The organism is Epilithonimonas sp. JDS (assembly GCF_021261315.1).
In the GTDB taxonomy this organism is placed as follows: Bacteria; Bacteroidota; Bacteroidia; order Flavobacteriales; family Weeksellaceae; genus Epilithonimonas.
Genome location: NZ_JAJSAX010000006.1, coordinates 56,978 through 114,648, shown reverse-complemented (window position 1 = coordinate 114,648; position 57,671 = coordinate 56,978). Strand labels below are relative to the sequence as shown.

Annotated in this window: 59 protein-coding genes and 1 tRNA gene (2 of these 60 running past the window's edge); 26 read left to right on the top strand and 34 right to left on the bottom strand. The window is 36.7% G+C overall.

Going from position 1 to position 57,671, the window contains the following annotated elements; all coding sequences use genetic code 11:
- The 4 genes from LUD75_RS15535 to LUD75_RS15520 all read right to left on the bottom strand — a co-directional run.
- Positions 1–1,375, bottom strand: the 5' portion of a protein-coding gene (locus LUD75_RS15535; RefSeq protein ID WP_232706740.1) for a hypothetical protein. The gene continues 950 nt to the left of window position 1, outside the view; only the first 1,375 of its 2,325 coding nucleotides appear in the window; its start codon is at positions 1,373–1,375; its stop codon lies beyond the left edge, outside the window.
- 1 nt (position 1,376) lies between these two features.
- Entirely contained in the window at positions 1,377–2,327 is a 951-nt protein-coding gene (locus LUD75_RS15530; RefSeq protein WP_232706739.1) for a metallophosphatase, read from the bottom strand.
- A complete protein-coding gene (locus tag LUD75_RS15525) occupies positions 2,327–3,088 on the bottom strand; it encodes a 5'-nucleotidase C-terminal domain-containing protein (RefSeq protein WP_232706738.1) in 762 nt (253 codons plus the stop codon). Before LUD75_RS15525 ends, LUD75_RS15530 begins: the two co-directional genes overlap by 1 nt.
- An 80-nt stretch (positions 3,089–3,168) precedes the next feature.
- Positions 3,169–3,711 carry a class I SAM-dependent methyltransferase gene (locus LUD75_RS15520; RefSeq protein WP_232706737.1) on the bottom strand — a complete coding sequence of 181 codons (543 nt, stop codon included), beginning with the start codon at positions 3,709–3,711 and terminating at the stop codon, positions 3,169–3,171.
- A 291-nt stretch (positions 3,712–4,002) separates the two neighbouring features.
- Between LUD75_RS15520 and dapA the strand changes: the two genes are divergently transcribed.
- Positions 4,003–4,878 carry a 4-hydroxy-tetrahydrodipicolinate synthase gene (dapA, locus tag LUD75_RS15515; protein ID WP_232706736.1) on the top strand — a complete coding sequence of 292 codons (876 nt, stop codon included), beginning with the start codon at positions 4,003–4,005 and terminating at the stop codon, positions 4,876–4,878.
- Positions 4,879–4,913: 35 nt separating this feature from the next.
- Here the strand turns inward: dapA and LUD75_RS15510 are convergent, their stop codons facing one another.
- From LUD75_RS15510 to mqo, 3 genes are read right to left on the bottom strand one after another with little or no spacing between them, the layout of a single operon-like run.
- Positions 4,914–5,306: a hypothetical protein gene (locus LUD75_RS15510; RefSeq protein ID WP_232706735.1), complete on the bottom strand. Its 393-nt coding sequence runs from the start codon at positions 5,304–5,306 to the stop codon at positions 4,914–4,916.
- Complete coding sequence (locus LUD75_RS15505; protein ID WP_232706734.1) at positions 5,307–5,786, bottom strand: GNAT family N-acetyltransferase; 480 nt, start codon at positions 5,784–5,786, stop codon at positions 5,307–5,309. It abuts the gene before it with no gap.
- Positions 5,786–7,291, bottom strand: coding sequence for a malate dehydrogenase (quinone) (gene mqo / locus LUD75_RS15500; protein ID WP_317207329.1), 1,506 nt, complete (start codon positions 7,289–7,291; stop codon positions 5,786–5,788). Before mqo ends, LUD75_RS15505 begins: the two co-directional genes overlap by 1 nt.
- A 151-nt stretch (positions 7,292–7,442) precedes the next feature.
- Here mqo and LUD75_RS15495 point away from each other — a divergent pair, with 151 nt between their 5' ends.
- Both LUD75_RS15495 and LUD75_RS15490 read left to right on the top strand, forming a co-directional pair.
- Positions 7,443–9,131 carry an ABC transporter ATP-binding protein gene (locus LUD75_RS15495; RefSeq protein ID WP_232706732.1) on the top strand — a complete coding sequence of 563 codons (1,689 nt, stop codon included), beginning with the start codon at positions 7,443–7,445 and terminating at the stop codon, positions 9,129–9,131.
- Positions 9,132–9,269: 138 nt separating this feature from the next.
- The gene (locus LUD75_RS15490; protein WP_063971170.1) at positions 9,270–9,605 is read left to right on the top strand and encodes a DUF3276 family protein; all 336 of its coding nucleotides are present in this window, start codon (positions 9,270–9,272) and stop codon (positions 9,603–9,605) included.
- 46 nt (positions 9,606–9,651) lie between these two features.
- Here the strand turns inward: LUD75_RS15490 and LUD75_RS15485 are convergent, their stop codons facing one another.
- From LUD75_RS15485 to LUD75_RS15430, 12 genes are all read right to left on the bottom strand, one after another.
- Positions 9,652–10,656: an acyltransferase gene (locus LUD75_RS15485; protein WP_262908222.1), complete on the bottom strand. Its 1,005-nt coding sequence runs from the start codon at positions 10,654–10,656 to the stop codon at positions 9,652–9,654.
- 80 nt (positions 10,657–10,736) lie between these two features.
- Positions 10,737–10,812, bottom strand: a tRNA-His gene (locus LUD75_RS15480).
- 33 nt (positions 10,813–10,845) lie between these two features.
- Complete coding sequence (bshB1, locus tag LUD75_RS15475) at positions 10,846–11,568, bottom strand: bacillithiol biosynthesis deacetylase BshB1 (protein WP_232706731.1); 723 nt, start codon at positions 11,566–11,568, stop codon at positions 10,846–10,848.
- Between the two features lie 84 nt (positions 11,569–11,652).
- Positions 11,653–13,296, bottom strand: coding sequence for a tetratricopeptide repeat protein (locus LUD75_RS15470; protein WP_232706730.1), 1,644 nt, complete (start codon positions 13,294–13,296; stop codon positions 11,653–11,655).
- 114 nt (positions 13,297–13,410) lie between these two features.
- Positions 13,411–14,283, bottom strand: a complete 873-nt coding sequence (locus tag LUD75_RS15465; protein WP_232706729.1) for a substrate-binding domain-containing protein — start codon at positions 14,281–14,283, stop codon at positions 13,411–13,413.
- A gap of 1 nt (position 14,284) precedes the next feature.
- On the bottom strand, positions 14,285–14,473 hold the full coding sequence (locus LUD75_RS15460; RefSeq protein ID WP_232706728.1) for a C4-dicarboxylate ABC transporter: 189 nt from the start codon (positions 14,471–14,473) through the stop codon (positions 14,285–14,287).
- Between the two features lie 73 nt (positions 14,474–14,546).
- Positions 14,547–15,368, bottom strand: a complete 822-nt coding sequence (locus LUD75_RS15455; protein ID WP_232706727.1) for an energy transducer TonB — start codon at positions 15,366–15,368, stop codon at positions 14,547–14,549.
- A gap of 33 nt (positions 15,369–15,401) precedes the next feature.
- The gene (locus LUD75_RS15450; protein WP_232706726.1) at positions 15,402–15,941 is read right to left on the bottom strand and encodes a biopolymer transporter ExbD; all 540 of its coding nucleotides are present in this window, start codon (positions 15,939–15,941) and stop codon (positions 15,402–15,404) included.
- A gap of 11 nt (positions 15,942–15,952) precedes the next feature.
- Positions 15,953–16,558, bottom strand: a complete 606-nt coding sequence (locus LUD75_RS15445; protein WP_232706725.1) for a biopolymer transporter ExbD — start codon at positions 16,556–16,558, stop codon at positions 15,953–15,955.
- A gap of 87 nt (positions 16,559–16,645) precedes the next feature.
- Positions 16,646–17,509 (bottom strand): MotA/TolQ/ExbB proton channel family protein, encoded by an 864-nt coding sequence (locus LUD75_RS15440; protein ID WP_232706724.1) that lies wholly within the window; start codon positions 17,507–17,509, stop codon positions 16,646–16,648.
- Between the two features lie 294 nt (positions 17,510–17,803).
- Positions 17,804–20,665, bottom strand: a complete 2,862-nt coding sequence (gene leuS, locus LUD75_RS15435) for a leucine--tRNA ligase (RefSeq protein ID WP_232706723.1) — start codon at positions 20,663–20,665, stop codon at positions 17,804–17,806.
- A 121-nt stretch (positions 20,666–20,786) separates the two neighbouring features.
- A complete protein-coding gene (locus tag LUD75_RS15430) occupies positions 20,787–21,707 on the bottom strand; it encodes a hypothetical protein (protein ID WP_232706722.1) in 921 nt (306 codons plus the stop codon).
- Between the two features lie 122 nt (positions 21,708–21,829).
- Here LUD75_RS15430 and LUD75_RS15425 point away from each other — a divergent pair, with 122 nt between their 5' ends.
- Both LUD75_RS15425 and LUD75_RS15420 read left to right on the top strand, forming a co-directional pair.
- The gene (locus LUD75_RS15425) at positions 21,830–22,582 is read left to right on the top strand and encodes a glycosyltransferase family 2 protein (protein WP_232706721.1); all 753 of its coding nucleotides are present in this window, start codon (positions 21,830–21,832) and stop codon (positions 22,580–22,582) included.
- Positions 22,582–23,208 carry a deoxyuridine 5'-triphosphate nucleotidohydrolase gene (locus tag LUD75_RS15420; RefSeq protein ID WP_232706720.1) on the top strand — a complete coding sequence of 209 codons (627 nt, stop codon included), beginning with the start codon at positions 22,582–22,584 and terminating at the stop codon, positions 23,206–23,208. The genes LUD75_RS15425 and LUD75_RS15420 overlap by 1 nt, the downstream gene beginning before the upstream one ends.
- 219 nt (positions 23,209–23,427) lie before the next feature.
- Here LUD75_RS15420 and LUD75_RS15415 read toward each other — a convergent pair whose 3' ends face one another.
- The gene (locus LUD75_RS15415) at positions 23,428–24,699 is read right to left on the bottom strand and encodes a glycosyltransferase N-terminal domain-containing protein (RefSeq protein WP_232706719.1); all 1,272 of its coding nucleotides are present in this window, start codon (positions 24,697–24,699) and stop codon (positions 23,428–23,430) included.
- A gap of 3 nt (positions 24,700–24,702) precedes the next feature.
- Positions 24,703–25,047 (bottom strand): cupin domain-containing protein, encoded by a 345-nt coding sequence (locus LUD75_RS15410; RefSeq protein ID WP_232706718.1) that lies wholly within the window; start codon positions 25,045–25,047, stop codon positions 24,703–24,705.
- 75 nt (positions 25,048–25,122) lie between these two features.
- Between LUD75_RS15410 and LUD75_RS15405 the strand changes: the two genes are divergently transcribed.
- From LUD75_RS15405 to LUD75_RS15395, 3 genes are all read left to right on the top strand, one after another.
- A complete protein-coding gene (locus LUD75_RS15405) occupies positions 25,123–25,263 on the top strand; it encodes a hypothetical protein (protein WP_232706717.1) in 141 nt (46 codons plus the stop codon).
- A gap of 136 nt (positions 25,264–25,399) precedes the next feature.
- Positions 25,400–25,558, top strand: coding sequence for a 50S ribosomal protein L34 (rpmH, locus tag LUD75_RS15400; RefSeq protein ID WP_007843334.1), 159 nt, complete (start codon positions 25,400–25,402; stop codon positions 25,556–25,558).
- A 165-nt stretch (positions 25,559–25,723) separates the two neighbouring features.
- Positions 25,724–26,434, top strand: a complete 711-nt coding sequence (locus LUD75_RS15395; RefSeq protein WP_034969772.1) for an ATP-binding cassette domain-containing protein — start codon at positions 25,724–25,726, stop codon at positions 26,432–26,434.
- 96 nt (positions 26,435–26,530) lie between these two features.
- Here the strand turns inward: LUD75_RS15395 and LUD75_RS15390 are convergent, their stop codons facing one another.
- Genes LUD75_RS15390 through LUD75_RS15380 form a run of 3 tightly spaced genes read right to left on the bottom strand, consistent with a single transcriptional unit; the run spans position 26,531 to position 29,276 of the window.
- A complete protein-coding gene (locus LUD75_RS15390) occupies positions 26,531–27,232 on the bottom strand; it encodes a methyltransferase (RefSeq protein ID WP_232706716.1) in 702 nt (233 codons plus the stop codon).
- Positions 27,233–27,235: 3 nt separating this feature from the next.
- Entirely contained in the window at positions 27,236–28,690 is a 1,455-nt protein-coding gene (locus LUD75_RS15385) for a HAMP domain-containing sensor histidine kinase (protein WP_232706715.1), read from the bottom strand.
- On the bottom strand, positions 28,680–29,276 hold the full coding sequence (locus tag LUD75_RS15380; RefSeq protein WP_232706714.1) for a riboflavin synthase: 597 nt from the start codon (positions 29,274–29,276) through the stop codon (positions 28,680–28,682). Before LUD75_RS15380 ends, LUD75_RS15385 begins: the two co-directional genes overlap by 11 nt.
- Before the next feature lie 458 nt (positions 29,277–29,734).
- Between LUD75_RS15380 and pdxA the strand changes: the two genes are divergently transcribed.
- The 7 genes from pdxA (at position 29,735) to LUD75_RS15345 (ending at position 35,860) form a co-directional block, all read left to right on the top strand.
- On the top strand, positions 29,735–30,820 hold the full coding sequence (gene pdxA, locus LUD75_RS15375) for a 4-hydroxythreonine-4-phosphate dehydrogenase PdxA (RefSeq protein ID WP_232706713.1): 1,086 nt from the start codon (positions 29,735–29,737) through the stop codon (positions 30,818–30,820).
- A gap of 123 nt (positions 30,821–30,943) precedes the next feature.
- Positions 30,944–31,471 (top strand): DUF177 domain-containing protein, encoded by a 528-nt coding sequence (locus LUD75_RS15370; protein WP_232706712.1) that lies wholly within the window; start codon positions 30,944–30,946, stop codon positions 31,469–31,471.
- A gap of 45 nt (positions 31,472–31,516) precedes the next feature.
- The gene (gene rpmF / locus LUD75_RS15365; RefSeq protein ID WP_028121219.1) at positions 31,517–31,720 is read left to right on the top strand and encodes a 50S ribosomal protein L32; all 204 of its coding nucleotides are present in this window, start codon (positions 31,517–31,519) and stop codon (positions 31,718–31,720) included.
- 103 nt (positions 31,721–31,823) lie between these two features.
- Positions 31,824–32,300, top strand: a complete 477-nt coding sequence (accB, locus tag LUD75_RS15360; RefSeq protein WP_232706711.1) for an acetyl-CoA carboxylase biotin carboxyl carrier protein — start codon at positions 31,824–31,826, stop codon at positions 32,298–32,300.
- An 81-nt stretch (positions 32,301–32,381) separates the two neighbouring features.
- Positions 32,382–33,740, top strand: a complete 1,359-nt coding sequence (accC, locus tag LUD75_RS15355) for an acetyl-CoA carboxylase biotin carboxylase subunit (protein ID WP_034969758.1) — start codon at positions 32,382–32,384, stop codon at positions 33,738–33,740.
- Positions 33,741–33,843: 103 nt separating this feature from the next.
- On the top strand, positions 33,844–35,094 hold the full coding sequence (gene rocD, locus LUD75_RS15350) for an ornithine--oxo-acid transaminase (protein WP_232706710.1): 1,251 nt from the start codon (positions 33,844–33,846) through the stop codon (positions 35,092–35,094).
- 1 nt (position 35,095) lies between these two features.
- Entirely contained in the window at positions 35,096–35,860 is a 765-nt protein-coding gene (locus tag LUD75_RS15345; RefSeq protein WP_232706709.1) for a glycosyltransferase family 2 protein, read from the top strand.
- A 56-nt stretch (positions 35,861–35,916) separates the two neighbouring features.
- Here LUD75_RS15345 and LUD75_RS15340 read toward each other — a convergent pair whose 3' ends face one another.
- Positions 35,917–36,786, bottom strand: coding sequence for a hypothetical protein (locus tag LUD75_RS15340; protein WP_232706708.1), 870 nt, complete (start codon positions 36,784–36,786; stop codon positions 35,917–35,919).
- A 237-nt stretch (positions 36,787–37,023) separates the two neighbouring features.
- Between LUD75_RS15340 and LUD75_RS15335 the strand changes: the two genes are divergently transcribed.
- Positions 37,024–37,992, top strand: a complete 969-nt coding sequence (locus tag LUD75_RS15335) for a glycosyltransferase (protein ID WP_232706707.1) — start codon at positions 37,024–37,026, stop codon at positions 37,990–37,992.
- Between the two features lie 45 nt (positions 37,993–38,037).
- On the opposite strand, the gene LUD75_RS15330 is transcribed toward LUD75_RS15335, so the two are convergent.
- From LUD75_RS15330 to LUD75_RS15320, 3 genes are all read right to left on the bottom strand, one after another.
- The gene (locus LUD75_RS15330) at positions 38,038–38,874 is read right to left on the bottom strand and encodes a glycosyltransferase family 2 protein (RefSeq protein WP_232706706.1); all 837 of its coding nucleotides are present in this window, start codon (positions 38,872–38,874) and stop codon (positions 38,038–38,040) included.
- A gap of 7 nt (positions 38,875–38,881) precedes the next feature.
- A complete protein-coding gene (locus LUD75_RS15325; RefSeq protein ID WP_232706705.1) occupies positions 38,882–39,808 on the bottom strand; it encodes a glycosyltransferase family 1 protein in 927 nt (308 codons plus the stop codon).
- Between the two features lie 264 nt (positions 39,809–40,072).
- Entirely contained in the window at positions 40,073–40,414 is a 342-nt protein-coding gene (locus LUD75_RS15320; RefSeq protein WP_232706845.1) for a phosphomannose isomerase type II C-terminal cupin domain, read from the bottom strand.
- 140 nt (positions 40,415–40,554) lie between these two features.
- Between LUD75_RS15320 and gltX the strand changes: the two genes are divergently transcribed.
- Together gltX and LUD75_RS15310 are read left to right on the top strand one after the other, a co-directional pair.
- The gene (gltX, locus tag LUD75_RS15315) at positions 40,555–42,063 is read left to right on the top strand and encodes a glutamate--tRNA ligase (protein WP_232706704.1); all 1,509 of its coding nucleotides are present in this window, start codon (positions 40,555–40,557) and stop codon (positions 42,061–42,063) included.
- A gap of 64 nt (positions 42,064–42,127) precedes the next feature.
- Complete coding sequence (locus LUD75_RS15310; protein ID WP_232706703.1) at positions 42,128–43,084, top strand: acetyl-CoA carboxylase carboxyltransferase subunit alpha; 957 nt, start codon at positions 42,128–42,130, stop codon at positions 43,082–43,084.
- 396 nt (positions 43,085–43,480) lie between these two features.
- Here the strand turns inward: LUD75_RS15310 and rpsB are convergent, their stop codons facing one another.
- The 3 genes from rpsB to rplM all read right to left on the bottom strand — a co-directional run bounded on the left by rpsB (position 43,481) and on the right by rplM (position 45,273).
- Complete coding sequence (gene rpsB, locus LUD75_RS15305; RefSeq protein WP_028121230.1) at positions 43,481–44,242, bottom strand: 30S ribosomal protein S2; 762 nt, start codon at positions 44,240–44,242, stop codon at positions 43,481–43,483.
- A 183-nt stretch (positions 44,243–44,425) separates the two neighbouring features.
- Positions 44,426–44,812, bottom strand: a complete 387-nt coding sequence (gene rpsI / locus LUD75_RS15300) for a 30S ribosomal protein S9 (protein ID WP_034969720.1) — start codon at positions 44,810–44,812, stop codon at positions 44,426–44,428.
- A 5-nt stretch (positions 44,813–44,817) separates the two neighbouring features.
- Positions 44,818–45,273 (bottom strand): 50S ribosomal protein L13, encoded by a 456-nt coding sequence (gene rplM, locus LUD75_RS15295; RefSeq protein ID WP_034969716.1) that lies wholly within the window; start codon positions 45,271–45,273, stop codon positions 44,818–44,820.
- A 213-nt stretch (positions 45,274–45,486) separates the two neighbouring features.
- Here rplM and LUD75_RS15290 point away from each other — a divergent pair, with 213 nt between their 5' ends.
- A complete protein-coding gene (locus LUD75_RS15290; RefSeq protein ID WP_232706702.1) occupies positions 45,487–46,533 on the top strand; it encodes a DUF3667 domain-containing protein in 1,047 nt (348 codons plus the stop codon).
- A 107-nt stretch (positions 46,534–46,640) separates the two neighbouring features.
- On the opposite strand, the gene LUD75_RS15285 is transcribed toward LUD75_RS15290, so the two are convergent.
- Positions 46,641–46,973, bottom strand: coding sequence for a hypothetical protein (locus LUD75_RS15285; RefSeq protein WP_232706701.1), 333 nt, complete (start codon positions 46,971–46,973; stop codon positions 46,641–46,643).
- Positions 46,974–47,108: 135 nt separating this feature from the next.
- Here LUD75_RS15285 and pncB point away from each other — a divergent pair, with 135 nt between their 5' ends.
- The 7 genes from pncB (at position 47,109) to LUD75_RS15250 (ending at position 56,282) form a co-directional block, all read left to right on the top strand.
- Positions 47,109–48,284 (top strand): nicotinate phosphoribosyltransferase, encoded by a 1,176-nt coding sequence (pncB, locus tag LUD75_RS15280; protein ID WP_232706700.1) that lies wholly within the window; start codon positions 47,109–47,111, stop codon positions 48,282–48,284.
- 19 nt (positions 48,285–48,303) lie between these two features.
- Positions 48,304–49,041: a hypothetical protein gene (locus LUD75_RS15275; protein WP_232706699.1), complete on the top strand. Its 738-nt coding sequence runs from the start codon at positions 48,304–48,306 to the stop codon at positions 49,039–49,041.
- Positions 49,042–49,189: 148 nt separating this feature from the next.
- On the top strand, positions 49,190–49,681 hold the full coding sequence (locus tag LUD75_RS15270) for a T9SS type A sorting domain-containing protein (protein WP_232706698.1): 492 nt from the start codon (positions 49,190–49,192) through the stop codon (positions 49,679–49,681).
- Complete coding sequence (locus LUD75_RS15265) at positions 49,678–52,314, top strand: carbohydrate-binding domain-containing protein (protein ID WP_232706697.1); 2,637 nt, start codon at positions 49,678–49,680, stop codon at positions 52,312–52,314. Before LUD75_RS15270 ends, LUD75_RS15265 begins: the two co-directional genes overlap by 4 nt.
- 234 nt (positions 52,315–52,548) lie before the next feature.
- Entirely contained in the window at positions 52,549–53,028 is a 480-nt protein-coding gene (locus LUD75_RS15260) for a BON domain-containing protein (protein WP_034976341.1), read from the top strand.
- 2 nt (positions 53,029–53,030) lie between these two features.
- Positions 53,031–53,447: an SH3 domain-containing protein gene (locus LUD75_RS15255; protein ID WP_232706696.1), complete on the top strand. Its 417-nt coding sequence runs from the start codon at positions 53,031–53,033 to the stop codon at positions 53,445–53,447.
- A 123-nt stretch (positions 53,448–53,570) separates the two neighbouring features.
- Positions 53,571–56,282, top strand: a complete 2,712-nt coding sequence (locus tag LUD75_RS15250) for a TonB-dependent receptor (RefSeq protein ID WP_232706695.1) — start codon at positions 53,571–53,573, stop codon at positions 56,280–56,282.
- A gap of 123 nt (positions 56,283–56,405) precedes the next feature.
- On the opposite strand, the gene LUD75_RS15245 is transcribed toward LUD75_RS15250, so the two are convergent.
- Positions 56,406–57,374 (bottom strand): glycosyltransferase family protein, encoded by a 969-nt coding sequence (locus tag LUD75_RS15245; protein ID WP_232706694.1) that lies wholly within the window; start codon positions 57,372–57,374, stop codon positions 56,406–56,408.
- Positions 57,375–57,386: 12 nt separating this feature from the next.
- Positions 57,387–57,671: the 3' portion of a UDP-2,3-diacylglucosamine diphosphatase gene (locus LUD75_RS15240; protein ID WP_232706693.1), read on the bottom strand. Its footprint extends 540 nt past the window's final position; only the last 285 of its 825 coding nucleotides appear in the window; its start codon lies beyond the right edge, outside the window; the stop codon is at positions 57,387–57,389.

The window sequence follows — 57,671 nt, the reverse complement described above, 5'->3', positions numbered from 1 at the left end:
GAACAGTGCAGAAAAGATTGTTTTGCTCATCAAATACTAGTCCTACTGGTTTGAAAAAAAATGGGCTACCATCATTAAATGCATATCTTTTTACAAACTCATTGCCTTTCATTCTATAAACTCCTTTGTCCGCAAATCCTGAAATATTAGAATAAAAATTTGTAAAATATACTTCATTAGGATTGGAAGGGTCAGGCACAACATCTAAGATATTATAACGAACGGAAGTGTTATTTAAAAAAAATTGTGGGTAATTCCATTTTGTACCATCGTAATGATAATATCCAATTTTATCCTCAAATGGTTTAGCTGTTGTAGCGACTGGGTCCGCATCCCTATTTCCACTGGAAACCCAAATTTGATTATTTAACATCGATAATTTGTATGATCTGTTGTTAAACGGCCCATCCGGTTTAAAACTATTTTTCTGTTCATTAAAAATTCCTGAAAATTTTGTCCCAGTAAATAATGCGTTACCGTAAATCAAAGCTGTGTTTATACCCTCACCAGCATCGAAAGTTTTTTGCAGAGCACCACCTGTAGTATAAATATATACCTGGCTTTGATCTGTTACAATAATTTGACTGTCCGTAACCCTGATATCCTGAATATTTGTAAAAGTTCTAGGAAGTGTGGCGAAAGTTGGTCCAGCTCCATATTTCACTTCGAAGTAAAATGATGTCGAACTTGTATTGTATTTTTTAGCATAAGCAATAATACTTTTGGAAGCTACCTTTTTGAATTGGGCAGAAGTACCTGACTCAATCACATTGGCGGTAGTATTCCAATCGGAATAAATTGAAAAGGTAGAATTGAGCTCGTGCTTTTTGATAGCTAAATCTGTAGCGGCATAAACTGTGTTATCCTTCAGAACAGCAGAATTCACAGTTTCGTAGACTCCACCAGTAGAGAAAAAAGCTGTGTCCCCAAACTCTCTTCTGGGAATATTGAATATAGAAACACCGTAACCTGCTGAGATTACAGCTTTATCGCCATTAATAGAAATCTGATTAATCCTTTTGCTCCCGTTATAACCTGTTGCTAATGGAATATCTACAATCAGAAAAATACCATTAGGCGTAATCACGTCAATAGAGCCATTTTCATAACCTACGATTCCTGTCTGAGTGGCTGAATTGTAATCGAAAGCTGAGATTTTAACTTCGTGGAGTCCATTAGCCTTAGAAAGTTTCTTAATTTCTCCGGTGGATGGATAATAATAAAAAATACCATTGCCTGTAGCAGCTATCAATCTGTCATTATCTTCCCGAATTGCCAAAACATTATTGTAGGAGAAGAGATCTGTCCACTTGCTTGTTTGGGCATTTGAAAACAGGGTAATACTAATCGATATAAATAATAAAAATTTCTTCATTCTAAACTATTATGTTTTCATCTATTAACTGATTATTCCAGGAAATATTTTTCACACTTTTGTTTTTATCAAAATAAAAATCCAGTCTGCCCAATAAAATCCCTGCCCAACCTACTTGGTTCACAATCACATTTTTATGATCTTTGTTTTGAAACGTCAAAGGTTCCTTCAAAAAAGTGTGTGTGTGTCCGCCTAAAATCAAATCTATGCCTGAGGTTTTGGCCGCCAGATGTTTGTCCGACATTTTCTCCGGCTCATCTTTGTAATCAAATCCAATATGCGAAAGGCAGATTACCAAATCACATTTTTTATCTTTTCTAAGAAAATCGGCGTAGTGTTGCGCTATTTCGATAGGATCACGATAAATCGTTTCAGCATAATTCTTTTTACCGACCAAACCATTAAGTTCAATCCCAACCGCAAAAATACCGACTTTGATTCCGTCTTTGACGAAGACTTTATATGGTTCTGTTTTCCCGTCCAAAATGGTGTTTTTAAAATCATAATTGGAACAGATGAAAGGAAACTTCGCATTCGGTAAAACTTTCAGGAAGCCTTGCAAACCATTGTCGAAATCGTGGTTTCCCATTGTAGAAGCGTCATATTTCATCATACTCATCAGCTTAAATTCCAATTCGCCGCCGAAAAAATTAAAATATGGTGTTCCCTGGAAAATGTCGCCCGAATCCAAAAGCAAAACATTTTTTTCTACGCTTCTTATTTTTTGGATTAATGATGCGCGTCTTGCAAATCCGCCTTGGTTTGGATTCTTGGTGTAGGAAGCATCAAATGGTTCTATTCTGCTGTGCTGATCGTTGGTGTGGAGAATTGTCAGCTTATGAGCTGAGTCTTTGTTAACAAAATCAAACTGATCTGCCAGCAAAAGATTGGGAGCTAATGTCAAAGCAAGACTTCCGCCACCGATGTATTTTAGAAATTCTTTTCTCTGCATTATTCCTCTAATTTTTTATTTTTGAAAATCAGTCTTACGTCATCAGGCGATGAAATCTCAGGATTCTGTTTGAATTTTTCCAGGAAAAGATCTCTCATTTTGATTCCGGTTGAGATCATTTCCCCTTTACTGAAGAAAAACATATTGTCGCCGCCCAAAGCCAGATAATCTGATGTTGCAATGTAATATGTTTTATGATCATCAATCGTTTTACCGTTGATCAATTTTTTTGACAGACTTCCATTTTCGGTCTCGATAATGAGATGGGAAACCGGATTATTCTTTTGAGTTTTCAGATAATAATCAAAAAGTCCCTCTACATCCTTTCCATTCATTTTGATGATGACAATTTCATTCTCAAAAGGCATCACTTCATAAATTTGCTTCGTTAGAATATCACCTTTGGCAATAATGGTTCTGATGCCGCCTATATTTATAACCGCAGCATCTATCGATGGAATATTATTCTTTTTCGCCCACTCATCAGCGCCTTCAAAAGTATAATCTGCCAATAGATTTCCCAGATTGCTATTGTCTCCGGATTTGCTGAGTTCCACATTGGTGTGAGAAATAATTGCATTCATCTTGCCTTCCAACTCGTGTTTGTAAGGTTGGATGACGTCATCTATCGCTTTGTCCTCCTGCAGCTGATCGGTAACGTAAATATTCTTTTCGGTATGGATGTTTGCAATATTAAGCGGCGTTTTACAGCTGACTAAGAGCAATCCAATGATTCCGAATCCAAAAAGTCTTTTTTTCATTGAAAAAATATATGATACAAATCTAACAAATTTAGATTTTTAAAACTAACTAATTAATTATTAGCGCTATTACAGATTTATTAATTCTTTGTGAGAAGCAATTGAGTTTCGTTCGGACGCAGTCCCAAATAATCATCTTCATCAAAAATCTTGATTTGAACTTTAAAACCTGCTTTCTCCAGTCGTCCTGCCAATCCTTCTACCGAATAAATTCTCACGTGATCCTTCTGTCCAAAGTATTTTAATCTGTCCTCTTCCGTTTTCACTTTCGGATCTTCATAGATTTCCCCTTTGATGAAGGGCGTCTGAACAAATACTTTTCCATTTTCTTTCAAAACTCTGTGCAGCTCTAGCATAGCTTTGCCATCCTCTTCGATGTGTTCCAAAATATGATAGCAGAAGATGCAGTCAAAAAACTGATTTTCAACGGGGATTTTCGTAATATCATATTGATACTCGGAAATAAAATCTGTAGATAAATCCGTCGGATAATATTGAATATTCTTTTCTCTTTTTAACTTTCTGTATAAGGATCTTGACGGTGAAAAATCTAGCAGCCTGATGTTTTCCTTTGCCGGAATTTCCTTTTTGAATTCTGTAATCAATCGTCTGTCCCGCGGCATACTGCCACAAGCTGGACAGAGTTTTTCACCCCTTTGATTTAATAAAAATTTTCTGAACTGTTTTTCACAAATCGGACATTGGTGGCTTTTGCCTGCATAAAAAACATAGATGAATTTCCTAAAAAAAAGTTCATTTTTAATTAAAAAATCTTTAGGAAATATTTTTTTCAGTGAGTTATAGAGCATTCTTGGATCTTCAGAAATGGAATTATTAGCTTAATAAACACAAATATAATGTTTGTCTATTTATTAAAATGAATTAAATTTGAGAAAATTTAATTTAATATAAAAATGAGTCAGCTAAAAGGCGTGGGTGTGGCTTTGGTAACACCTTTCAACGAAGATCTATCCATAGATTTTGATTCTCTTACCAGATTAATCGATTATAATATAGACAATGGAACCAATTTCCTGGTTGTTTTGGGAACAACAGCCGAGGCTGCAACACTTTCCAAGGACGAAAAGGAAAGAGTAATTGCACACATCACCAAAATCAACAACAACAGATTGCCATTGGTTTTGGGAATCGGAGGAAACAATACTGCAGAAGTTAAACAACAAATCCTGGACACCGATCTTTCGGATTTCGAAGCGGTACTTTCTGTTTCACCTTACTACAACAAACCAAATCAGGAAGGCCTTTATCAGCATTACAAAGCTTTGGCAGAAACCGGAGCTAAGATTATTATTTACAATGTCCCGGGAAGAACTGGTCAAAATGTAGAAGCTTCCACCACTTTGCGTCTGGCTAATGAATTTCCAAATCTGATTATGATCAAAGAAGCAGCCCCAAACATCCTGCAATATTTCGATATTCTGAGACAAAAACCCGATCATTTCTCCCTGATGTCCGGCGATGACGAATATACTTTGCCGGTAACTTTGGCAGGCGGTGACGGTGTCATTTCCGTGATCGGACAGGCTTATCCGAAGGAATTTTCTACAATGGTAAAATTTGGATTGAGTCGCGAAGTAGATGAGGCTTATAAAATCCACAATTCATTAGTAGAAATCACAAGACTGATTTTTGCGGAAGGAAATCCTTGTGGTGTAAAAACCATTTTGGCGGAGAAAGGCTTAATTAAAAATTACCTCAGACTTCCGCTGGTAGCAGCTTCCGAAGGTTTGCAGGAAAAAATAAAAGCAGAAATGCAAACGCTTTCATAAGAAAAAAGGTTCAGAGATTTCTGAACCTTTTTTATTTAGTCTAATGTAAGTCTATAAACGTCTGATCCGTTTCTCACGATGCCTTCCTTGAAAAATCCACCATCCTGATGAATCAATTCTATAAAATCGAAAACCTTACAATTCTTTGGTAATCCTTCAAAAACCAAGGTGAACCAATATTCTTTATTAAAAGGCAAATCGGTCCAGTTGGGCGACAGACTTATATTTTCAATATGAATCAATTTTGAAATATGATCCGAATGCCGATCCAGCAGATAGGTTGACGACCAGATTCTGATTTTTTCTTCCTCGAAAAATTCCGATTTGTAACAGCAGTGAAGTGTTACCTGTCTTTCTTCAACCATTTGTGACTGAAGCTTGCTTAGTATTTCTTTAGAAATCTTCGGTTTTACAATCGTATCGCCCATTTATTCTATTTTTTTATTAAGAAGATGCTGAAATCCTTTGCTCATTTCTCTGCTTTTGCCTTGATCTTCAAAACCACATTTGAGATATAGCTCGTAAGCACTTTTATTGTCAAAATTCACAGCCAAAACCACTTCATTACATTCTGGAAAATGATCTTTCACAAAATCCAAAAGTGCAATCATTGCTATTTTTCCAATTCCTTTTCCCTGATAATCCGGATTGATGGATAACGATCTCAGCAAGGTTGAATTTTCATTTTCAGTTAAATCAAACTTATCTACTCCGAAATCCAACACGAAAAAACCGACAGCTTTGTTCTGATAAAGAATACTGACCGGAAATTTGTCGCCCGCATTTTTTTCTTTAATGATCTCTAAAGTCGCTTTTGGCATTGCTGTAAATCGACTTTGAATCTCATCCAGATCGTAACTCGTAAGATCCTCAAAATCTTCAGCTTTATAAAAGCATAGCTTGATCATTAATATTCCAGTTCCAGTTTTTCTTTGGAATACGCTCTGATTTCGTTGATTAATTCAGGATGTTCCGCCAGTTTTTTGCCATAGCTTGGAACCATTTCCACCAATTTTTCTCTCCAATCGGTTTTCAGTTTATCTGCAAAACAGTTTTCCAAAACCATAATCATTGCAAACGCCGATGTACTTGCACCGGGAGAGGCGCCCAGTAGTGACGCAATATTTTTATCCTTATTCACAACAACCTCGGTTCCAAACTCCAGTCTTCCACCTTCGAAACGGTCTCTTTTGATAATCTGAACTCTCTGTCCGGCTGTCCTAAGTTCCCAGTCTTTTTCCTGAGCATCGGTCACGAAATCTCTCAAATGCGACATTCTCTGAGATTTATTCATCGTCACTTGCTGGATCAGATATCTCGTCAAAGGCATATTGTGCCACCAAACACCGAATAAAGACCTGATATTCTTGAAATTTACACTTTCCGGTAAATCAAGATAACTTCCTTCTCTCAAAAACTTGGTCGAGAATCCTGCAAACGGACCGAACAAAAGCGCTTTTTCACCATCAATAATTCTAAGATCCAGGTGAGGAACAGACATTGGCGGTGCGCCGACTGTAGCCTGCGTGTAAACTTTTGCCTGATGTTTTGCAACCAATTCCTGATTGGTGCTTACCAGCCATTGCCCACTGATTGGGAAGCCGCCATAACCCTTGCTTTCCTCGATGCCGGAACTATCCAGCAAAGGCAAAGCATAACCGCCAGCTCCGATGAATACGAAATCGGCATTCACAGTTTGTTTGTGCAGGTTTTTTCTGTCGTTCACCTGCAGGTTCCAGCTGCCTTTTCCGTCGGCATCTATTTCTTTGACTTCGTGATAAGTGAAAACCTCCACGCTTTCAGTTTTGTCCAGATGTTCTATTAATTTGACTGTCAGTTTTCCAAAATCAACATCGGTTCCCAAATCCATTTTGGTAGCAGCCAATTGGTCTGATGCCATTCTCTTCTGCATCATCAGTGGAATCCATTCTGTCAGTTTCTCGTGATCGTCCGAATATTCCATTCCTTCAAAAAGGGGTGATTCTAAAAGTGCTTCGTGTCTTTTTTTAAGATAATTAACGTCCTTCTCCCCAAAAACGAAACTCATATGCGGGCAGGAATTGATGAACTCTTTTGGATTATCAATAATGCCTTTGTCGATCAAGTAAGACCAAAACTGTTTGGAAACTTCGAATTGTTCTGCAATGTATTCTGCTTTTTTAATATCGATCTTACCGTCTTTTTCCGGCGTATAGTTCAGTTCGCAAAAAGCGGAATGTCCTGTTCCTGCATTGTTCCATGCAGATGAACTTTCCTTAGCCACTTTTTCCAGTCTTTCGAAGATTGCAATTTCCAGTTTCGGGTCAAATTGGTGAAGCATTGTTGCCAATGTTGCACTCATTATTCCACCACCAATCAGTACAATATCGTATTTAGGTTTCGGATTCATTTTTCTAATTAAATTTTTTCGGATACAAAAATACTGAATTATGTTATTTTAGAACCATTACAGATAATAAAATAGCTTACCATTTGTTAAGAAATTTCAATTTCTGTTTTAAAGTCTTCTTAGAAATATTAAATCATTAATTTTGTACCGCTTTTGGAAAATCAAAGCAAAAAGAATGAAAGCTTTAAAAACACTTAATCCGTATTTCTGGAAACACCGCGTCCTTTTATTTTGGGGATTTTTATTCATTATTCTGAGTAATTTTTTTGCGATTTACAAGATCCAGTACATCGGACAAACCATAAATATTATTGAAAAAAATTACGCCACTCTGAAACTCTCAGACGAAGCCGGACTGATTGATAATGTCAAAAATAATTGGGCGTATTTCAGAATCATTTTCATCAATTCCGGAATTCTGATTGGCTGTTCTTTGCTTTCCGGATTTTTCACTTTTATGATGCGCCAAACGATTATTGTAGCGTCCAGAAGAATCGAATACGAATTGAAAAATAAAATCTACACCCATTATCAGGAATTGTCTGTTACCGATTACAAGAAAACAACCATAGGAGATCTGATGAACCGATTGAGTGAAGATGTTGTCGCCATCAGAATGTATCTTGGACCTGGCGTGATGTACGTTGTCAACTTGATTATTTTGCTGATTATCACGAGCGTTTATATGTTTATGACCGACGTTCAGATGACGCTTTGGACTTTGGTTCCGTTGCCAATTCTATCTTTTGGTATTTATAAAGTGAGTGATATTATTAACAAAAAATCGAAGGTAATGCAGAAAAGCCAATCTAGCATTTCGACTTTTGTTCAGGATAGTTTTTCGGGAATCCGGGTTGTCAAATTCTTCAGTAAAGAAAGATATATTGAGAAAAATTACGGGATTAAAGTTAAGGATTATCAGGACAAAGCCTTGGATCTTGCGAGAACGGAAGCTTACTTTTTCACGATCATCCTTTTCGTCGTCGGGCTTCTGAATGTCGCCATTCTGTACATTGGCGGACAGAAATATATTGCCGGCGAAATGAGCGTTGGGACGATTGCAGATTTCTTTATGTACATCAATATGCTGATATTTCCATTTTCAATGCTTGGTTGGGTAACGTCTGTGAATCAGAGAGCGGAAGCAAGTATGCAGCGTGTGAATGAGTTTATGGATGTGAAATCTGACATCGTCAATAAAAATACAGAGACTTATCCTATCAATGGCGAAATAGAATTCCGAAATGTGAGCTACACTTATCCTAATACCAGAATCAAAGCGGTTGACAATCTCAGTTTCAAAGTTGACGCAGGGAAATCTCTTGCGATAATGGGAAAAACAGGAAGCGGAAAATCTACGATTGCACAATTGATCTGCAGACTGATTGATCCGGATGAAGGCGAAATATTAATCGACGGAAAAAATTTAAAAACACATAATCTGAAATTATACAGGGATCAATTGGGCTACACACCGCAGGAAAGTTATCTTTTTTCTGATACGATTGAGAATAATATCGGATTTGCGATTGACAAGCCAAATAGAAGCTTGGTGGTAGAAATGGCGAAAAAAGCGGACGTTCATAAAAACATTGAAGAGTTCAAAGAACAGTACGAAACAATGGTCGGCGAACGCGGTGTAATGCTGTCTGGCGGGCAGAAACAGAGGATTTGCATCGCAAGAGCTATGATAAAACAACCCAACATTCTGATCTTCGATGACTGCCTTTCTGCTTTGGATACAGAGACCGAAGAAAACATTTTGCAGAATATCGATAAGGACTTAAAAACCACGACCTCCATCATCATAACTCACAGAGAATCAAGCGCAAAAAGAGCGGATGAGATTTTATATTTGAATTAGATTCAGTAACATATCGGTAATAATTTTATTAAAAATTTAAGAAAAACGATCAATTTTGAGGTTTTTTTAACAAAACATTTTGAATTTCCGAGAATTCTGTTATATTTGTTAATACACATTTTTTAAAAATATATAACGATGAGTGAATTTAAGGAACGACATGAGAATGAGATTTTCACTAAGGTGTTGAAAGCAGGCAGAAGAACGTATTTCTTTGATGTGCGGGAGACGAAAGCAGGTGACTATTATTTAACCATTACCGAGAGCAAAAAGAATTTCGGGGAAAATGGAGAAGCAACTTTTGAAAAACATAAAATCTATCTTTACAAAGAGGATTTCAAAAGTTTCCAGGAGCTATTTAATGAATCCACAGATTTCATCATCCAGCAAAAAGGCGAAGATGTGATCTCTGAAAGACACGATAAAGACTTCAAATCAAAATCTTTTACCATAGAGTCTGACGACGAAGTTTAAAAATAAAAAACGCATCTCAACTGATGCGTTTTTTGTTTGACTTACATTACGTAATTTGCTTCCTTTTTTTAAGAAAAGGAGATTCTATAAATTTCCATATTAGAACTGAGCAGAGAATAATAATGATATAACTTAAGAATAATCCTGCGTACGAATAATTATCGTATATTTTTTCTTGAATAAATAATTGAATAATGGGGAAATGGACAAGATACATTCCATAAGAAAAATCGCCGTGCTTTCCAAAGTTCTTTAAAGGGATGTGAGCGAATGCAAACCATATAATCAAAATACCCAATGAGAACGGGAAAACAAACTTAAATGGTAGAAAATAAAATTCCAGAGCTGACAGTATAATTGCGGCTGGTAATATTTTGGAAGAATGTTTTTGGAAGAAATCCAGATTGATGTAAAGGAGAATGCCGCTTATGAAGTAGCCAAGACTTCCGGGTAACTGCTTTACCATCCCGTAACCATAATATTTTTCCGCTAAAAGGCTATAAACAAAAGAAAAGAGGTATAATCCAATTAGAATGAAATTTTTTGTTTTTAAAGATTTTTTAAACAAAGTATAATATAAAAAGGGCACGAACAAATAGAACATTAATTCCACTTTAATGGTCCACAAAGAACCATTGATAGCGCATTCCGGATTGCTTTCAAAAACAAAAGGGATACAAGGTTTTAAAAAATTTGCGAAGATAAAATTGACCCCCAAATATTTTGCCCACTCTACCGAAAAATATTTATCCGCATCGGCAGTTGAAAAGAAAAATAAAAAAATTGAGAAATAAATGACGACGAAGAAGTATGCCGGTAATATTCTTTTGAGCCTGTTTTTTGCGTACTGCCGTATATTTTTAACTCGTTCAAAACTAGAGTACACTAGAAAACCACTGATGACAAAAAAAGCACAAACACTATAATTTGGCATTGATGCTAAAAAACCATTCCAAAACTCAGGCTTCTTGCTTAGAATCATAGAATGCCCTATTACAACTAATAATGAAAACAAAAATCGTAGAAAGTCGAAGTTATTGTTATGCTTCATACTTGTTTTAAAAATCTAAAAGTAACAAAACATTTTCCAAATAAAAAGCGCATTCTAAAAAGAATGCGCTTTTACTCTGTGGGTGAATGAGGGGTCTCGAACCCCCGACCTCCGGAACCACAATCCGGCGCTCTAACCAACTGAGCTACAATCACCGTTTTTGCGTGTGCAAATATAGCATTTTATCATTTAATTGCAAACAATTCCATCAAAATTTTCGAGTGCAATTAATTTTTCTGTTGTAAAGCCCTCTGCAAACTCAACTCCTGAGAGCCTTCCGAGATCCTGTGCTCTGTATGTCAGGCTTTCCAGAAAATCCTTTGTGGCAATTGGCGTAATTGGCTCGTTTGATTCGGGATTGTAAAATTGCGTTTTGTAAGCAAGACAGGCTTCTATTTTTTTATCTAAAAATCCTGTAATATCAATCACAAATTCCGGAACAACGTTTTTCCATTGGATGTAGTGGAAGATATGTTTTGGTCTCCAGACTTCCTGCAATTCATGATTATCGTAAGTTTCTATTTTTTTAAGGCCTGCTAAGAAACAAGCATCAGAAACCAATTTTGCCGCTTTTGCGTGGTCGGGATGGCGATCGTCTATCGCATTTGCCAAAACAATTTCTGGTCTGTATTTTCTGATTTTCTCAACGATTTTTAGTTGGTATTCCTCGGAGTTATTCAGGAAACCATCTTTAAGTTTCAAATTTTCTCTTGCGGTAATTCCTAAGATTTTCGCTGCATCACTTGCTTCTCTAGCACGTGTTTCGGCGGTTCCTCTGGTTCCTAATTCTCCTTCTGTCAAATCTATAATGCTAACGGTTTTTCCCTCAGAAATTAACTTAATAATAGTTCCGCCACAACCTAATTCAACATCATCCGGATGCGCTCCTATAGCTAGAAAATCACATTTCATTTTAAAATATTTTTGCAAAATTAATAAAAACAAAACTTCCCAATCTTACGAATTGGGAAGTTTAGATATAAGTTTTATGTCAGATTACTGACCAAGTGCTTTTTGAAGCGCTAATGCATCTGCATAAGTTGGATTCAGAGCTAATGATTTTGCAATGTTAGCTTTCGCCTTTTCTTTGTCACTGTCTTTTGCGATAAAAGCAATAGCAAAATAAGCGTAAGACATAGTCTCTTTATTCGCCTCCTGGTCTGCCGCTGGCTTAGCCATTAAAGTATCAATATACTTCTGATATGCTGCCGATGCCAATTCCTGGCTTCCGGCCTGCTGATAAGCGTAACCCTGGCTGTAATAAGCCGGCTCCCAAGTTGGAAGAAGCGTAATCATTTTTTGCCAAGTCAGGATAGCTCCATTCCAGTTTTTCACATCCTGATAAGCTTGTGCCAATTTATAAAGGGCGTCTGTATCCTGTGCATTTGCTGCCACTTTAGCTTTCAAAGCTTCAATTTCAGGAGAAGTTCCTCCAGCATCAGCTGTAATACCAACCAATCCACCTTTGATTTTTGCTAATTCTTCATCCCAATTCAGGGTTTCATCCTTAGCAGTTTTAGCAAAAGCAACTTTTTGTTTAGAGAGTGCTTCAAGCTCAGCTTTTTTAGCTGCATCTTTCTCATCTTTAGCAAGTCCAGCTGCAATCAAACCTTGCAAACCTTCGTCAGAAGCCTGAACTCTTGACTTGTCTGCCTGAGATAAGAAAGTATCCATACTTTGTTTTGCTTCAGCATATTTTGCTTCTCCATAAAGAATGTAAGCTCTCAATTTATGTTTGATTGGATCATTTACCTTATCAAAAACAGAATCTAGTGTTGTTTTTGCATTAGCATAATCTTCATTTGTAAAATAAAGCTTAGCTATTTCTAATTGTGTGTAAGGATCTTCATCCGCATACTTTGTATAGTTTATCAAATTCTGAGTTGCTTCCGCATTCTTCTGATATTTGATATTGAAACCTGCCAAAGCTTTGTAAGCTGGTGCGTAAGTTGGATCTACCGCAATCGCTTTATCAATATTTGTTTTCGCCTGCTGCCACTGTTGTGCAGCGATCCAAAGTGTTCCTTTTCTTGTGTAAACTGAAGCTTTATTTTTCGCTACAGCTTCTGCTTTATCATAAGCAGTCATTGCATTACCCGGATCTTTTTTGATTCTGTAAGCATCACCTAAAGCATAATAATAATTAGCAGGAACGCCAGCCTTTTGAGATTTTTCAACGGCCTTATTCAACAATGTGATCGCTAAGTCTGGTGAACTGTTTTTTTCAAACAATACCAAAGCTTCACCAGCTCTGAAGAGTACCTCTGCATCTTTCTCTCTTGAATCTTTTACAATCTGCTGAATTTCCGTGATAGCAGATTTATCACCTTTTCCTAATTTGACAGCAGCCAAACCTAATTTGTTCAAATAACTTTTAGGATCAGCAGCTAGACCTTTATTGAAACTCTCTGTTGCAAGGTCAAAATTCGGGTCGAATTGTGTTAAATATGTGTTACCTAAATAGAAATAATTGCTTGCTTCTTTAGGATTTTGATTGATAAGATCTGTGTAATTTTGTTTTGCCTTTGCATATTTTTGGCTGTCTACAAAGTTAATTCCGTCCTGTACAGATTGTGCAAAACTAAAACTTGTAAAAAAGCCTACCGCAGCTGTAACAACAATTTTTTTTGATAAATTCATTTTATTCTCTTTTTTCATTTTTCTTAACTGTAAATTTTGGTTTTATCGACAATATTTAGACCAAAATATAAATTAAACTTTGATTATTCTGTTAAATAAATATTAAAAATTAAATTATTTCATTCGAACTTCTCTTTTGAAAATATTGTAAGGCTGAAGTCCTTCTTTCTCAACAACAATCTGTCCAAGTTGCTGGCAAGAAAATCTGATGAATCCATTCCCCAAGCCATAATATGCCTCGTTGGAAATGAAATACAGAACTCTGGTAAACGGATAAGTCATCTCCTTCAAATTCTCATTGGAAACATCATATGCCTTATTATCCTTAATTACTTTCAGCACTTTTAGTTCGCTTCTAAGTTTTTCTGCTTCCTTTCCAAATGGCCGGCTGATTGTATTATAACTGATAACTCCAATTTTGTCCGGATAATTCTTCAGCTGCTCAGCCACATTCTCATTTCCATTAATTATAGAAAACTTAAGATCTGACGGATTCTTTTTGAATTTTTGAGCAATGAAATTCAGATTGCTGGCATTTGTTCCGTCGAAGATCAATCTTTTTTTGTCTGAATTTAATTCGCTGTAAATCTCTTCCATCGAAATTGATTCTAAAGGTGAATCTTTCGGAACCACGAACAAAACTGCATCTGCCGCAAATTTACCGGGAAGCCACGGCAAATCTATTTTCTTATCATAAGCTTCTTTTTCCTCTTTGGAAAGTTCTCTGGACATTACTGCTATACGCACTTTTCTATCCAAAACATCTAATAATCCTAGATCTTCCTTTTTTATTACCACATTGATCTTTGTACCAGGATTAAGCGCAGTATATCTTTCCGCCAAAGCTTCCACCACACTTTTGAATGACTCGTCTGCTTCAACTGTTATTTCGCCTTTGCTGGGTGTATCAATATCTTTAGGCTTTTCTTTGGAGCACGAAAAAACAATAGCAAAAGCTGCTATGAATAGAAAAAGGATTTTTTTCATTTTATTGATTATTATTTTTAAGTGACATAATAGCTCTAACGATACGGAAAATACCGTAAGCTATCAGCAATCCGCCTAATGGATAAGCCACATTAGGTTCTAAAATAACGATGAAGAATTTATATACGATAACAACGATTCCTAAAACAATGTAGAAAAGTCCGGTTATCAAAGAAAGCCAGTTAAACATAAAACAAATTTAATAAAAAAAAAGAGAAGTTATAATAACTTCTCTTTTATATAATATGTTACAAATTAAATCCTTATTGGAAATTCATTGTAACAGGGAATCTGAATCTAGATCTTACAGGCTGTCCATTGACTTTACCTGGAGTCCATTTTGTTTTGATACCTTTTACTGTAGATTCAGCTTCTCTGTTGAAATCTGAGTTAGGTCCGGTTGCTTTAACTTGCGTTAACGAACCGTCTTTTTCCACAACGAATGTGATCTCAGTTTTCAAAGTACCTTCTCCTTCCAAACTTCCAGAATCAAAATTGTTACTGAATTTAGTTCTGAACGAGTTGGTACCACCAGGGAATTCTGCATTTTGATCTACAGATTCGTAAACCTCATTGGTTACGGGTTTAACCTCAGCAGCAACTCCTTTACCTGTTACAGGTGGTGGAGGTGGTGCATAAACCGGAGTTTTCACACCTTCCTGATTTTGAAGTCCTGTTGTCGTCTCCAACTGTTTTGTAATTGGTGGCGGTGGTGTCTCAATCTTTGGAGCCTTTTTAGGTTCCGGAACAACATTCTGAATAACTTCCTGCTTTTCCTCTTCTTTTGGAGGAGGTGGTGGCGGTGGTTCTTCTTCTTTAGGTTGCTCTATGATTGGCTCATCCTCTAAAATTTCTACCAAATTTGCATCTACCTCTACAGCATCTTTAGCATTCATTTGCTGAATCTTAAGATAAATAAGCGGTGAAACTGCAAGAAGAAGAAAGAAAGCGGTTCCAATCAAAAAAGACTTTGTAAGCAATCTCGAATATGCAGATCTTAGGTCGTAAGCTCCATATTCTTTATTTCTATTTTCAAATACAATCTCATCAAGAGTAGGATTGTACTTCAAATTATCTTCTGCCATTTTTATATTATTAATATGTTACTTGTAGTGGAATTATTCTCCTACTTTCTTTTTGTAAATAGCCTCTTCCCAAGGTTTGATATCGGTAACCCCATATCTTTCGTTCTTGGTGATAGCCATCTCATCTAGAATGTCTACAAAGTTTTTATATACTGCATCGTCTGTTGGCTTGATAATTACTGTGAATTTGTCTTTATCTGCTGCTCTAGCTTTTGCCTGCTCTATTACTTTTGTAATACCTTCTCTGTCAAAATTGGTTTCGATAAGAGTTTGATCATTAAGACCTTGCTGATCTTGCTGATGGTAAAAAATCTTATTGTCTTTTCCAATAATTAAAGAAAGTGAATTACTCAATTTAATCTCTGTATCTGGTGGTTTCTGGTTTTCTTTCGGTTTTGCCGGAAGACCTAGATCCATTACATTTGGTTTACTAAACGTTGTGGTAAACATAAAGAATGTTATCAAAAGAAATCCTAAATCTACCATCGGCGTCATATCTACGCGGGTGTTCTGCTTCTTCGAACGGACCTTGCCGCCTTTCCCGCTATCCTCTTTTACTTGAACTTCTGCCATTTCTAATAGAATTAATTAGATTTTTCTTGTGATGTGATCAACCAGAATTTAAGAAAATCAATATCTCTTAAACCTTCAAACAAACCTTTTACTTTTGGATACTTCGTCGTTACGTCTCCCTTAATTGCTAACTTATAGTTAGGATTAACGGCTAAACTCTGCTGAACCCAGTCGATCAATTGTTTGTTTGTACTATCCATTGGAATACCTGTTGTTGCTTTGAAAGCTTTCTGTTTATCTTCTGGAAGATTCAAATAACTTTTTAGCTGTCCGATTGGTACTCCTACCGCTTGTACTTTCGTAAATGCTACTTTTTCTTGGTTAGAAAATGCAGGAAGTTTGTACTTCGCAGCCATTTTATCAAGAAGCTGAATTCTTTCTGTCCCGTTTTCTACAGGTTGGAAATAGAATGTCCCAGCTGGCGTAACATTTATCGTCATAAGACTTGCATCAGGAAGTAATTTCTCTGATATAGAAGAAGGCGGTTTTATTGACTCCACATCCGGTTTCTTGAACTGTGTGGTTAATATAAAGAATGTAAGTAGTAGGAACGCAACATCACACATTGCGGTCATGTCCGTAACTACTCCATGTCTTTTTGGTTTAATTCTCGCCATTATTATAAATGTCTTTGTTAACTAATTTATGAACTTGAAAATATAATTCAGAATTACACTTTCGAAAATTTATCTTTTAGGAATTTCTTAGTGAAACTCAGCAAAAGACTGTTGGATGCTCATAGAGATCTCATCGATCTTGTAAGTCAATCCGTCAATTTTAGACGTAAAGAAGTTATAAAGGATAATTGCGATTGCAGAAGTACCAATACCTAAAGCTGTATTCATCAATGCTTCAGAGATACCGATTGACAATGCAGCAGCATCAGGTGTTCCACCTCCACCACCTAGGGCAGCAAATGCTCTGATCATCCCGATTACCGTTCCAAGTAGTGCTACCAAAGTTGCAACTGTACCCAGTGTAGAAAGGATCATCATGTTTTTCTCAAGCATTGGCATTTCAAGCGTAGTAGCTTCTTCGATTGCTTTTGTAAGCGCAGCCATTTTTTGTTCTTTGTCTAGTGTAGTATCTTTAGCTAATGCTTTGTAAGTCGTAAGACCTTCTTTTACTACATTACCTACAGATCCTTGCTGTCTGTCACACTCTTCTAGAGCTTCGTCAACTTTGTTTTGGTTTAGCAAGCTTCTAATTTTCAAAACAAAATTATCAACGCTACCATTTCCAGCTGCTTTGCTCAAAACGAATGCACGCTCGATAGCAAATACAATAACTGTGATCATGAATGTAATAAGGATAGGTACGATAAATCCTCCCATATAAACCATTCCTAAACCGTGTGGATGTAACTCCTTACTTTCGATATCTGCGAAAGCAACTGAAGCTGCACCATCAATACGTGGATCAGCAGTAAAGTTTGATGGGTTACCACAAACAAATAAATAAATGGCAATACCTATTACTAATAAAATAGGAATAATTACCGCAGGATTAAGACCTCCTTTTTTCTTAGCAATTACTTGCTCATCCGTGTTTGAAACATTCATTTCCATATTAAAACTAAATTATAATTGTTAAATTTTATTCTGTAAAATAAAGTCAAATTATTTAAAAATGCAAACTAAATAATGTTACTTTTTTTTTTTTTTATCAATGCAATCGAGACCGCGTTCTTATATTATTAAAATTAAACTGATATTTTATGAATTTATTATCTATTTACCCAATCATTAGAAAATAAAACTAAAAATTAAGCAATATTTTTATTTTAATTGATTCAATAATATCGATTCAGATATATTATAAATTTTTGTTAAAGTTTTAAAAAGCCCTTTTTCATTGCTTACTTATGACACAATATTAATGATTTTCTTGGGAACAAAGATGAAATTTTTCACCGTTTTTCCTTCTAAGTGTCTTTTTGCATCCTCATTTTCCAAAATAATTTTTTCCACCTCCTCTTTTCCAAGGTCAGCGGCTAATTTAATCTTGAATTTCATCTTTCCGTTAAAACTTACTGGGTAATCTATCTCATCTTCTACAAGATAAGCTTCATCAAGAATTGGAAACTTCTCGAATTCTATAGACGAATTATTTCCCAGCAAATTCCATACCTCTTCGCAGATGTGTGGCGCATAAGGCGAGATTATTATTGCCAATGGCTCCAGAATCGCTCTCTTATTGCATTTCAATTTCTGTAACTCGTTGACTGCTATCATAAATGACGACACCGAAGTATTGAAAGAAAAATTCTCAATATCAAAAAGCACTTTCTTGATTAAAGTATGTAAAATCTTGAATTCCGCTTTTGTTGGCTCCTCATCAGAAACTTCAAACGTATCGCCGTTGAAATACAAGTTCCAGAACTTCTTCAAGAAACCATAAACACCACTAAGACCTTGCGTGTTCCAGGGTTTGGATTGTTCTAATGGACCAAGGAACATTTCGTACAATCTCAAACCATCTGCGCCATATTCATTACATATGTCATCTGGGTTGACGACGTTGTATTTTGATTTGGACATTTTTTCAACTTCACGACCTGTGATGTATTTTCCATCTTCCAAAATAAATTCCGCATCCGCATAATCTGGTCTCCAAGCTTTGAAAGCTTCAGTTTCCAATTCGTCAGTTGTTCCTTTTAATAAAGAGACATCAACGTGAATGGCTTGAGTTTTATGTTCACCAATCAAATTTTTGGAAACATATTGATTCGTTCCGTCAATTCTATAAACAAACGCACTCATCCCCAAAATCATTCCTTGATTAATCAACTTTTGGAAAGGTTCATTTTGTTCAATGTAACCTCTGTCCTTCAAGAACATATTCCAAAAACGGGAATATAATAAATGTCCAGTTGCGTGCTCGCTACCACCGATGTACAAATCGACTTGCCCCCAATAATCGGTCAGTTCCTTTTTAGCAAAAACTGCGTCATCATTCGGGTCCATATATCTAAGGAAATACCAGGAACTTCCTGCCCAACCTGGCATTGTGGATAATTCTAATGGGAAGACGGTTTTATCATCAATCAAATCTGTGTCAACCACTTTTTGATTCGCCTCGTCCCAGGCAAATGTTTTTGCATTTCCTAATGGTGGGTCGCCATCTTCTGTCGGTAAATATTTTTCAACCTCAGGAAGTTCCAAAGGCAAAGCGGAATTTGGCAAAGTGTACGGCATTCCATCCTTATAATAGATAGGAACCGGCTCGCCCCAATATCTTTGTCTGGAGAAAATCGCATCACGCTGTCTGTAATTCGTCGTTCCGTGACCAATGCTTTTGTTTTCGATTTCAGCGATTATTTTTGATTTCGCATCCTTATAATTAAGACCATTCAAGAAATCAGAATTCACACAAACTGAATCTTTAGAATCATAAGCTTCTTCCTGAACATCCACATCAGATTCTACAACCTTGATGATTTCCAAATTAAATTTCTTCGCAAATCTGTGGTCACGCTCGTCGTGCGCCGGAACAGCCATTACAGCGCCAGTTCCGTAACCCATCAACACATAATCCGAAATATAAACCGGAATATTTTTCCCGGTAAATGGATTAATAGCATAACTTCCCGTGAAAGCACCACTCACGTTTTTCACGTCGGCCATTCTATCACGTTCTGTTTTTTTGGAAGTTTCTTCTATATAATTATCAACCTCAGCTTTTTGTTCTGGAGTTGTTAAAGTCTGAACCAAAGGATTTTCCGGCGCCAAAACCATAAAGGTTGCTCCGAAAATGGTATCAGGTCTTGTAGTGAAAACTTCTATAAAGTTGTTGGTTGTTGGTTGCTGGTTGTTGGCTTCTTTCCCAACAACTATCAACTGAGAACCATCAACCAAAAATCTTACCTGCGCACCCTGAGATTTTCCAATCCAATATTCCTGAGCATCTTTCAAAGGTTGTGGCCAGTCCAAAGTTTTCAAACCTTGTAACAATCTTTCAGAATAAGCAGAGATTCTCATACTCCACTGCATCATTTTCTTTTGGAAAACAGGGTAACCGCCTCTTTCAGATTTTCCGTCTTTTATTTCGTCGTTCGCCAAAACGGTTCCCAATGCTGGACACCAGTTTACAGTCGTTTCCGCACGGAAAGCCAGACGATAATTCAATAATATTTCTTCTTTCTCAATTTCAGATTTACTTTTCCATTCCTCTGAAGTGAAAGTTAATTCCTCATTTTGATTGGCGTTCAAACCTTCCGTTCCTTTTTCTTCAAAATGTTTGATTAAAGTCTCGATAGATTCTGCCTTGTCCGCATCTTTATTATACCAAGAATGAAACAACTGAATGAAAATCCATTGCGTCCATTTATAATAAGAAGCGTCGGAAGTTCTCACTTCCCTTCTCCAGTCAAATGAAAACCCGATTTTTCTTAATTGCTCCTCGTATCTCGTAATATTTTGTTCCGTTGTAATCGCTGGATGCGTTCCGGTCTGGATTGCATATTGCTCAGCAGGAAGTCCAAAACTGTCATAACCAACAGGATGTAAAACGTTGAAACCCTGATGTCTTTTGAATCTCGCATAGATATCCGACGCGATGTATCCCAGCGGATGACCCACGTGAAGTCCAGCTCCGGATGGGTACGGAAACATATCGAGGACGTAGAATTTCGGTTTATCGGTTGAGTCGGAAGTCTTGTAAGTTTGGTTGTCTTCCCAGTATTTCTGCCACTTTTTTTCTATCTGCTGATGGTCGTAAAACATTCTTATTGAATTGCTAATTTATAAGTATTTGAAAATTTTCTAAGCACAAACTTAGTGATTTTATAAAAAAATTCCGACCTTATTTCTACAAGTTCGGAATTTTTTAGATTAAATTTTAAAATTAATAGACAATCGCAGGAAAATCTGTTTTTGCTTTGTTGAAATGAGCATCCATTGTTGCTGTCCATCCGAAAGCGTTTGTCGCCAGATTTTTCAAATTCGTCCCTGCAGCGCCACTCCAAAAATGGATAAATTCTCCCCAGTTCATTTCACGGGTGTATTTTCCGTTGGCATCTTTCGGGAAATTTTGAGACATTACTTTAAAGAATTTACTCAAAACCTGTGTTCCGCCGTAATTATTATAAATTGGGAAAAACCAATCCTTGAACCAGTGTGTATTAGCTCGCGGAAAATCATCGGTGTTAGCATTCATCAAGGTTGTCCACCTCTGCAGTTCTGCAGTCAAACCCAGATTTTTGTAAATATCATAAATATAGATTTCCGCCCATTTGCTGTCTTTCCAAACTGTGTAAGCCGGAGAAGTTCTGGTATTGAACGAGGCACTTTCTACAATATGCCCAACCTCGTGGGTCAGAATATCCAAAGTGTTTCCGGTAGGTCCGCCATTCCAATTAGCTTTGACCAGACCAACATCTATCACATTTCTAAAATCGTGAGAACCATCATAATAATAGGATGCGTGGCCACCGCCATATTTATCACCGTGGAAGATGGCATAGAGTTTTTTGTCCTCGCTGTTGCCGTAGAGTGTGCCGTAATTGGCATTTGAATAATCCCAGACTTTTTTGAGATAATCGTTTGGCCAGGTGATTGCAGGCATATCGCTGTCGTGATAGACAGCTATTGAATTATCTTTGTAAACATTTTTGACGAGGTGATTGTGATCGTACCAATGTTCCTGCCAAGTGTCGGCAACGGTTTCGACGGGCGTTTCCGTCATATCTTCTGAATCTGATGAGCAAGACTGAATACCGAAAAATAGACTTGCCAAAACTGGAAATACTAAAACATACCTTTTCATAATATTTGGTTTTTGGTTGAAGTATATTTCAGTTCATAGCGTAAAATTTGTGTTTTTGATAATGTTTTTGCTTCAAATTTTATGCCCTTCTGAAATAGTTTTATCTTTGTAAAAAATAGCAAGTGCCGGAAATCTCAATCATCACACCGAGTTACAATTCTTCAAAATATCTGGAAGAAACCATCGCTTCTGTCCTCAATCAAACTTTCAAAGATTGGGAATGGCTGATTACTGATGATTGCTCGACAGACAATTCAGTAGAAATTCTGGAAAAACAAAACGACTCGAGAATCAAAATTTTCAAAGCGGAGAAAAATGGCGGCGCCGGACACGCAAGAAATATTTCTTTGGAAAATGCAACCGGAAGATTCATCACTTTTCTGGACTCTGACGATTTTTGGGAACCCAATTTCCTCGAAGAAATGGTCAACTTTATGAAATCTGAAAATGCTGAATTAGCCTACTCCACCTATTCACGTTGTGACGAAAATCTGAATCCTGTTTTAGGCGATTTCGAAGCAGACACAATTGTCAATTTTAATAATCTTTTGAAAACCTGCAGATTGTCTTTGCTTGCATCAATGTACGATTCCAAACGAGTTGGAAAATTCTATTTTCCGGAAGGCACAAAACGCGAAGATCACGTGATGTGGCTGGAGCTTTTAATGAAAATCCCGCAAGGAAAACCTTTGAAAAAAACTTTATCAAAATACCGAATGCTCGCCAACAGCGTTTCCCGAAATAAATCAAACATTATGAAAGACCAATATTTGGTTTACAAAGATTATATGAAATTTTCGACTGTAAAATCGTTGTACTACACAGCGAATTGGGCGTTTAACGGTTTTATCAAATATTCAAAAATCTTCAATTAATGGAATATTCAAAAGAATTTAAGCAGGCTTTGAGCGAATTTTCCCCAGCCGAAAAAGACAAATTGATTTTCCGATTGTTGAAGAAAGACAAATTGCTTTCCAAGAAACTTTATTTCGAATTGATTGACCTGGAAGCGGTTGATGATAAACGAGATGCGATGGAAGAAAACATCCGTGAGAAAGTCTCGTTGGCTTCAAAATATATTGCGAATCAAAAATATTTCCTCGTTCTCATCAGGAAAATTAGCGCTGAAATTACGGAACACGTGAAAATCACAACCGACAAATTTGGCGACGTTTCTTTGAATTTATTTTTAATTAATGAAATCTTAGAATACAACGAGAAACTTGGAACACAAAGATTTGATAATGTTTACAAACTTTATATTTATCTCATCAACAAAATCTTCAAAGCCCTGACTTTGACCAAAAAACTGGACGAAGATTACTGGATGGAAATTGATGAATTCCTTGACAAGCTTTACGAGAAAATCGACAACAATCTTTATTTACAGAAATTGTGTATCAACAATGGTTTAGATTTCAATTGGCTGAAATGCGAAAATATTCCCGACCATTTTGAATTGATTGTGAAAGGAATTAAGAGTGAGGGATTTTTGAGGTAGATTAATTTAAATTAATTTAACATCAAATCGCTCCAGAGGAGCTAAACGTTTGTAGAAATCCCTTAACTGAAACTGGCGAAGCTCCGTAGGTGCGACATATTAATTACTGCTACAAGATTGAACTCCGCTGGAGCTCTAATTACGATTACTTCATTTTCCCTACAAACATTTTACTCCTTCGGAGCAGTTGAAAATATTTTAAATAATTTAAAAACAAATTCAATTTTCATCTTGTTGTAAGATTTTCCTCAAAATAATCTCCGTAGAATTTGGCTGAGACTTCACAAAATCTCCTGCATTTTTAGACATTTCTTTCAGGTAAGAAACTTCGCCATCTTCGGCTGACAAATCTTTTTTCATCACTTCCTCGATGAATGCGGCCGCAGTCACAAAATCGTCAAAATGCTTCCCGCCTTTTGCTGTAACCAAATCATCTGCCTCCGGATTTTTCTGATACTGATTTCCGAAAATTACGGGAACCGAATAAACCGCCGCTTCCAAAATATTATGCAATCCCGCCGAATGAAATCCGCCGCCAACAACCGCCAAATCTGCATAAGAATACAATTTGGAGAGTTTTCCAATGCTGTCGATGATCAGAATTTGATAATTCGAAGTTTGAAGCGTTGGAGAATTGGAAAGCGAGCTGTATAGAATTGCATTTGGAAATAATTTTAACAAATGCGGAACGCGATGCAAATCGTGAGGTGCGATGGCGAACTTGGTTTCGGGCAGTTTTTTTACCAAAAGCTGAGCGATATCTTCCTCAGTTTGCCACGAACTTCCGAAGACAATTAGTTTCTGACTGCCTTTGAAATCTTCTATGAAATCCAGATGATTGTCTCTGTCCAAGAATTGCTTCACGCGGTCAAATCTCGTGTCGCCGGAAACGGAGGAATTGACCAAACCAATATTTTTCGCCAACGCAGAAGATTTGATGGTCTGATGAAAAAACCAATCGATGTTATTTTTTAGTTGTTTTGCAAACCATTTTCCGTAGTTCTCGAAGAAGATTTGATGTTCGTAAAACAGTGCGGAAATGACGTAAAGTTTTGTTCCTCGATTTTTCAAAGTGCTTAAGAGATTGTACCAATAATCGTATTTAACGGTGAAAAAAATCTGACAATCGAAGCTGGAGACAAATTTCTGAACGTCCTTCGTTTTATCAAATGGCAAATAACAAATCGCGTCCGCTATGTGTTTTTTCTTCTTCACATTTTCGTAACCAGATGGCGAGAAGAACGTGATTAAAACTTTATAATCCGGGAATTGTTCTTTTAATTTTTCGAGAACTGGCAGACCTTGCTCGTACTCGCCTAGGCTGGAGGCGTGCATCCAAAGTACTTTATCCTCGGGAGCAAAAGCATTTCTTACAATTCCCAAAGACTGTTTTCTACCTCGGATTCCCTTTTTGGTTTTGGAATTGACGAGTGAAAAGACTTTCATCGCGAAAATCATCAGGCGGACGAAAAGATTGTATAGAGATTTCATCTTTTATTTTTCTACTGCAAATCTATCATTATTTGTGGAAGGATTGGATATTACCAAGAATTCCAAATCATTTTCTGTGTCATTTTCTATCAGATGAATTTGATTTGGCAAAATGTGAAAACCCGAATTTTCTGATACTTCGAAAACATTTTCGTCTTTGTGAAATTTTGCTTTTCCTTTGAGAATAAAGAAAAACTGTTGTGCATTTCTGTGAAAATGAAGTTGTTCTTTTGTTTTTGGAGGCATCATTTCCTGTTTAACAGAAAGGTTTTCTGAGTTTAATAAAACCCAGCTGTCACAATTATTTCCCCAAATGTAATGTTCGGAATTTTCTTTTGATGTTATCATCGTTTGTTTTTAACTAAGACAAATTTAAAAATTATATTAAACCGTAATTTTGTCATTCTGAAAGAATCTCGACTGTTGAGATTCCTACGGAATGACAAACTTCGTGGTTATAACCCAATCTTGTTTTACAGTGAAAACTCGCAGCCCGACTTGAGTGGAGCTCTTTTTTGGATTGGGAAAGGCTTGGCAAAAAAAGCGGGAACGGAAGGCGGATAAAGCTGCCCAAATAATTCAAATTCTAAGTTGTTGAAAATTATTGTAAAAAAGTTTTCAAATACTTGTGGAGCAAAATAAAAGCTGTATATTTGCAATCTGAAAATTTAATAGTAATTACGAACTAAATATATTAGTGATGAGTAAAAGAACATTCCAACCATCTGAGAGAAAAAGAAGAAACAAACACGGTTTCCGTGAAAGAATGTCTACACCAAACGGAAGACGAGTGTTGGCAGCTAGAAGAGCGAAAGGCAGAAAGAGCTTAACTGTTAGTGCATCTCGCGCTAAGAGATAATTTCTTCAAAAATTATCATATACAAAAAGTGTCTGGACATTGTTTCAGACATTTTTTGTTGTTAAAATTTCCCAAAAATAGAAGCATTACAATATGTTTTTGTTATTTTTGAATTGATAATTTGTTTAATCATTTATCAGTTATAACTTATCAATTATTGCAATTATGCCGCATAGAAACGACCCGGGAGTAGATATTATAGATTTGAGCAACGCCAAGATTGTTCAAAAAAACTTCACAGTCCTGAATGATGTTGACCTTCATATCAAGAAAGGGAAATTCTGCTACCTTATCGGAAAAACCGGTTCTGGAAAGAGTTCTCTTTTGAAAGTGCTTTACGGACAATTGCCTCTACAAGGCGGAAGCGGACAGGTTGCCGGATTCGATTTGAAAAAACTGAAGCAATCCGAAGTTCCAAACTTGAGAAGAAAATTGGGCATCGTTTTCCAGGATTTTCAGCTTTTGCCAGACAGAAATATCGAGAAAAACCTTCTATTTGTCTTGCAAGCGACAGGCTGGAAAGACAAATTGAAAATGGAAGCAAGAATTGACGAAGTTCTGTCCAGCGTTGGAATGAAAACCAAAAAGCACAAAATGCCTCACCAGCTTTCTGGCGGTGAACAACAGCGTGCTGCGATTGCGAGAGCACTTCTGAATCATCCAGAATTAATCCTTGCGGATGAGCCGACTGGGAATCTTGACCCTGAAACTTCCAACGATATTATGACGCTTCTAAAGAATCTTGCAGAAGAAAACCATTGCGCAGTTGTGATGGCGACGCACGATTATCATATGATTCAGAATTATCCTGGTGAAGCGATTCGTTGCGAGAACGGACAAGTTTCTGTTTTGGATACGGCGGAACTTTTTGAGTAGAAATAAAATTCGTTTTGCCCCAACCCTAAAAGGGAGCCGAATTTCATTCATAAAACATAACCCTTTCAGAGTTTGAAACTCTGAAAGGGTTTTTTATTACAGTTTTTTGTTGAATTGATGAAACTCTTTTGTGAGTTCGAGATATTCATTGGAATAGACTCTTGGAGATTTTTCTATGACGAAGTTTTCTACTTGAGTTTCTGATTCTGAGAATGAATATTCTAAAACTAAACGTTTCGGTTCTGAGGTTTTAATGCCTTTGATAACTACTTTTCTTTGAATAAATAATTTATTTTTGAAACAAAGCTCAGTGAATTCCTTTTCAGAATCAATGGGAATGATAACTGTGAAAAGTCCATTTCCAGAAAGTAGTTGACTTGATTTTTTTATTAAATCAGAAAAACTCAATTCTAATCTTTGTCTTGCGAGAATATCTTTTTCGGAAGAATTGATTTCAAAATAAGGTGGATTTGAAATGATTAAGTCGAACTTTTGTTCGGTATCAAAGTTTTTCAAATCTTGAAGTTGACTTTTGAGTCGTTCAGAAAAAGGAGAATTTATGAAATTGGTTTGAGAAATATTGACCGCTTCAGAATTAATATCGATGGCTAAAATCTGTGCTTCTGGATTTCTTTGAGCTATCATCAATGAAATAATTCCAGTTCCAGTTCCAACTTCTAAAACTTTCTTCGCTTCAGAAACATTTGCCAAAGAACCAAGCAAAACCGCATCTGTCCCAACTCGGAAAACATCAGCGTTTTGTTGAATGTCAAATTGTTGAAATCGGAATGGCTTCATTCATTACATATTTGAAGGCATAGAAATCGTGAAGGTTGCGCCTTTGTCAACTTCGGAAACCACGGTGATTGTGCCGTTGTAATCTTCCACCATTCGTTTTACCATTGTGAGTCCAATTCCCATTCCGCTGTTTTTGGAAGTGAAATTTGGGTCAAAAATCCTATCGAGTTTGTCGGTCGGAATTCCTACGCCATTATCCTGAACGGTGATTTTGATTCGCTTTTCGATTTTCTCGAGGTCAACATTGATGACGGATTTTCTATCATCTGATTTGGCTTGACTGGCGTTTGTTACGAGATTGGTTATGATTCTCGTGAGATAATCTTTGTCGATTTTCATTCGGATATCATCGTGATTGGCGTGGACAAAAATATTTTCGTCGCTGAAGATTGTCAGCGAATTTCGGACTTCCTTATTCAAAGAAATCTCCTCATCCGTCTTCTCCGGCAATTGTGCAAACTGAGAAAACGCACTGGCTACTCTACTGATGACATCAATTTGACCGATGACAATTTCACTTAAATTTTTAACTTTATTGCTGATATTCGGGTCGTTCGGGTCAAATTTCCTTTCGAAGTTTTGCATCATCAGCTTCATTGGTGTCAAAGGATTTTTCACTTCGTGCGCTACTTGTTTCGCCATTTCCTGCCAGGCGGATTGTTTTTCGATGTAGCTCAATCTTTCGCGTTGGTCGGCAATCTCCGCAATCATTTTATTGTAAGCTTTTACCAAGGCATTCAGCTCATCGTTCTTATAATATTTGATGGGTTGCAGATTTCTGTCAAACAAATTAATCTTACTAATCATCGATGTAAATCTGATAATTGCTTCCGTCAAATTATTGGAAATAATCCAGCTGAGCCAGATACTGAAGATGATAATCAAAATATTAACACCAATAATATAAGAGAAGTAATGCTTGAAAACCTCCATATAGGCGCTCTCATTGTGATAATACGGGAAGTAGATGTATGCAATATCCTCCAGCATATTATTTTTCAGAACCATATAAGAAGAGATAATACTTGCGTCCAATTTCTCATCATAGGATTTGTCGTCGTATTGTTTGCCATTTTTGCGTATTTCATTCAGGACATTGGCAGGCATTTTCTTTTGCTCGACAAGATTTGGGTCTTTGTTGGAGAGAAGATAATTTCCTTTCAGGTCATAGATGATGATGTCGTGTTTGTTAACATCAGCAATTTCATAAATCTCATTCTCCAAAACTTTGGGAATGTCATAAGTCTGAACCTGAGAATGACTGAGTGCATAATCCAATGATGCCATCAGCGCCTGAGATTTGTTTTGCATATCGGTCTTGCTCACCTTCTTCGCATTGTCCCGAAGAATCACGAAAGACAAAGCCGCCGAAGTGACAACACTCAAGATACAAATAGTAAGAAACCCGATGAAAACCCTATTCCTTAACCGATAACCTTTATAATCACTAAATGACATTTTGTTTTTTAAGTAGTTTGGCAACGTATTTTCCGATAATATCGAATTCCAGATTTACCACATCGCCTTTCTGCAGGTTTTTCATATTCGTGAACTCCCAGGTGTATGGGATTATCGCCACAGAAAACTTCCCGTCTCCGCTCTCAGCAACCGTCAGGCTGATTCCATTCACCGTTATCGAACCTTGCGGAACAGTTGTATATTCCGTAGTTTCGTCGTAATTGATGGTGATGAAATAACTTCCGTCCTGATTTTCGATGCTTTCCACCGTTCCCGTTTTGTCCACGTGACCTTGCACGATGTGTCCGTCCAGTCTTCCTTCGAATCGCAAACAACGTTCCAAATTGACTTCCGTGCCCACATTCCAAAAATTAAGATTCGTTTTCTCCAGCGTTTCGTTGATGGCTGTCACTTTATAAGTATTCTCAGTAATCTCAACCACCGTAAGGCAACAGCCGTTATGAGCCAGACTTTGGTCGATTTTCAGTTCCTGAGTGAACGGTCCGCTCAGCGTAAAATCTATATTACTTTCGTTTCTGTCAATTTTTTCTACTTTTCCCGTAGCTTCAATGATTCCTGTAAACATTCTTTCTTAATATTTTAAATTTTTTAAGAGCTTATTGACTCCGTCGAACAGTTATTTAATATTTTTAATTTGGAGCTGTTTCCCGCTTTCCACTATATCTTTTTCGCTCCACCTTTTGTCATTCAGAACTTCGCGAAGTCTAAGCGAAAAAGGATGCCGTTGCAATCGGGGCTATGGGATTTGTCGTCCGTAGAAACTTTTCACATTAAATAATGCTTTCATTATTTAATATGAAAAGTTATACCACATAGAAACATAGTTTTTTGAAAAAAATCTAAGATAAAATAGCTACATTTAAAATCTATTTTATCTTTAAGAATATGAATCTTTCAATTTTCTATGTGCCTATGTGGTTTTACAAATCCTCACAAGCCATCAAATTAGCATCCGTTTCATAAGAAAAACTACCTAAAAAATTGTAATTTTGTAAATTCTTTATAAATGTCAAAGATAAACAAATGAGCTCCAAACACCATAAAATCAGAGTAGGAATTTCAATCGGCGATTTCAACGGAATCGGTCCGGAAATCATCCTCAAATCTCTGAAAGATAAATCCATCACAGACTTTTTTACGCCCGTCATCTTTGGTTCAGGAAAACTTTTTACGTATCAGAAAAATGTTTTTAAACTTCAGACCAACTTCAATTACATCAACGAAGCGAAAGAAGCTCAGTCTGGCAAAATCAATATGGTGAATCTGACCAAGGAAAACAGCAATATAGAATTTGGTGTCCCAACGGAAGAATCCACAAAAATGGCCATCGACTCATTGAACTCTGCGACAGAAGCATTATTAAACAAAGACATCGACGTTCTCGTAACTGCGCCAATCAACAAAGACGAAATGATGAAATATGGTTTCGCCCACGCAGGCCACACCGGTTATTTCGAAGAAAAAGCAGGCAAAGAAGCCGTGATGTTTATGGTCAGCGAAGGTTTGAAGGTTGCGGTTTCCACGCACCACATTCCGGTTGCCGAGATTGCTAGCAACATCACCAAAGAAAATATCAAAAAACAAATCAAGCAATTGGTAGCGACATTGAAAGAAGATTTCTGCGTAGAAAAACCTAAGATTGCGGTTCTCGGACTCAATCCTCACGCTGGTGACGGTGGCGTAATCGGAAAAGAAGAAATCGAAATCATTCAGCCAGCGATTCAGGATTTGTTTAATGAAGGTATTATGGCTTTCGGCCCTTATCCTGCAGACAGTTTTTTCCAACCGGAGAAATATAAAGCGTTCGACGCCGTTTTGGCTATGTACCACGACCAAGGCTTGGCGCCTTTCAAAACGATTGCTTATGAAGAAGGCGTGAACTATACAGCTGGCTTGCCTTTTATCAGAACCTCGCCGGACCACGGCGTTGCCTACGATATTGCGGGGAAAAATATAGCGGACGAAACTTCATTTTCCGAAGCTATTTTTACAGCCATCAATATTTTCAAGAGCAGAGACGAATATCAGGAATTGAGAGCGCACCGCCTCCGTCCGAAAGCGACACACGCAAACCACGGAGTAGACGAAGATTTACCAAAAGAAAGCTAAACACTTTCTTCAAAATTGAGACATTAAAATAAGTTTTTGGAGGACTAATTTTTTGCAATTCAAGTATTTCCAAAAAATATTTTGTTATTTGAAAAAATTAAATTATTTTTGCAAACCATTTTTATGGACAGATTTAGAAACTACGACATTGCTTTTGTAGGCTTAAAAGCTGGAAAGCACGATTTCAATTACGAAATCAATCAGGAGTTCTTTGATTTATTTGAGACTGAACAGGAGTTTTTCAACCCAAATATCAATGTGAATGTTCTTTTGGACAAGCACACGACATTTTTGGAATTCATATTCGAAGTTTCAGGAACGGTTCAATTGATTTGCGACATTAGCAATGATGAATTTTCCGAAAACATAGAAAATGATTTGAAAGTTCTTGTGAAATTTGGAGAAGAATACGATGACAGCAACGAGGATGTGATTACCATTAACAGAAAAGACAGCGATTTCAACATTGCAAATCTGATCTACGAAACGGTGGTTCTATCAATCCCAATGAAGAAAGTAGCACCTTCTGTAAAAGACAATGAGGAATATCAGAATCTTTTAGACAAATACAGTCCAAAAATAATCGAGGAAGAAGAGGAACAAGTGGACCCGCGATGGGAAGCTTTGAAGAGATTAAAAGATAACAATTAAGAAATAACAATATAATTCGAAAGAATTTTTTAAAAAGTACTAACAATGGCACATCCTAAAAGAAGACAGTCGTCTACAAGAAGAGATAAAAGAAGAACACACTACAAAGCTGTAGTTCCTCAATTGGCTAAAGACGCAACGTCTGGCGAAATGCACTTATACCACAGAGCGCACTGGCACGAAGGAAAACTATACTACAGAGGAAAAGTTGTAGTAGAGAAAACTGTAGAAACTATAGAAGAAAACTAAGAATTATCTTTGATAATCTTATACTTAGCATAAAAAACCACTCGGATTTTATTAATTTGGGTGGTTTTTTATTATATTTGGCGTTCAAAACATTTAAAATTTTATGGATATAAAAGACATTCAGAATCTTGTAAGATTTGTAGCAAAAGCAGGAGTTTCCGAAGTGAAATATAAAAATAAAGACTTCGAAATCTATATCAAAACACCACTAGGAGGCGAGCCTGTAAGCTATGTAACACCACAAGTTTCTTATCAGACTCCTTTTTCTGCACCAGCTGCAAGTCCAGTTTCTGCTTCTAACGATAATTCTGAAGCAGCAAACGCTGCAGATGACAGCAAATATATTACGATCAAATCCCCAATGATCGGAACTTTCTACAGAAAACCATCTCCAGACAAAGATGTTTTTGCAAACGTAGGCGATGCTGTAACAGAAGGAAAAGTAGTTTGTGTGATCGAAGCAATGAAGCTTTTCAACCAGATAGAGTCAGAAGTTAGCGGAAAAATCGTGAAGATCTTGGTAGAAGACGCTTCTCCAGTAGAATACGATCAACCATTATTTTTAGTAGATCCTTCTTAATATAATTGATAGATGATGATTGATAAGTGATTGTTTTCACTTTATCTCAATTTTTAATTCTTAATTTTTAATTATAAAAAGATGTTCAAAAAAATATTGATCGCAAACCGTGGCGAGATCGCAATGCGAATTTTGCGTACGGCCAAGGAAATGGGAATCAAAACAGTAGCGGTCTATTCAACTGCTGACAAAGACAGTCTTCACGTGCGTTTTGCCGACGAAGCTGTTTGTATTGGCCCACCGATGAGTAAGGATTCTTATCTTAAAATTCCAAATATCATTGCGGCTGCAGAAATCACCAATGCAGATGCGATTCACCCAGGTTATGGATTCTTATCTGAGAATGCAAACTTCTCCAGAATTTGTGCTAAAAACGGCATCAAATTCATTGGAGCGACTCCAGAACAGATCGAAAAAATGGGAGACAAAGCTACGGCTAAAGCTACCATGAAAGCAGCCGGAATCCCTTGTGTTCCAGGTTCCGAAGGCTTGATCGATTCTTACGAAGATGCAAAAAAAATCGCTAAAGAAACAGGTTATCCTGTGATGATCAAAGCGACTGCCGGTGGCGGTGGAAAAGGAATGAGAGCGGTTTGGAAAGAAGAAGATTTGAAAGAACATTGGGATTCTGCAATCCAGGAAGCTGTTGCAGCTTTTGGAAACGGCGGAATGTACATGGAAAAACTGATCGAAGAGCCAAGACACATTGAGATCCAGGTTGCTGGAGACCAATTTGGTAAAGCTTGTCACCTTTCCGAGAGAGACTGTTCTATCCAGAGAAGAAATCAAAAACTAATTGAAGAAACACCTTCTCCTTTTATGACAGATGATCTGCGTGAAAGAATGGGTGAAGCAGCTGTGAAAGCGGCAGAATATATTTCTTACGAAGGTGTTGGAACGATAGAATTTTTGGTGGACAAACACAGGAATTTCTACTTCATGGAAATGAATACGAGAATCCAGGTGGAGCATCCAATCACAGAGCAAGTTGTTGATTTTGACTTGATCCGTGAGCAGATCCTTTTAGCTGCCGGAACGCCAATCAGCGGAAAAAATTATTATCCGAAAAGACATTCTATCGAGTGTAGAATCAATGCTGAGGATCCTTATGCTGATTTCCGACCATCTCCGGGGAAAATTACAGAACTTAATATTCCTGGTGGAAACGGAGTAAGAGTTGACACTCACGTTTATTCCGGATACACGATTCCATCCAATTACGATTCTATGATCGCAAAATTGATTGTTACTGCTCAAACCAGAGAAGAATCGATTGCGAAAATGAAACGTGCATTGGAAGAATTCTACATCGAAGGTGTGAAAACTACGATCCCTTTCCACAGACAATTATTGGAAAATGAAGATTTCCTAGCTGGAAATTACACCACCAAGTTTATGGAAGATTTTGTAATGGACAGAAGTTTCGATAATCATATCTAAAAAATATTATTTATACAGATATAAATGCCTGACTTTAAAAGTTGGGCATTTTTATTAGCCACAATTGAATTCAAATTTATTATTTTTACAAAAATTAAAAGTTATGTCAACAGCAGTTCAGGAAAAAAACTCACAATATTTCATCGACCTCGAAAACCAATATGGCGCGCACAATTACCATCCACTTCCTGTGGTTTTAGAAAAAGGTGAAGGCGTTTTTGTTTGGGATGTTGAAGGTAAGAAATATTACGATTTTCTTTCCGCCTACTCTGCTGTCAATCAAGGACATTCACATCCAAAAATTGTAGAAGCATTGGTCAATCAAGCTAAGAAATTGGCATTGACTTCAAGAGCTTTTTACAATTCAAATCTTGGAGAATATGAGAAAAAGATCACAACACTTTTCGGTTTTGACAAAGTTCTTCCAATGAATTCTGGTGCTGAGGCTGTAGAAACGGCCGTAAAATTAGCCAGAAAATGGAGTTATGAAGTCAAAGGAATTTCCGAAAACGCGGCAAAAATTGTGGTTTGTGAAAATAACTTCCACGGAAGAACGACAACGATCGTTTCTTTTTCTAATGATCCAGATGCGAACCAAAATTACGGACCTTTCACACCAGGGTTTGTAAAAATTCCTTACAATGATTTGAATGCTTTGGAGGAAACTTTGAAAAATGATTCAGCAAATATTGCGGCATTCTTAGTAGAACCGATTCAAGGTGAAGCCGGCGTTTACGTTCCAGATGAAAATTATTTAAAAAACGCATCTGAACTTTGTAAAAAATACAACGTGCTTTTCATTGCTGACGAAGTTCAAACTGGAATCGCTAGAACTGGGAAACTAATCGCTTGCCATCATGAAAACGTTCAGCCTGATATTTTGATTTTAGGAAAAGCACTTTCCGGCGGAATGTATCCTGTTTCCGCAGTTTTGGCGAATGACGAAATTATGAATGTCATCAAACCGGGACAACACGGTTCTACGTTCGGTGGAAATCCAATTGCTTGCGCCGTTGCAATTGCAGCTTTGGATGTTGTTGCAGATGAGAATTTATCAGAAAGATCAGAACTACTAGGAGAACTTTTCCGTTCTGAAATTGAAAAACTGATTGAGAAAACGGACTTAATAACGAAAGTTCGGGGTAAAGGTTTATTAAATGCCATTTTGATTAATGATACACCAGACAGCAAAACAGCTTGGAATCTTTGTGTAAAACTTAAAGAAAATGGATTATTGGCAAAACCAACGCACGGCAATATTATCAGACTTGCGCCGCCTTTGGTTATCACAGAAGAGCAATTGTTGGATTGTGTGAAAATTATTGAGAAAACGGTTTTGGAATTCGAAAAATAAAATGCAGGAACTGAAAGAGAAGATAAGCGGATTAATCATCACTTTTAATGAAGAAAAAAACATTCGGGAAGTTCTTGAATGTTTTGACTTTTGTGATGAAATTATTGTCGTAGACTCCTTCAGTACAGATAAAACTTTAGAAATTGCAAGTGAATTTCCGAATGTAAAAATTATTCGAAATAAATTTGAGGATTTTACAAAACAGCGGAATCTTGCTTTGGATGCTGCGAGCAACGATTGGGTTTTATTTTTGGATGGAGACGAAAGAATTACACCGGAATTACGGGAAGAAATCATTGCAACAGTACAAAATCCCAGTGCTAAAGATGCTTACTATTTTTACAGAATATTCTTTGTAGGAAGAATTAAGATCAAGTATTCCGGAACTCAGAATGACAAAAATTTCCGTTTGTTCAGAAAGTCAAAAGCACATTATTCCAAAAATAAAAAAGTCCACGAAACGCCGGAAGTCAATGGAACTACCGGAATTCTAAGACACAAGCTCCTTCATTATTCTTTTGAAAATTATGAAAATTTCAAGACAAAAATGTTGTCTTATGGAAAATTAAAAGGACAGGAACTACAATCGAAAGGAAAAAAATATTCGGCAATTGTACAATGGAGCAAAGTCATCTTTAAATTTTTCAAAACGTATATTTTGAAACTAGGAATTCTGGACGGAATTAATGGCTTAAAAATCAGTTATCTTCAAAGTTTATACGTTTACGAAACTTATCGAACTCTAAAAAATGAAAATAATTCCTGATAATAGTTCTTTAATTTTAAAGAAGATTCAAGAAATAATTAGAGTACACTTTAGCTTTATTTATTGATATAAAGCGGTTTTCTGTTCTTATAAAAACCGTCAATAAAGTTTTTAAGTTTTCTTTGGGTGCTGGATTCCTTTACACGGATGGGAATTTGAGTAAGATCCATTTCTTTTACACGAGCTACGATTTCATCGAAGGAATAATTTTTCATGAAACATTCTTTCAAAAAATGATCAATAATGGTGTTCCATTCTTTTTTATTGCCCCAATAATGTCCAACAACGTGGTCTGCTGGCTGCAAAGCTGAATATTCGTTCAGTCCCAAAGAGAAAGCAAATTGCTCTATCAGCCTTCTTGTAACACCATCGGCACACATTTCATCATTTATTCCCAAAGTCAAGTCCAGACATTCGAAATGTTTGTTTGAAATCCCGATTAATCCTGCGTTCCACATTGTAGAATTCTCATCTATTTTTGTCTGTTGATAGGATTTTCCCTTCATTTGTTTCCACATCAACTTTTCAGTTTTCGAAGAAAGATCGGACAGTTTTCCTTCCTTTATGTGCATATAATTTTGTCCGTTTTTCATGCCATCACGCAAAGCATCCATATTCTGGTAGAAAAAAGTGTCGCCATCCAAGTACAGAATAGAATCCAAAGGATATTTTTGGGCAACTAATTGAAGTGCTTTAATTTTCACGCGCCAGAAAAACTTATATCTTCCTTCCCACTCTGTGATAATGTCGCGGTTGATTGGTATTATTTCTATGTTACCCTGAAAGGAATTGAATAGTGATGGATCTTCGGCAACAACAATGATTCTATCTTCCGTACTTTTACGAGCCAAAGCTGTGTACATTGAAAAATAAACCTGCTGGTAATTATCCAAATTATTGCCAAATACTAAATATACAATATTCATAAAATTTATTTAAAAGCCTTTCGTCTTATAACAGATTGTGTTTTCTGGTCAAATTTAGGATAAAAACAGCGGATATTAAAAATTTGTTTGGCCTAATATTTTCTCTTAAATTGCAACATAAAACGTCTGGCAAATATGGCTGTTTGCAATAGTTGTAGTTTTATGAAAAAATATAAAAAAGTGATTTTTCCTGATATAAACTTTTCTTAATTCAAGTATTAGCCTGTTGCAATTTTCATGAATAATCATCCACTGATAAGTCTGATCATCCCTTGTTATAATGCCGAACGGTCGTTGGAAAAATGCCTAAATTCTGTGGTTCACCAATCTTATACAAATTTAGAAATCATTCTTGTAGATGATGGCTCTACCGATGGAACTTCAACAATTTATAAAGACTTTGAAAGTAGAGATGTAAGAATAAAAATCATCAAACAGGAAAACTCGGGCGTCTCGAAAGCGAGAAACAAAGGTGTAAAAACAGCAACGGGAGAATATATTTGTTTTGTGGACTCGGATGACTGGGTGGAGTCCGATTATTGCTCTGAATTGTACCACTCACTTATAGAAGAAAATGCGGATATTGCTATTGTAGAAGCATCCTATGAAGATGCGGATGGTAATATTGTCTTCACCAAACCTACATCTGAGGAGAAAATAATCGATGGAAAGAGAGCATTAGCGCTGCTTTTGGAAGATCATGTGATACAAAGCCATCCGTGGGGCAAATTATATAAAGTTGCTTTTTTTAATAATGTAAATTTTCCGGAAAATCTGAAATGTTTTGAAGACTATTCAACGCTTTTCAAGATTTTTGATAAGGCGGTAAAAGTTGTCAAATCCAACAGGCAGCTTTATCACTACATACAGCATGGTGACAGTCTATCTCATAATCTTTCTCCCGAAACAGCTTATCATTTCTATCTATCGATAATGGATGTTTTTAGATTCTGGCAAAGCACGACAGAAGTAAAAAATGACCCGAAGATCACAAAAAATATTGTCAGGAAACTACTGATGGTTCTCAAGCGGATCCTTCGCCAAACCAATAAAAACGAAATGAAAACGGAAAAGGAACAAATCCGAAAGTCTTTTAAATCTTTTCTCAAATATCCAGCTGCAAATATTGGTTTGGAATACTATTTTTACCTGCGATTGTATTACTACTCTCCAGATTTGTACACGAAGATAATTTCAAAAAAATGACGGAAAATACATGACTTTATTATTATCAAGTACTTAATAAGAATATTATTTTGGTAAAGAATTATTTTGATATTTTGGTAAAAATAATAGAAATAAACTGATCATCCATTTGAAAATACGCCAAGCCACGGGATATTGTTTAATATGTAAGACTTGTTTCACTCTTTTAGCACGCGTTTCCCTAGTTAATTCTGCATCCTCCCTGAATGCTGGAAAATATTTGTTCAGCGTTTCCTCTCTTTCCTGAATGTAAATTGGCAGATTTTCCAATTTTGCTGAAATGCCCGAAAAATCGTAATAACAAATGATCTCGTTCAGATACTTGTGTGAAACATTGTGAATACAGATCAGGATTATAAAAAACTCCCAATCTGCACAAATTTTATAACTTTCATTATAAAGAAAATAGTCAGTAAATAAAGATCTTTTTATAAACGCTGCCTGATGATTAAGACCGCCATCATAAAAGAAACCAAACGTTAAATTTTTAGGAGTTTTTATCACTTTCCGATATCCTTCATCATTGAAGAAAACCGAGTCTCCATATAAAATACCAATATTAAGGTTTAATTGATTTTTTATTTTATCAAGTACAAATTCATTATAAAAAAAATCACCACTATTCATAAAGATGATGTATTCACCAGTAGATTTCAGGATACCTTTGTTCATAGCATTATAAACTCCGGAATCTTTTTCACTAACCCAATAATTGATTTGTGAATTAGACTCTATCAGTTCTTTACTTCCATCTGTACTCCCTCCATCAATGACCAAAAATTCAAAATCAGTCCAGATTTGTTTTTTTATAGAGTCGAACGTTTTTAGTAAACCCTCCTTATTGTTATAATTTATGGTGATTATTGTTAACTTAACTGACATTTTACTTTTATTTTTGGGACATTGCCTCCTGATAAACTTTCAAACATTTTTCTGCAGCATCTTTCCAATTGTACTTTTTTACTTGCTCGAATCCTTTTTTAATGAATTCTGCTCTTAATCCACTATCATCCAACAGCATTTGAATTTTATACTGAAGATCTTTTATAGAATTACTGTCAAAATAAATTCCCGCTTCTCCTGCAACCTCCGGAAATGAACCGTGTTTTGTTAAAATTATAGGACAACCAGATGCCATCGATTCTAAGACCGGAATTCCGAAGCCTTCATATAATGAGGGGAAAACAAAAAGTTTAGCATTCTTATAAAAATATCCAAGTTCATTCTCTTCGAAATTTTTTTGGATTATCTGCTTTTCAATATTTAAACTTTTGATCCATTCCACTTCATCATCATCAAATTCTCCTCCACCTGCTGCTAAAAGATTTAATTTTGGATTAGCTTTTAACAAAGGAGTTATAGCTTGAACCAAAAATTCGAAATTTTTGTAATTGGCACGCGATCCGACATATAAAATATAATTGTCAGGCAAATTTACCTTTATGTTTGGTTCTATTTTTATAGAACTGCCGTGGTAAATAACTTTTATTTTATTCGGATCAATTTGAGGATAAAACTTGAGTATGTCTTTCTTTGTATTGTTTGATACTGCTATTATCTTGGTTGCTCTTGTAATTAATAATGCTTTGAATTCTGCTACGTTATATGGATCATTCTCAAAATATTGCGGCATTAATTCATGAATCATATCATAAACTGTAAGGACAAAAGGTTTGTCTTTTATTTTATCCAAAAAATAGGGATTGTAATAAGTAGGAACAAACAAATCATAAGAAGACTCTTCAAAAATTCTGCGTAGCAGCTTATCTGATTTTTTCTTTCTAAGTGTTCTTGTGCTAATTTTAAATAAAGACAAAATACTGTACAGAAAGTTGAGTGGTTTGTTGTCAATTAATAAATCGGTATTTTTCAGATAAGCATTGTCAGATTTATAGAGCGGCAAAACGATCTCTACATTACTTTCTTTCGAAAGAATAGAAAATACTTCTGTATAATATCTTGATATACCCCCGTAAGTCTGCTGATTAAAAATCTGTGGATCTAGTAATATTTTCATTGGTATTGTATTTCCACACAGTTTTTATCAAATTAACACTTATAAATTACTCTCGACCAAAAATTAATTTCTATCATACTCATCTTCCAACCTCACAATATCATCTTCACCAAAGTAAGTTCCAGTCTGTACTTCGATAAAGACAACCGGTTTGTCTGTAAGATTCATGATTCTGTGTTTTGCGCCTAATGGAATAAAAATACTTTGTCCGTAAGCTAACGGAATTTCTTCTCCATCCAAGACAATCGTGGCATTACCTTCAATAATAGTCCATTGTTCTTGTCTTTTGTAGTGGAATTGATAAGACAATTTCTGTCCTGGATTTACCTCTATTCTTTTTAATTTATAATGAGGCTCATCTGCTAAAACAAAATATTTCCCCCAGGGTCTTTCGCCTATTTCCAACATATAGTTTTATTTTAATAGGCAAAAGTACTATTTCAGAAAAGATTTACCAAATTCAAAAGTCAAAACGCTCAGAATTTCTTAATTTTGCACCACAATTTTTCAGTCATGAAATTGACTTTTAAAAATAATTATTTTATATGAAAAAAGTAAGAGTGCGATTTGCACCTAGCCCGACTGGCGCTTTACATCTTGGAGGCGTGAGAACAGCTTTATATGATTATCTTTTCGCCAAAAACCAAGGTGGTGAATTTGTTCTTCGAATTGAAGATACAGACACGGCAAGATACGTGGAAGGTGCTGAAGATTACATTATGAATTCTTTGGAATGGTGCGGCATCATCCCGGACGAAAGCCCAAGAGTTGGCGGACCATACGCACCTTACAGACAATCTGAAAGAAGAGACATCTACGACAGATACAAAGAGCAAATCCTGAAAACCGATTATGCTTATTTGGCTTTTGATACGCCGGAAGAATTGGATGCAATCCGTAAAGACTTCGAAGCTAGAGGCGATGTTTTCTCTTACAATCATCAGACAAGACAACAACTTAAAAACAGCATTTCTCTTTCTCATGAAGAAGTTCAGAAATTATTGGATGCGAGCGTTCCGTACGTAGTACGTTTCAAAATGCCGGTTGACAGAACTTTGAATCTTCAGGATATCATCAGAGGTAATTTTTCTGTGAATACCAATACGCTTGACGACAAGGTTTTGATCAAAAACGATGGAATGCCAACTTACCATTTCGCCAATGTGGTGGATGATTTCGAAATGAAAATCTCTCATGTTATCCGCGGTGAAGAGTGGTTGCCATCTATGCCTTTGCACGTTTTGCTTTATGAAGCAATGAATTGGGAAGCGCCTGAGTTTGCTCACTTGTCATTGATTCTAAAACCTGAAGGCAAAGGAAAATTGAGCAAAAGAGATGGCGCTAAATTCGGTTTTCCGGTTTTCCCAATGAATTTCAAAGATCCGGAAAGCGATGAGATCTGGAAAGGTTACAAAGAATCTGGTTATTTCCCGGAAGCGTTCATTAATATGACTGCATTGCTAGGTTGGACGCCTGCAAACGATAGAGAAATAGTTTCTATGGACGAAATGATCGCGGAATTTGACCTTCATAAAGTTCATAAAGCGGGCGCAAGATTCGATCCGCAGAAAGCTAAATGGTTCAATCAGGAATATCTTAAAACTAAATCTAATGAAGAAGTCTTAGAATTATTAAAAGAAGTTGATGAAGTAAAGGCATTAAATCTATCTGATGATAAATTATTGAAAATCGTTTCATTAATGAAAGAAAGAGCGACTTTCGTGGTTGATATTTTCAACGATGGGAAATTCTTCTTCGAAGCGCCAACATCTTACGACGAAAAAGCATTAAAGAAAGCCTGGAATGATACAACTTCAGCAATATTAAAAGACTTCTCAACCAAGTTGGAAACTTCAGAATTTGATTCTGAAATGCTGAAGGAAGCGATCCATCATTTTGCAGAAGAACATTCTTTGGGAATGGGAAAAGTGATGATGCCACTTCGATTAGCATTAGTTGGAGAACTGAAAGGCCCTGACGTTCCGGATATTATGAACATTATCGGGAAAGAAGAAACTTTAAAAAGAATAGAAAAAGCAATTGCTGTAAATTAATTGTCTTTTTCAAAATCGATTTATAAAAAAAACATTATTTTTGAGGGTTTAATCCAAACAAAACATGGAATATTTAGAATTTGAACAACCTGTAAAGGAATTGATAGATCAGTACGAAAAATGTGTGCAACTGGGTACAGAAAGCGGCATTGATGTAGATGAATCCTGCAAAAAGATCAAAACCAAAATAGAAGAAACTAAGAAAAAAATATACGGAAATCTGACGCCTTGGCAGAGAGTTCAATTATCGAGACATCCGGACAGACCTTACACGCTTGATTATATCAACGGTTTGGCAGACGAAGGAAGTTTTGTGGAACTCCACGGTGACAGAAACTTCGGTGATGATCCTGCAATGATCGGCGGAATTGCCAGCATCAGCGGAAACACGGTAATGTTGATTGGGACTCAAAAAGGAAGAACGACCAAAGAACGTCAGCACAGACGTTTTGGAATGTCAAATCCTGAAGGTTACAGAAAGGCTCTTAGATTGATGAAGTTGGCAGAGAAATTCAATATTCCTGTGGTAACTTTGATTGATACGCCAGGAGCTTATCCTGGATTGGAAGCTGAAGAACGTGGACAAGGTGAAGCGATTGCGAGAAATATTTTCGAAATGTGTTCTCTTAAAGTGCCAATCATCACCATCATCATCGGTGAAGGTGCGAGTGGTGGTGCGTTGGGAATTGGCGTTGGAAACAAAGTTTATATGATGGAGAATACTTGGTATTCTGTAATCTCTCCGGAAAATTGTTCTGCAATCCTTTGGAGAAGCTGGGAATATAAAGAAACTGCCGCTACAACAATGAAACTGACAGCAGAAGATATGCTAAAACAGGAATTGATCGACGGCATCATTCCAGAGCCTTTAGGAGGCGCTCATTATGACGCTGTAACTACTTATGAAAATGTGAAGAAAGTCCTTTTAAAAGACATTAAAACATTATCTAAGCAAGCTCCAGAGAAATTGGTTAACGATCGTCAGGAGAAATTCATTGCGATGGGAGAATTCAAAGGGTAAGATTTTGCTGTTGGCAATTTGCTTTTAGCTTTTGGCTTAACATCTTAAAACCTAATTAAATATAAACCTTTCAGAGTTTGAAACTTTGGAAGGTTTTTTTGTTTAGTCTTGACCTAGCCTTGTCAAGGTTTGAAACCTTGACAAGGCTTTTAGGATTAAACTTTGAATAGTTTGTCTCTACATTGATTGAGAAACCTTAATATTTTAACAAATCTGCGCCCCGACTTGAGCGGAAATCCTTTTTTGCGTGTACATAATTTCAACTTAATGGAATATCGTCTGCAAAAAAGATTGGGAGCGGAAGGCGGATAAAGGCGCCCAAATAATTAGAATCTTGCACAAAAAAAAGCGGTCTCAAAAATTTGAAACCGCTTTTCTATTTTATAAAAAATCTGATTATTCAGCATCGAAATCAGCATCTGCGTCTGCAGAAACTTTTTCGCCTTCTTCTTTAGATTTTTCTTTGTCTGCTTTTCTTTGAGATAAACCTTCTTTGATAGATTCTGAAACTACGCTCAACAACATATCAATAGATTTTGATGCATCATCATTTCCTGGGATTACGAAGTCCACTTTTCTTGGATCTGAGTTAGTATCTACGATACCGAAAACTGGGATACCCAATTTTTTAGCTTCAGTCACTGCGATGTGCTCTCTCATAATGTCAACTACGAAAATAGCTGAAGGAAGACGAACCATGTCTGAGATAGAACCTAAGTTTTTCTCAAGATTTGCTCTTTGACGATCAACTTGTAGTCTTTCTTTTTTGGATAAAGTTTCGAAAGTACCGTCTTTCTTCATTTTATCGATAGAGTTCATTTTCTTAACCGCTTTTCTGATAGTTACAAAGTTTGTAAGCATACCGCCTGGCCATCTTTCTGTAATATAAGGCATATTAAGTTCAGCAGCGTGTTTTGCTACTACTTCTTTCGCTTGCTTTTTAGTTGCTACGAAAAGAACTTTTTTACCTGCAGAAGTTAATTTTTCCAAAGCTACGCAAGCCTCGTCCAATTTAACAGCTGTTTTATGTAAATCTACGATGTGAATACCGTTTTTCTCCATGAAAATGTATGGAGCCATATTTGGATTCCACTTTCTAGTCATGTGACCGAAGTGTACGCCAGCCTCTAAAAGGTCTTTTACATTTGCTTTTGCCATGTTTTCTTGTTTTTTGTTAGTTTACTTTCCGCTTTTCCGCAATCAACTTTACTTTAGATGGGAGTAAAGTTTGGATGCTAAACGTAACGGGCAATATTTTGTTGATAAATAGAACCAAGAATCGAGAACCAAGAAGAAAACATAAAGTCCTGAATCTTGAGTCTGAAATCTTGAATCTTGAAATTAACGTTTTGAGAACTGGAATCTCTTTCTTGCTTTTTTCTGACCGAATTTCTTTCTCTCAACCATTCTTGCATCTCTTGTAAGCAATCCGTGTGGCTTAAGAACCAAACGATATTCCTCATTGATTGCGCATAATGCTCTGGAAACTCCTAGTCTGATAGCCTCAGCTTGTCCAGTAATCCCTCCTCCGAAAACATTCACTTTAAGATCATATTGATCAACAGTTTCTGTCAACAAAAATGGCTGATTCACTTTATAAACCAAAACATCCGTACAGAAATAAGTTTTAGCATCTTTACCGTTTATGCTAATAACGCCAGTTCCTGGCTTAACAAAAACTCTTGCAACAGAAGTTTTTCTTCTTCCGATTTTGTGTACTGTAGACATATTAATTATTTGAATTCGTTAACATTGATTACTTTAGGCTGCTGAGCTTCGTGTTTGTGTTCTGTTCCTTCATATAAATAAAGGTTTTTGAACAAAGCAGAACCTAGTCTGTTTTTAGGAAGCATCCCTTTGATAGATCTTTCCAAAACTTTCAGTTCGTCTTTTTTCTTAAGCTCGTCTGCAGTCATAAACTTCTGACCACCAGGATATCCTGTATGCCAGATGTAAGTTTTATCTGCCCACTTGTTTCCGGAAAGTGTAACTTTCCCAGCGTTCAAAACGATCACATTGTCTCCGCAATCTGCGTGAGGTGTGAAGTTCGTTTTGTGCTTACCTCTCAAAATCTTTGCAACGGTAGAAGCTAATCTTCCCAACGGTTGCCCAGCAGCGTCTACAACAACCCATTCTTTATTTGCTGTAGCCTTGTTTGCCGATACTGTTTTGTAACTTAATGTATTCACAATTTATCGTTTACGATTAAACATAATTTTCCCTTACGGGTGTGCAAAGGTAGCAAAATTTTTTCGGCTGAAAAATTAATCCGTAAAAAAGATTTTAAATTTCTAATAATTAATGAGTTATTAATTCGAATTCTGACCGCACTGTTCAAAATTAATTAATATGAAGGCTATTATATAAGACTCCTTTTTTATATTTTTGGTGAAAATTCTAAAATGAGCCACGGAAAACTGAGAGAAGAAAAAGACTGCCTGAATTGCGGACATACAGTTGAGGAAAAATATTGTCCTAATTGTGGACAGCAAAACATCCAGACCAGACAGCCTTTCCATTATCTCTTCACTCATTTTGTGGAAGATTTCACACATTACGATGGACAGTTTTGGGGAACTTTGAAAAATCTGTTCTTCAAACCAGGGAAACTTACGAGCACTTATCTTGAAGGAAAGCGACAAACTTTCGTTCCACCAGTGAAGCTTTATATTTTTGTCAGTTTCGTTACATTTTTCTTATTTGCATTATTCCCACCATTTGACATCAACTTCGAGGGAAAGGGAACAACCAAATTGTTGCCTCAAAAAAACAAAATCGCCGAAATACAAAAAGCGCTTAACGATGCTAAGGCCAAAGAAAAGTGGACGAAAGAAGACAGCATCATTATTGCCAAGTACACTCCTATGCTTGCAGACTCTTCAAAAATCGATGAAATTGAAGAGACATTCGATATGGACAAGAAACTAGACGAGGATGAAATTGCCATTTCTGATAATAATTTCTTTAATCGACCAATCCATAATAAGCTGGCTGAATTACAGAAAAAAGGCTACAAAAAGAGTGAAATCTTAACAGGGTTTATAGAGACAACCATTCATAATCTTCCAAAAGCACTTTTCATTTATCTCCCAATTTTCGCCTTTATTTTATGGCTGTTTCATAACAAAAAAAGATGGTGGTATTTCGACCACGGTATTTTCACATTACATTACTTTTCTTTTCTATTGTTATCGTTATTAGCTTCCCTACTTTTATATAAAGTTTCAGAATATTGTAGCGTGCCATTTATCAACAAACTGTTGTACGTAGGAATTTTCTGCGTTTTCTTTTATGACATCATCTACTTTTTCATTGCCCACAAACGCGTTTATAATACTAAAAAAAGAGTCAGTTTAATCATTGGATTTCTAACTCTTTGGTTTAACTTCTTTGCTTTTACTTTTTTAATTATCGGATTAGCACTCATAAGTTTCCTGATGATTCATTAAACAAAATAAAAAAGCCAGATTTCCTGAGAAGTCTGGCTTTTTAATATATTATAAGTATCGAAGCAAATTACCAAAGCAAATTACCAAAGCAAATTGCTATCAGCCAACTAATACCTCAGCGATTTGCTTTCTCTGAAACTCGCTATCATATAATAAGCTACGAATACGGTCGAAAATTTCAGGATGGAAGAAACGGCAACTTCGAAGTCAAAACATAGCAAGCCCAAAACAACGAGAAATATAATTCCTAAAAAAGAAATCCCCATTTTCTTTGGCAAAGACCAATCCGGGTGGTCTACGAAATAAGCCAATCCCCAACCAATCCCAAAAGCTGAGGCCACATAAAGTTCTACCCAAAAATCCACTGGACTTCCTGTAAGACGTCTCAGGAAAAAACTAATTAACGTTCCGACCACAAAATACATCAGCGCTTTTACCATTTCAAAATCATTTTTGCAAAAGTAAGAATTGTAAAATTGTACAATGTAAAAAAGTAGAATGTATTAATGATTAAAAATATGCTACACCAAATTCTCCTCAACAAAATTCCTTAGATTTGTGTAAACGATATTTTTATGCGCGAGGTTCGGCTGAATTCTATTCTGGATAATGACTTTTATAAAATCACAATGCAAAATGCAGTCGTGAAATTATTCACCAACGAAATTGTAAAATACGAATTCATCAACCGCGGAAAACACGAGTTTCCGGAAGGTTTTGCAGATGAACTCAGAAAATCTGTCAACGCAATGGCAGAACTTAAACTCACCAAAGACGAAAAAAAATATCTCAAGGTCACTTGTCCATATCTCGCCCTTCCCTACCTCGATTTTCTGGAAGGTTTTCATTACGACCCTTCGGAAGTGAAAATTGAACAAATCGGAAACGAGCTTAAAGTTTCCGTCGAAGGACTTTGGTACAGAACGATTCTTTGGGAAGTTCCTTTGCTTGCTTTGATTAGCGAGCTTCATTACGAAATGAATCATCTGGAAAGACAGACCAACGAAGAAGTCATTGAAAAGACGGTGGAAAAAGCCGTTCATCTTACAGAACTCGGTGTTCCGTTTGCAGAGTTTGGTACTCGAAGAAGGCATTCTTACAAAGTTCACAGATTGGTGATGGACGCTTTGATTCAGGATAAAAAATCGACTTTTACAGGAACTTCGAATGTTCATTTGGCGATGCTTTACAACGTAAAACCAATTGGGACGCACGCGCACGAATGGTTTATGTTCCACGCAGCGGAATTCGGTTTCAAGATGGCGAATTCTATCGCGTTGGAAAATTGGGTCGATGTTTACCGCGGTGATTTAGGCGTTGCACTTTCCGACACTTATACTACGGAAGTATTCTTCCAGCAGTTTGATAAGAAATTTGCGAAGTTGTTTGACGGTGTTCGTCACGACAGCGGCGACCCGTTGGAATTTGCGGACAAAACGATTGCACATTATCAGAAGCAAGGCATCAATCCATTGTTCAAATACATTATTTTCTCAGATGGACTTAACCTCGAAAAAGTGGAAGAAATCACCAATTACTGCAAAGGAAGAATCGGAATTTCATTCGGAATCGGAACTAATCTTACGAATGACGTTGGACTGAAACCTATGAACATCGTGATGAAACTCATCAGCGTAAAAGGCATTAATAATGAATGGATTCCGACCGTAAAACTTTCTGACGAAAAAGGGAAATACACCGGCGACCCGAAAATGATTGAGTTGGCGAAGGAGTTTTTGAGGATAAAGTAATTAGAGATATTAGTCATCAATGAAAATTAAATCTTTCAAATATTTAATATTACTTTTTTGTTTTTATGGTTGCGGATTCGAAAAGTTAGGAGAATGGAAAATTTCAACTTTATATGCTCAAAAAATTGAAGGCACTTCAAAAATATTATATCAGTATGATGCTTGGGGAGGTCGAGATTCAAATGCGAATGGATTTGTTATTCTGGATTCATCTGAAACTTTTAAAATCGACCTGCAAAATGAATTGCCTTTTTATAATCTTTCAGACATTCCTAATAAAACAAAAATTGTAGGAATTACACACGACTACTATAATTCTTGTGGTAGCGATTATTATAAATCTAAGCCAATTTTCAAACCGATGAATATTGAGAAATCTTTATCTAAGGACATTCATATTGAAACGATAATTTATCAATATCGCGGTTACTCGGAGAAAGATGGAGGATTAGAAAGATATGTTTTTGAAAAATTTGCCGAGACAAAAGACAGTTTATTCTTTTATAACCTAAACGATGTAGAAAGTATGAATGGAATTCATTTAGATGAACTTAGAATCAAAAAAGGAGAAATTTATCTATTACAGAATGAAAACAAAGAAGTTGAGAAAATTATCGTTGAGCAAAAAACATTGAATCCAAAAACAAAAGAATTTATTGACGGACGAACTTGTTTCCTAACTCCTAAAAATAAAATACTTTCTAATAAATTTTCAGAGCGAGGAATATTTAGAGAAGCGAAAATCCCACACGACTAAATATTCAAAGCTCTTATATATCATTATCCAAAAATTCTCTCAATATTCTTATCAATTATTCCAAAAACCGACACATTTTCTTAATTCTCCGCATTTTTTTTCTTCATTAATACAGTAAAGATATTTTTGTTCATTAAAATAATTAAAAATGAACAATAACTATCACTTTTTCAGCAAAGTGTGTTTTATTTTTCTAATGTTTGCCGGCGTTTTCGGATTCGCACAGACAGGCGTTAAAATAAAATATTACACGGGAACTGAGCAAAGCTTTAATGTTTCGCCATCGGGAAAACTTTATTTTTCGGGAGACAATCTTTTGGTAAAAACTGAAGCCAATTCTACGGAAACAAGCATTCCTGTCAGCATTATCCAGAAAATTACTTTTACTGATGAAGTTTTGGCGACTCAGAATGTTGGTCTTAATAAAAGCAATCTTCAACTCTATCCAAATCCTTCCACAGATTACATCAGAATCAAATCTGAGGCAAAATCTCTGGATGTAAAAATTTATAATCTTGAAGGAAAATTGGTGGTTTCAGGAACTTACAAATCTGACGAAGATATCAATGTTTGTAAACTGAACGCTGGTGTTTACTTGGTTCAGGCAAATGGTGTAACGCTTAAATTTATCAAGAAATGAGAAAATCTATCTTATTAATAGTAATGATGCTTTTCTCTTTTTCGATGAAAGCTCAGCAAAAAGTGGTCGTTCACAATTCCGGCAACACGATGTACGTGTCACCAATTTCTTCGGTGGACAGCATCAAATTGGACAACATCTATTCTAAGTTCAAATTGAGCGGGCAGACCAGCACTTTGGATATCAGAAAAAACGTAATTGATAGTTTGACATTCACCAACAACACAGTCAATCTTGACAAAATCTACATCATCTACAACGGAACAGATAACGCAACGATTATCAATCCTTATTCGGCAAGCGGCGTAACCATCACTGCGACTGGCGGAACGGTTGCTGTAACCTCAACTTCTGCAACAAGCAATTTAGAATATAATCTTTTAGGAACAAGCACGAGCGGAAGTCTGACAATGAGTTCTACCTCACCCGCAAAATTTGTTCTTAATAATCTTAATCTGACCAATGCAGCTGGACCAGCAATTATCGTAACTGGCGCACAAACGCATACTTTTACTTTGCCAGTCGGAACAACAAGTTCATTGACCGACGGCCCTACAAATACCAAAAACGGCGCGTTACAAACCGACGGAAAAATTATTTTAACCGGAACGGGAAGTCTTAATATTAATGGTGTAAAAAAACACGGTGTTTCTACTTCAAAAGATATCGAAATCCAAAACGGAACAATCACCGTAACGGGTGCAGCTTCAGACGGATTACATTCCGAAGGTTTCACGATGAGCAACGGAACTTTGAAGTTGACAGCAGTTGGCGACGCGATTGACGCTGGCGATGCAGCAGTTTCAATTTCGGGAGGTTCAATCACTTCAACTTTAGCTTCGGCTGATGTGAAGGGAATCAAAACTGGAAGTAACACCATCAATATTTCTGGTGGAACCATTAATTTGATTTTGACAGGAGCGCAATCCAAAGCAATCAGCGCAAAAGGAAACATCACAATCAGTGGCGGGAATATTACGGCAAATCTTTCCGGTGCTGCAGTTCTTACAGCTTCCGGAACTGGATCTGACCCTTCCTACTCTACTGCAATTAAAACTGATGGCGTCTTGGCTGTGAGCAATGCAACCATTAATCTGACTTTAGCTTCAACTGCAAACGGCGGAAAAGGAATTTCGACAGGTAAGGAAATCAATATCAACAGCGGAAATATTACAATCTCAACAGCTGGAAACGGAGCGGCTTACACCAATACAACGGGTGTTGCAGATTCTTATTCATCTTCTGCGATTTCTTCTGATACTGATATCAATATTCTTGGTGGAACTTTGGTTTTGACTAATTCCGGAACGGCGAGCAAAGGAATTTCTGCTGATGGAAATGTAAGCATCTCTGGCGGAAGCACAACTGTGAATCTTTTAGGCGCCACATTGCTTAATGCTTCTGGAAGTGGATTCGACCCATCTTACCCAACAGGAATCAAAGCGGACGGAAAAGTTACAATCTCAAGCGGAAACGTTACAGTAACCGGAACAACATCCGCGACCGGAACAAAAGGAATTTCTGCAGATGCCGATATCGAAATTTCTGGTGGAACAATCAACATAACAACAGCCGGAGCTGGGTCAAAATACACCAACACAACCGGAGCAACGGATTCTTATTCTTCTGCTGCGATTTCGGGCGATGCAAACGTCATTATCAGCGGTGGCTCATTAACTACGAACAGTTCAGGAATCGCAGGAAAGGGAATCAAATCTGACGGTCAAGTTACCATCGGAACGGCGACAGGAAATCCAACTTTAAAGATTACAACTACTGGAGCAAGATTATTGGTTTCTGGAACAGATTATTCTCATCCAAAAACTTTGGTTGCTGCTGGTGCAATTGTCATTAATAATGGAAACAATACGCTCACTTCAACAGATGACGGCATTCATTCTGATGTTTCCGTAACCATCAACGGCGGAACAAACACGGTTTCTGCAATTTCTGCAACTTCTGGCGTTGGAGAAGGTGTTGAAGCACCATTGATTACTTTCGCTGGCGGCGTCAATAATATTACCGCTTCTAACGACGGCATCAACGCGACTTACGGAACGGTTTCTGGTGGAACTGAAGGAAACGACGGAAGTCATTTATATATTACTGGCGGAATTAACATTGTAACAGGAAGTGATGCAATTGACAGCAACGGAAACATTACAATTTCCGGCGGAACAACCATCGTCAACGGACCGACAAGTCAGCCGGAAGAAGGCATCGATTACAACGGAACGTTCCTAATGAACGGAGGAACATTAATATCTGCAGGTTCCAACGCCAATATGACAAAAGCAATGGGAGCAGCTTCTACACAAGTCAGTATGTACATCAAATCTTCGGCGCAGTTGGCTGCCACTTCTTTGTTACACATCGAAAATGCAGCGGGAACAGAAATGGTGACCTTTAAACCAAAAAATGCCGTTTACTATTTCCATTTCTCAAGTCCGAATTTAGCAAAATCAACGCAGTATAAAATCTACTTCGGTGGAAGTTACACAGGCGGAAGTTTTGTAGGCGGCGCAACAACTTGGGGATTGTACACCGGCGGAACTTATTCTACAACCGGAGCAACTTTGAAAAGCACGACTACAACGTCTGCTTCTGCAACAGTGAACACGATTTCATTCTAATAACTTAACTACTTTTATACAGATGGGAATGCAATTCATTTTGTGTTCCCATTTTTATTTTAAAAATCTCCTTCTCATAAAACTGTTAATTTTATTTAAAATTAATTTCTGTATCGAAAAAAAAATTAATTTTACAATAAGTGAAAGTTTAAAATTTAAATGACCGAAAAATCAACACAAATCCTTTTGGCATTAATTTTACTGCTTAAAAAAACATAAATTAATTTAATCACTATGAGAAAAACAATTAAAATCGCTGCTCTTGCCCTGATGGTCTCAATGACGGCTGTTTCTTGTAAAAAGAAAGTCTCTGATGCAGAATTGACATCACAGGCAACCACAACACTTACCGCTTACCCTGGAACTTCTGTGGAAGTGAAGGAAGGCAAAGCACACTTGAGCGGTGTTTTCGCAACCGAAGCTGACAAACAAGCGGCTATCGATGCTTTGAAAAAAGTTGAAGGTGTGAAAGATGTTCACGATATGGCAACTGTAGCTCCTGTAGCTGCGCCAGTAGAAGTAAACGTGGTTGACGCTGCGGTTCTAACAAAAGTAAACACAGCATTGAAAGACATCCCAGGTGTGAAAGCTGAAGATGTTGCTGGAACTTTGACATTGACAGGAACTACCACTGCTGCTAACGCAAGAAAAGTGAAAGAGTCTGTAGATGCTCTTAAAATTGGTAAATACGATAACAAAATAACAGTTAAATAATTATGAGCTTACAAGATAAATACGCAAGTGTAGTTTCTGCAGCTCAGTCTGCTGGACTTTCTGACCTTTCTGTTCAAGAGCAGGATGGCGTGTTGTATATCACAGGAAAAGCGGCAAACAGCGCTTCAAAAGACACAGTTTGGAACGCTTTAGGCGCTATCGATTCTTCTTACACAGCAACCGATATCAACATCGATGTTCAGGTTTCAGGATTGGCAGCTGGTGCTTCTTTGACGGTTGCAACAGATGATTCTAACTTAAACATTCGTCAGGAACCTTCAACGGACGCTTCTATCGTAGGAAAAGCTGCAAAAGGTGAAACCGTAACTTTGGTAGAGCAATCTTCTGACGACTGGTGGAAAATCAAAACAGCTGACGGCGAAGAAGGTTATGCTTATGCAAGATATTTGAAAGCTTAATTTTCAAAACGATTTAAAATCATATTAAAACCTCTGAATTTCAGGGGTTTTTTCTATTTTTAGCAATTGGCATTTAACATTGGTCTAATTTCCAATCTAACTTCTAACCATTAAAAACTATTGATGAGAAAATTCCTTTTCCTTTTGATTCTGATCTGCCTGAGACTAAGCGCACAAACTTACAACGTAAGCGGAAAAGTGACCGACGACAATAACGCGCCTTTGGAAAACGCAACGGTTTCACTCATCAAACAAAAAGATTCTTCCATCATCAATTTTACAGGAACGAATAAAAACGGGAATTTCAGCTTTAAAGTTCCAACTCAGAATGAACCTTCATTTTTACAGATTACAGGTGATAAAATTAAAACCTATTCTAAAAAATTTGATGTTATTAATAAGGACGAAGAACTTGGAAATATCAAATTGGTAAAAGACTTGGTAACGAGTATTGAAGAAGTTCAAATCACGGTTTCGCCTGTCAAAATCAAAAAAGATACGGTTGAATACACAGCTTCCTATCTAAAAGTAAAACCAGACGCAAAAATCGATGAATTATTAAAAGAAATTCCTGGCGTAGAAACAGATGAAGATGGGAAAATTACCATTAATGGAAAACCTGTGAACAAAATTCTTATCAACGGAAAACCATTTTTTAATAAAGATGGAACAATTGCTTTGCAGACTTTTCCGGCAGATATCATTAAGAAAATCCAATTCACAACGTCGAAGACAAGAGAAGAAGAATTCACCGGAAGAACGCCGAAATCCGACAGTATGACGGTCAACTTCAACATCGATGAAAAAAATAACAAAGGAAATCTCAGTAATCTGAGTCTGGGCTACGGAAGCAACAAACGTTATGAAGGCAATCTTTTTATGACGAGATTCCAGAAGGACAGAAATATTGCTCTGATTGCGGCCTCGAATAATATCAACACCACAGGATTTTCCGTCGATAGTTTTTTTGACAATGGTGGCACCAGAAGTAAAAACTCGGCGGTAAATGGCCGCGCCGTCAACAGCGGAATTATGCGGACTTCGATTATAGGAATCAATTATGCGGACAAAATTGGTGACAATCTGGATTTGGAAAAACTCAGTCTGCAGTACAACGACAGCAATCTGGAAACTTATTCTAAAACTTCTAGGACGACTTTTCTACCGGATTATAAGCTCGATAAAAACTCGGAGCGGAATGGAAATTCTGACACGAGTAAATTCAATGCGAATACGGATGCTAATCTTAAAATCGATTCTTTGACAAATGTTACGATTTCTGCCAATTTTGCGAACACTTCGGTTGATAATGTCAGCGACAGCAATACTTTCACGCTTCGAGACGACGAAAATCTGAACAGCAGCAAAAGTTCTGTTAGAGGAAATTCTGAGAACAACAACTTTAGTCCAACGATTGGTTTGACAAGGCGATTCAAAAATGAAAGACGTTCGCTCTCGGCTTCCATCAATAATACCTTTGCGCAAAGTGTGAACCGGAATTACAATCTTCAGGAAACTTTGTTTTTCCAAACGCCGGAGGATAATGATTACCGAAATCAGTTTTCTCAGACCAAAAATTCCAGAAATACGTTCGGAGCCAACTTCAAATATTTTGAACCGATTTCTGATTCGGCGACAGTTTCTATGGAAATGAATTTTGACCATCAGAATTTGAGCAATGAAAGAATCGTGAATGATTTTGACACCAATTCAAATGAATATTCAAACTACAATTCGTTGTTATCGAACACTTTAAATCAAAATAATGATTTTCTAAATACTGAAATCAATTACAACCTCAACAAAGAAAAACTGACCTTCCGTGCTGGCGCGAATCTTAATTATTCCAAACTTGACCTTAATTCGATTTATAATCAGGAAAATATACCGCTCAAAAAGAATTTTGTGCTGCCGGAATATAGTTTGATGTTGCAATATAAGTTCACAAAAAGCAAGAGCCTGAGAATTACGAACAATGCCAATTACACTATTCCATCGGCAATGGAACTGAATCCTTTCATCGATATTTCAAATCCATTAATCACGGTTCAGGGAAATAAAGATTTGAAAAGCACGTGGCAAAACTCGACGAACATCAATTATAATTCTAATGATGTGGCGAGAGGAATCAACTTTTTTGCGACGATGAATTTCAGTTATATCAATAATGACATTGTGGATTTTTCTTACTTTGATGAGTCCGGGAAACAGTTCAGCACGTACGCGAACATCAGCGGAAACAAGCGCGCGAACTTCAACACCTCGTTTTCCAAAAGTTACAAATGGAACGGAAACCGATTGAGAATTGCACCGACATTCTCAACAAGTTACAGCTACAGAAAGGGATTTGTGGACGCTACACAATTCACGAATGATATTTACACGCTTTATCCGAGGCTGAATGTGACGCTCAACTGGAAAGACATTATGGATGTTCGTTCGTCTTTTGGAATCAATTATTCTTACTCGCATTACACCAATTACAGTCTGGACAAAACGAAAATCGCCAACCAAACGGTCAATATCGGAACGACCAATTATTTCCTGAAGAAAGACCTTTTTTGGGAGAATGATTTCCGGTACGCAAACAATTCCAACATTTCGGCTGGTTTCAACCGAGCGTCATATTTCTGGAATTCGAGTTTGACTTATCAGTTTTACAAGAAGCAGATGATGCTGAAATTCAAAGTGTATGATTTACTGAATCAGCGCCAGAACATCACGAGAACAATTGGTGACAATTATGTGGAGGATAAGGAAGAATTGATTTTGCGCCGTTATTTTATGCTGACTTTGATATTTAAATTCAATAAAATTGGTGGAAGTAAATCTTAAAAAGTTTAAACCACATAGACACATAAGAACAAATTTGAAAAGGAAGTAATATTAAGTTCAAATAGCTATGTAATCTTAATATTATTTCTACTTACTTATATCTATGTGCCTATGTGGTTTCAATCAATACAAAACCTCTTTCGTCAAAATACTTTCAATATTATCCGGATAATTGACCTCAATCAAATTTTCAGAATTAATCCAATTCCTGATTTTTGTCGAATCCAACTTGGTCGCATTTGCAACGCCCATTTTGTCGAGCGCAAAGGCGTTACATTCCTGTTCGTATTGATTTTCTATTGGGATTACGAATAATTTTTTGTCCATAAACATTGCTTCCGCAGGTGTTTCGAAGCCAGCGTTACAAAGAATTCCTTCACAAGATTCGAAAAGCTCAAGGTATTTTTTCTCATCAATCGGGAAAATCTCCACATTATTGAACTTCTGATTTTGCTTGGCATATTTTGAAAACACTTTCCATTGAACATCAATTCTCGTCAGGAAATTAGTGATGACTTCGTCCGAAAAACTGGGAAGATAAACCAAGTAATGACCTTGATTGGTTGGATTCAGATTTCTGATTTTTTGTCTGATGACAGGCTTTTTGATATGTGAATTATAGTTCTCGAAATGAAAACCAATTTTCTTTTTGCAAGGCACATAACCATTCAAAATCAAACTTCCCAACCAATCTCTTTTCTCAGGTTTTGGTGTTTCCTTAAAGGTCAAAGAAGCCTGATGACTGAGTTCCACAATTGGCAGATTTTTTAGTTTCGCCGCCCAACCTGTCAAAGGCTCAAAATCATTGATAATCAAATCATAAGCTGATAAATCCAAATCTTTGATAACTTTTGCCGCTTTGCAGAAATTGTTTTCCAAAAATGTCTTTTTATAAGACAATCCGCCCGTTTTGTTATAAAGCAAAGAAACACCTTTAAAACGGAAATCAATATCAAAATCTGACTTCAATTGCGTCTGATGTCCGCTTATCAAAGTGTCTACCAATGCGTGTTTTTTGAGAATCGGGATGATTTCCTGAGCTCTGGCGAGATGTCCGTTTCCTGTGCCTTGGAAGGCATATAATACTTTCATTAATTTGTGTTTTTATATCATTTGAGTTACGATTTTCATCAATTCCTCACTATTAATTTCTTTTAATTCGTCTGATTCTTCGTCAAGCAACGTGTGCTTTTCATCTTCATAATAGAACAATTTCCATTCGCCATTTTGATATTCCAAAGCGGAAAGATTTTCCACCCAATCGCCAGAATTCAGATAAGTGCATTTTCCTTTTTTGCCAATCACTTCTCGGATTTGAGGTTGATGAATATGTCCGCAAATCACGTAATCGAAGTTATTTTCAATCGCCAATTCCGAAGCCGTCAATTC

What these genes read in the sequence shown, in the direction of transcription:
- rpsB (WP_028121230.1), bottom strand. Translation starts at nt 44,242, where the DNA reads ATGGCAAAAGCAAATGTAAAAGACCTTTTAGAGGCTGGCGTACACTTC.
- LUD75_RS15410 (WP_232706718.1), bottom strand. Translation starts at nt 25,047, where the DNA reads ATGATAACATCAAAAGAAAATTCCGAACATTACATTTGGGGAAATAAT.
- LUD75_RS15485 (WP_262908222.1), bottom strand. Translation starts at nt 10,656, where the DNA reads ATGAAGCATAACAATAACTTCGACTTTCTACGATTTTTGTTTTCATTA.
- LUD75_RS15505 (WP_232706734.1), bottom strand. Translation starts at nt 5,786, where the DNA reads ATGATCAAGCTATGCTTTTATAAAGCTGAAGATTTTGAGGATCTTACG.
- LUD75_RS15465 (WP_232706729.1), bottom strand. Translation starts at nt 14,283, where the DNA reads ATGAAAAAAATCCTTTTTCTATTCATAGCAGCTTTTGCTATTGTTTTT.
- LUD75_RS15255 (WP_232706696.1), top strand. Translation starts at nt 53,031, where the DNA reads ATGAGCTTACAAGATAAATACGCAAGTGTAGTTTCTGCAGCTCAGTCT.
- LUD75_RS15440 (WP_232706724.1), bottom strand. Translation starts at nt 17,509, where the DNA reads ATGGAAATGAATGTTTCAAACACGGATGAGCAAGTAATTGCTAAGAAA.
- LUD75_RS15450 (WP_232706726.1), bottom strand. Translation starts at nt 15,941, where the DNA reads ATGGCAGAAGTTCAAGTAAAAGAGGATAGCGGGAAAGGCGGCAAGGTC.
- LUD75_RS15345 (WP_232706709.1), top strand. Translation starts at nt 35,096, where the DNA reads ATGCAGGAACTGAAAGAGAAGATAAGCGGATTAATCATCACTTTTAAT.
- LUD75_RS15260 (WP_034976341.1), top strand. Translation starts at nt 52,549, where the DNA reads ATGAGAAAAACAATTAAAATCGCTGCTCTTGCCCTGATGGTCTCAATG.
- gltX (WP_232706704.1), top strand. Translation starts at nt 40,555, where the DNA reads ATGAAAAAAGTAAGAGTGCGATTTGCACCTAGCCCGACTGGCGCTTTA.
- LUD75_RS15460 (WP_232706728.1), bottom strand. Translation starts at nt 14,473, where the DNA reads ATGTTTAACTGGCTTTCTTTGATAACCGGACTTTTCTACATTGTTTTA.
- LUD75_RS15330 (WP_232706706.1), bottom strand. Translation starts at nt 38,874, where the DNA reads ATGTCAGTTAAGTTAACAATAATCACCATAAATTATAACAATAAGGAG.
- LUD75_RS15530 (WP_232706739.1), bottom strand. Translation starts at nt 2,327, where the DNA reads ATGCAGAGAAAAGAATTTCTAAAATACATCGGTGGCGGAAGTCTTGCT.
- LUD75_RS15275 (WP_232706699.1), top strand. Translation starts at nt 48,304, where the DNA reads ATGAAAATTAAATCTTTCAAATATTTAATATTACTTTTTTGTTTTTAT.
- LUD75_RS15470 (WP_232706730.1), bottom strand. Translation starts at nt 13,296, where the DNA reads ATGAATTTATCAAAAAAAATTGTTGTTACAGCTGCGGTAGGCTTTTTT.
- LUD75_RS15265 (WP_232706697.1), top strand. Translation starts at nt 49,678, where the DNA reads ATGAGAAAATCTATCTTATTAATAGTAATGATGCTTTTCTCTTTTTCG.
- LUD75_RS15430 (WP_232706722.1), bottom strand. Translation starts at nt 21,707, where the DNA reads ATGAAAAGGTATGTTTTAGTATTTCCAGTTTTGGCAAGTCTATTTTTC.
- LUD75_RS15250 (WP_232706695.1), top strand. Translation starts at nt 53,571, where the DNA reads ATGAGAAAATTCCTTTTCCTTTTGATTCTGATCTGCCTGAGACTAAGC.
- LUD75_RS15310 (WP_232706703.1), top strand. Translation starts at nt 42,128, where the DNA reads ATGGAATATTTAGAATTTGAACAACCTGTAAAGGAATTGATAGATCAG.
- rocD (WP_232706710.1), top strand. Translation starts at nt 33,844, where the DNA reads ATGTCAACAGCAGTTCAGGAAAAAAACTCACAATATTTCATCGACCTC.
- LUD75_RS15495 (WP_232706732.1), top strand. Translation starts at nt 7,443, where the DNA reads ATGAAAGCTTTAAAAACACTTAATCCGTATTTCTGGAAACACCGCGTC.
- LUD75_RS15445 (WP_232706725.1), bottom strand. Translation starts at nt 16,558, where the DNA reads ATGGCGAGAATTAAACCAAAAAGACATGGAGTAGTTACGGACATGACC.
- LUD75_RS15395 (WP_034969772.1), top strand. Translation starts at nt 25,724, where the DNA reads ATGCCGCATAGAAACGACCCGGGAGTAGATATTATAGATTTGAGCAAC.
- LUD75_RS15525 (WP_232706738.1), bottom strand. Translation starts at nt 3,088, where the DNA reads ATGAAAAAAAGACTTTTTGGATTCGGAATCATTGGATTGCTCTTAGTC.
- LUD75_RS15490 (WP_063971170.1), top strand. Translation starts at nt 9,270, where the DNA reads ATGAGTGAATTTAAGGAACGACATGAGAATGAGATTTTCACTAAGGTG.
- rpmF (WP_028121219.1), top strand. Translation starts at nt 31,517, where the DNA reads ATGGCACATCCTAAAAGAAGACAGTCGTCTACAAGAAGAGATAAAAGA.
- LUD75_RS15270 (WP_232706698.1), top strand. Translation starts at nt 49,190, where the DNA reads ATGAACAATAACTATCACTTTTTCAGCAAAGTGTGTTTTATTTTTCTA.
- LUD75_RS15455 (WP_232706727.1), bottom strand. Translation starts at nt 15,368, where the DNA reads ATGGCAGAAGATAATTTGAAGTACAATCCTACTCTTGATGAGATTGTA.
- leuS (WP_232706723.1), bottom strand. Translation starts at nt 20,665, where the DNA reads ATGTTTTACGACCATCAGCAGATAGAAAAAAAGTGGCAGAAATACTGG.
- bshB1 (WP_232706731.1), bottom strand. Translation starts at nt 11,568, where the DNA reads ATGAAATGTGATTTTCTAGCTATAGGAGCGCATCCGGATGATGTTGAA.
- accB (WP_232706711.1), top strand. Translation starts at nt 31,824, where the DNA reads ATGGATATAAAAGACATTCAGAATCTTGTAAGATTTGTAGCAAAAGCA.
- rpsI (WP_034969720.1), bottom strand. Translation starts at nt 44,812, where the DNA reads ATGTCTACAGTACACAAAATCGGAAGAAGAAAAACTTCTGTTGCAAGA.
- accC (WP_034969758.1), top strand. Translation starts at nt 32,382, where the DNA reads ATGTTCAAAAAAATATTGATCGCAAACCGTGGCGAGATCGCAATGCGA.
- LUD75_RS15390 (WP_232706716.1), bottom strand. Translation starts at nt 27,232, where the DNA reads ATGAAGCCATTCCGATTTCAACAATTTGACATTCAACAAAACGCTGAT.
- dapA (WP_232706736.1), top strand. Translation starts at nt 4,003, where the DNA reads ATGAGTCAGCTAAAAGGCGTGGGTGTGGCTTTGGTAACACCTTTCAAC.
- LUD75_RS15385 (WP_232706715.1), bottom strand. Translation starts at nt 28,690, where the DNA reads ATGTCATTTAGTGATTATAAAGGTTATCGGTTAAGGAATAGGGTTTTC.
- LUD75_RS15420 (WP_232706720.1), top strand. Translation starts at nt 22,582, where the DNA reads ATGGAATATTCAAAAGAATTTAAGCAGGCTTTGAGCGAATTTTCCCCA.
- LUD75_RS15370 (WP_232706712.1), top strand. Translation starts at nt 30,944, where the DNA reads ATGGACAGATTTAGAAACTACGACATTGCTTTTGTAGGCTTAAAAGCT.
- LUD75_RS15285 (WP_232706701.1), bottom strand. Translation starts at nt 46,973, where the DNA reads ATGGTAAAAGCGCTGATGTATTTTGTGGTCGGAACGTTAATTAGTTTT.
- LUD75_RS15340 (WP_232706708.1), bottom strand. Translation starts at nt 36,786, where the DNA reads ATGAATATTGTATATTTAGTATTTGGCAATAATTTGGATAATTACCAG.
- LUD75_RS15415 (WP_232706719.1), bottom strand. Translation starts at nt 24,699, where the DNA reads ATGAAATCTCTATACAATCTTTTCGTCCGCCTGATGATTTTCGCGATG.
- LUD75_RS15335 (WP_232706707.1), top strand. Translation starts at nt 37,024, where the DNA reads ATGAATAATCATCCACTGATAAGTCTGATCATCCCTTGTTATAATGCC.
- pdxA (WP_232706713.1), top strand. Translation starts at nt 29,735, where the DNA reads ATGAGCTCCAAACACCATAAAATCAGAGTAGGAATTTCAATCGGCGAT.
- LUD75_RS15290 (WP_232706702.1), top strand. Translation starts at nt 45,487, where the DNA reads ATGAGCCACGGAAAACTGAGAGAAGAAAAAGACTGCCTGAATTGCGGA.
- pncB (WP_232706700.1), top strand. Translation starts at nt 47,109, where the DNA reads ATGCGCGAGGTTCGGCTGAATTCTATTCTGGATAATGACTTTTATAAA.
- rpmH (WP_007843334.1), top strand. Translation starts at nt 25,400, where the DNA reads ATGAGTAAAAGAACATTCCAACCATCTGAGAGAAAAAGAAGAAACAAA.
- LUD75_RS15510 (WP_232706735.1), bottom strand. Translation starts at nt 5,306, where the DNA reads ATGGGCGATACGATTGTAAAACCGAAGATTTCTAAAGAAATACTAAGC.
- LUD75_RS15520 (WP_232706737.1), bottom strand. Translation starts at nt 3,711, where the DNA reads ATGCCGCGGGACAGACGATTGATTACAGAATTCAAAAAGGAAATTCCG.
- LUD75_RS15380 (WP_232706714.1), bottom strand. Translation starts at nt 29,276, where the DNA reads ATGTTTACAGGAATCATTGAAGCTACGGGAAAAGTAGAAAAAATTGAC.
- LUD75_RS15245 (WP_232706694.1), bottom strand. Translation starts at nt 57,374, where the DNA reads ATGAAAGTATTATATGCCTTCCAAGGCACAGGAAACGGACATCTCGCC.